At 65.8% G+C, this 52,271-nt stretch carries 46 protein-coding genes and 2 tRNA genes; 27 read left to right on the forward strand and 21 right to left on the reverse strand.

Translation table 11 applies throughout. From position 1 onward, the window contains the following. Positions 1 to 49 precede the first annotated feature (49 nt). The 4 genes from A5636_RS20550 to pknB are packed head-to-tail and all read left to right on the forward strand — an operon-like array spanning position 50 to position 6,058. On the forward strand, positions 50 to 1,462 hold the full coding sequence (locus A5636_RS20550; RefSeq protein ID WP_065160481.1) for an FtsW/RodA/SpoVE family cell cycle protein: 1,413 nt from the start codon (positions 50 to 52) through the stop codon (positions 1,460 to 1,462). Further along, complete coding sequence (gene pbpA, locus A5636_RS20555; protein WP_065160482.1) at positions 1,459 to 2,937, forward strand: D,D-transpeptidase PbpA; 1,479 nt, start codon at positions 1,459 to 1,461, stop codon at positions 2,935 to 2,937. The genes A5636_RS20550 and pbpA overlap by 4 nt, the downstream gene beginning before the upstream one ends. After that, positions 2,934 to 4,187 carry a serine/threonine-protein kinase gene (locus A5636_RS20560; RefSeq protein WP_065160483.1) on the forward strand — a complete coding sequence of 418 codons (1,254 nt, stop codon included), beginning with the start codon at positions 2,934 to 2,936 and terminating at the stop codon, positions 4,185 to 4,187. The genes pbpA and A5636_RS20560 overlap by 4 nt, the downstream gene beginning before the upstream one ends. Continuing rightward, on the forward strand, positions 4,184 to 6,058 hold the full coding sequence (pknB, locus tag A5636_RS20565; RefSeq protein ID WP_065160484.1) for a Stk1 family PASTA domain-containing Ser/Thr kinase: 1,875 nt from the start codon (positions 4,184 to 4,186) through the stop codon (positions 6,056 to 6,058). The genes A5636_RS20560 and pknB overlap by 4 nt, the downstream gene beginning before the upstream one ends. On the opposite strand, the gene A5636_RS20570 is transcribed toward pknB, so the two are convergent. Together A5636_RS20570 and A5636_RS20575 are read right to left on the reverse strand one after the other, a co-directional pair. Beyond that, the gene (locus A5636_RS20570) at positions 6,036 to 6,728 is read right to left on the reverse strand and encodes an aminodeoxychorismate/anthranilate synthase component II (protein WP_065160485.1); all 693 of its coding nucleotides are present in this window, start codon (positions 6,726 to 6,728) and stop codon (positions 6,036 to 6,038) included. The genes pknB and A5636_RS20570 overlap by 23 nt on opposite strands. A 62-nt stretch (positions 6,729 to 6,790) precedes the next feature. Beyond that, on the reverse strand, positions 6,791 to 7,534 hold the full coding sequence (locus A5636_RS20575) for a DUF881 domain-containing protein (RefSeq protein WP_065160486.1): 744 nt from the start codon (positions 7,532 to 7,534) through the stop codon (positions 6,791 to 6,793). A 103-nt stretch (positions 7,535 to 7,637) separates the two neighbouring features. Here A5636_RS20575 and crgA point away from each other — a divergent pair, with 103 nt between their 5' ends. Both crgA and A5636_RS20585 read left to right on the forward strand, forming a co-directional pair. Continuing rightward, positions 7,638 to 7,919, forward strand: coding sequence for a cell division protein CrgA (gene crgA, locus A5636_RS20580; RefSeq protein ID WP_036362273.1), 282 nt, complete (start codon positions 7,638 to 7,640; stop codon positions 7,917 to 7,919). A gap of 167 nt (positions 7,920 to 8,086) precedes the next feature. Next, the gene (locus A5636_RS20585) at positions 8,087 to 8,521 is read left to right on the forward strand and encodes a PH domain-containing protein (protein WP_065160487.1); all 435 of its coding nucleotides are present in this window, start codon (positions 8,087 to 8,089) and stop codon (positions 8,519 to 8,521) included. Between the two features lie 125 nt (positions 8,522 to 8,646). Here A5636_RS20585 and A5636_RS20590 read toward each other — a convergent pair whose 3' ends face one another. Beyond that, complete coding sequence (locus A5636_RS20590) at positions 8,647 to 9,195, reverse strand: peptidylprolyl isomerase (protein ID WP_065160488.1); 549 nt, start codon at positions 9,193 to 9,195, stop codon at positions 8,647 to 8,649. Positions 9,196 to 9,325: 130 nt separating this feature from the next. Here A5636_RS20590 and cwsA point away from each other — a divergent pair, with 130 nt between their 5' ends. Then, positions 9,326 to 9,754: a cell wall synthesis protein CwsA gene (gene cwsA, locus A5636_RS20595; RefSeq protein ID WP_065160489.1), complete on the forward strand. Its 429-nt coding sequence runs from the start codon at positions 9,326 to 9,328 to the stop codon at positions 9,752 to 9,754. A 48-nt stretch (positions 9,755 to 9,802) separates the two neighbouring features. Here the strand turns inward: cwsA and A5636_RS20600 are convergent. The 9 genes from A5636_RS20600 to dnaA all read right to left on the reverse strand — a co-directional run bounded on the left by A5636_RS20600 (position 9,803) and on the right by dnaA (position 20,963). Then, a tRNA-Ala gene (locus A5636_RS20600) sits at positions 9,803 to 9,875 on the reverse strand. A gap of 163 nt (positions 9,876 to 10,038) precedes the next feature. Further along, positions 10,039 to 10,112: transfer RNA gene (locus A5636_RS20605), tRNA-Ile, on the reverse strand. A 66-nt stretch (positions 10,113 to 10,178) separates the two neighbouring features. Further along, positions 10,179 to 11,069: a DUF3566 domain-containing protein gene (locus A5636_RS20610; protein ID WP_065160490.1), complete on the reverse strand. Its 891-nt coding sequence runs from the start codon at positions 11,067 to 11,069 to the stop codon at positions 10,179 to 10,181. A 72-nt stretch (positions 11,070 to 11,141) separates the two neighbouring features. Next, positions 11,142 to 13,652 carry a DNA gyrase subunit A gene (gene gyrA / locus A5636_RS20615; RefSeq protein ID WP_065160491.1) on the reverse strand — a complete coding sequence of 837 codons (2,511 nt, stop codon included), beginning with the start codon at positions 13,650 to 13,652 and terminating at the stop codon, positions 11,142 to 11,144. Between the two features lie 33 nt (positions 13,653 to 13,685). Beyond that, positions 13,686 to 15,719, reverse strand: a complete 2,034-nt coding sequence (gene gyrB / locus A5636_RS20620; protein WP_065160492.1) for a DNA topoisomerase (ATP-hydrolyzing) subunit B — start codon at positions 15,717 to 15,719, stop codon at positions 13,686 to 13,688. A gap of 245 nt (positions 15,720 to 15,964) precedes the next feature. Next, positions 15,965 to 16,582, reverse strand: coding sequence for a DUF721 family protein (locus A5636_RS20625; RefSeq protein ID WP_081287905.1), 618 nt, complete (start codon positions 16,580 to 16,582; stop codon positions 15,965 to 15,967). After that, positions 16,579 to 17,745, reverse strand: a complete 1,167-nt coding sequence (gene recF, locus A5636_RS20630; RefSeq protein ID WP_065160493.1) for a DNA replication/repair protein RecF — start codon at positions 17,743 to 17,745, stop codon at positions 16,579 to 16,581. The genes A5636_RS20625 and recF overlap by 4 nt, the downstream gene beginning before the upstream one ends. A 20-nt stretch (positions 17,746 to 17,765) precedes the next feature. Then, positions 17,766 to 18,962, reverse strand: coding sequence for a DNA polymerase III subunit beta (gene dnaN / locus A5636_RS20635; RefSeq protein WP_065160494.1), 1,197 nt, complete (start codon positions 18,960 to 18,962; stop codon positions 17,766 to 17,768). A 522-nt stretch (positions 18,963 to 19,484) separates the two neighbouring features. Then, on the reverse strand, positions 19,485 to 20,963 hold the full coding sequence (gene dnaA / locus A5636_RS20640) for a chromosomal replication initiator protein DnaA (RefSeq protein ID WP_065160517.1): 1,479 nt from the start codon (positions 20,961 to 20,963) through the stop codon (positions 19,485 to 19,487). A 568-nt stretch (positions 20,964 to 21,531) separates the two neighbouring features. Here dnaA and rpmH point away from each other — a divergent pair. The 9 genes from rpmH to A5636_RS20675 all read left to right on the forward strand — a co-directional run bounded on the left by rpmH (position 21,532) and on the right by A5636_RS20675 (position 28,070). After that, positions 21,532 to 21,675, forward strand: a complete 144-nt coding sequence (gene rpmH / locus A5636_RS25760) for a 50S ribosomal protein L34 (RefSeq protein WP_019735309.1) — start codon at positions 21,532 to 21,534, stop codon at positions 21,673 to 21,675. 21 nt (positions 21,676 to 21,696) lie between these two features. Beyond that, positions 21,697 to 22,059: a ribonuclease P protein component gene (gene rnpA, locus A5636_RS20645; RefSeq protein WP_065160495.1), complete on the forward strand. Its 363-nt coding sequence runs from the start codon at positions 21,697 to 21,699 to the stop codon at positions 22,057 to 22,059. Further along, positions 22,056 to 22,409, forward strand: a complete 354-nt coding sequence (yidD, locus tag A5636_RS25765) for a membrane protein insertion efficiency factor YidD (RefSeq protein WP_155763922.1) — start codon at positions 22,056 to 22,058, stop codon at positions 22,407 to 22,409. The genes rnpA and yidD overlap by 4 nt, the downstream gene beginning before the upstream one ends. Continuing rightward, positions 22,393 to 23,514 carry a membrane protein insertase YidC gene (gene yidC / locus A5636_RS20650; protein ID WP_155763923.1) on the forward strand — a complete coding sequence of 374 codons (1,122 nt, stop codon included), beginning with the start codon at positions 22,393 to 22,395 and terminating at the stop codon, positions 23,512 to 23,514. Before yidD ends, yidC begins: the two co-directional genes overlap by 17 nt. Before the next feature lie 117 nt (positions 23,515 to 23,631). After that, the gene (locus tag A5636_RS20655) at positions 23,632 to 24,192 is read left to right on the forward strand and encodes a protein jag (RefSeq protein WP_065160496.1); all 561 of its coding nucleotides are present in this window, start codon (positions 23,632 to 23,634) and stop codon (positions 24,190 to 24,192) included. Between the two features lie 88 nt (positions 24,193 to 24,280). Then, positions 24,281 to 24,982, forward strand: a complete 702-nt coding sequence (rsmG, locus tag A5636_RS20660) for a 16S rRNA (guanine(527)-N(7))-methyltransferase RsmG (protein WP_065160497.1) — start codon at positions 24,281 to 24,283, stop codon at positions 24,980 to 24,982. Positions 24,983 to 25,062: 80 nt separating this feature from the next. Continuing rightward, positions 25,063 to 25,995 carry a ParA family protein gene (locus A5636_RS20665; RefSeq protein WP_081287911.1) on the forward strand — a complete coding sequence of 311 codons (933 nt, stop codon included), beginning with the start codon at positions 25,063 to 25,065 and terminating at the stop codon, positions 25,993 to 25,995. Positions 25,996 to 25,998: 3 nt separating this feature from the next. Continuing rightward, positions 25,999 to 26,982: a ParB/RepB/Spo0J family partition protein gene (locus tag A5636_RS20670; protein WP_065160499.1), complete on the forward strand. Its 984-nt coding sequence runs from the start codon at positions 25,999 to 26,001 to the stop codon at positions 26,980 to 26,982. 296 nt (positions 26,983 to 27,278) lie between these two features. After that, the gene (locus A5636_RS20675) at positions 27,279 to 28,070 is read left to right on the forward strand and encodes an acetyltransferase (protein ID WP_065160500.1); all 792 of its coding nucleotides are present in this window, start codon (positions 27,279 to 27,281) and stop codon (positions 28,068 to 28,070) included. Here the strand turns inward: A5636_RS20675 and A5636_RS20680 are convergent. From A5636_RS20680 to A5636_RS20715, 8 genes are all read right to left on the reverse strand, one after another. Beyond that, positions 28,067 to 29,287: an N-acetylmuramoyl-L-alanine amidase gene (locus A5636_RS20680; RefSeq protein ID WP_065160501.1), complete on the reverse strand. Its 1,221-nt coding sequence runs from the start codon at positions 29,285 to 29,287 to the stop codon at positions 28,067 to 28,069. The two genes, A5636_RS20675 and A5636_RS20680, sit on opposite strands and share 4 nt — an antisense overlap. 154 nt (positions 29,288 to 29,441) lie before the next feature. After that, positions 29,442 to 29,786 (reverse strand): thioredoxin, encoded by a 345-nt coding sequence (gene trxA, locus A5636_RS20685; RefSeq protein ID WP_065160502.1) that lies wholly within the window; start codon positions 29,784 to 29,786, stop codon positions 29,442 to 29,444. Further along, a complete protein-coding gene (gene trxB / locus A5636_RS20690; protein WP_065160503.1) occupies positions 29,783 to 30,778 on the reverse strand; it encodes a thioredoxin-disulfide reductase in 996 nt (331 codons plus the stop codon). Before trxB ends, trxA begins: the two co-directional genes overlap by 4 nt. A gap of 96 nt (positions 30,779 to 30,874) precedes the next feature. Next, positions 30,875 to 31,549, reverse strand: a complete 675-nt coding sequence (locus A5636_RS20695) for a hypothetical protein (protein ID WP_065160504.1) — start codon at positions 31,547 to 31,549, stop codon at positions 30,875 to 30,877. Further along, on the reverse strand, positions 31,473 to 32,135 hold the full coding sequence (gene sigM / locus A5636_RS20700) for an RNA polymerase sigma factor SigM (RefSeq protein ID WP_081287908.1): 663 nt from the start codon (positions 32,133 to 32,135) through the stop codon (positions 31,473 to 31,475). Before sigM ends, A5636_RS20695 begins: the two co-directional genes overlap by 77 nt. Before the next feature lie 52 nt (positions 32,136 to 32,187). Further along, the gene (gene murJ / locus A5636_RS20705) at positions 32,188 to 35,814 is read right to left on the reverse strand and encodes a murein biosynthesis integral membrane protein MurJ (RefSeq protein WP_065160505.1); all 3,627 of its coding nucleotides are present in this window, start codon (positions 35,812 to 35,814) and stop codon (positions 32,188 to 32,190) included. Beyond that, the gene (locus A5636_RS20710) at positions 35,811 to 38,207 is read right to left on the reverse strand and encodes a hypothetical protein (RefSeq protein ID WP_155763925.1); all 2,397 of its coding nucleotides are present in this window, start codon (positions 38,205 to 38,207) and stop codon (positions 35,811 to 35,813) included. Before A5636_RS20710 ends, murJ begins: the two co-directional genes overlap by 4 nt. After that, entirely contained in the window at positions 38,204 to 38,950 is a 747-nt protein-coding gene (locus A5636_RS20715; protein ID WP_065160506.1) for an NUDIX hydrolase, read from the reverse strand. The genes A5636_RS20710 and A5636_RS20715 overlap by 4 nt, the downstream gene beginning before the upstream one ends. Before the next feature lie 233 nt (positions 38,951 to 39,183). On the opposite strand from A5636_RS20715, the gene A5636_RS20720 reads away from it, so the two are divergent. The 10 genes from A5636_RS20720 to eccA all read left to right on the forward strand — a co-directional run bounded on the left by A5636_RS20720 (position 39,184) and on the right by eccA (position 50,531). After that, the gene (locus A5636_RS20720; RefSeq protein WP_065160507.1) at positions 39,184 to 40,644 is read left to right on the forward strand and encodes a CCA tRNA nucleotidyltransferase; all 1,461 of its coding nucleotides are present in this window, start codon (positions 39,184 to 39,186) and stop codon (positions 40,642 to 40,644) included. 101 nt (positions 40,645 to 40,745) lie between these two features. After that, entirely contained in the window at positions 40,746 to 41,255 is a 510-nt protein-coding gene (locus A5636_RS20725) for a pullulanase (protein WP_065160508.1), read from the forward strand. Positions 41,256 to 41,498: 243 nt separating this feature from the next. Continuing rightward, entirely contained in the window at positions 41,499 to 41,825 is a 327-nt protein-coding gene (locus A5636_RS20730) for a WXG100 family type VII secretion target (protein WP_065160509.1), read from the forward strand. Positions 41,826 to 41,880: 55 nt separating this feature from the next. Beyond that, entirely contained in the window at positions 41,881 to 42,171 is a 291-nt protein-coding gene (locus A5636_RS20735) for a WXG100 family type VII secretion target (RefSeq protein ID WP_065160510.1), read from the forward strand. Between the two features lie 94 nt (positions 42,172 to 42,265). After that, a complete protein-coding gene (locus A5636_RS20740) occupies positions 42,266 to 43,096 on the forward strand; it encodes an ESX secretion-associated protein EspG (RefSeq protein ID WP_065160520.1) in 831 nt (276 codons plus the stop codon). Beyond that, positions 43,069 to 44,076 (forward strand): AAA family ATPase, encoded by a 1,008-nt coding sequence (locus A5636_RS20745; RefSeq protein ID WP_065160511.1) that lies wholly within the window; start codon positions 43,069 to 43,071, stop codon positions 44,074 to 44,076. The genes A5636_RS20740 and A5636_RS20745 overlap by 28 nt, the downstream gene beginning before the upstream one ends. Further along, positions 44,076 to 45,566 (forward strand): type VII secretion integral membrane protein EccD, encoded by a 1,491-nt coding sequence (gene eccD / locus A5636_RS20750; RefSeq protein WP_081287909.1) that lies wholly within the window; start codon positions 44,076 to 44,078, stop codon positions 45,564 to 45,566. Before A5636_RS20745 ends, eccD begins: the two co-directional genes overlap by 1 nt. Then, positions 45,563 to 47,212, forward strand: coding sequence for a type VII secretion-associated serine protease mycosin (gene mycP / locus A5636_RS20755; RefSeq protein WP_065160512.1), 1,650 nt, complete (start codon positions 45,563 to 45,565; stop codon positions 47,210 to 47,212). The genes eccD and mycP overlap by 4 nt, the downstream gene beginning before the upstream one ends. After that, positions 47,209 to 48,747: a type VII secretion protein EccE gene (gene eccE / locus A5636_RS20760; protein ID WP_065160513.1), complete on the forward strand. Its 1,539-nt coding sequence runs from the start codon at positions 47,209 to 47,211 to the stop codon at positions 48,745 to 48,747. Before mycP ends, eccE begins: the two co-directional genes overlap by 4 nt. A 47-nt stretch (positions 48,748 to 48,794) precedes the next feature. Then, the gene (gene eccA / locus A5636_RS20765; RefSeq protein WP_081287912.1) at positions 48,795 to 50,531 is read left to right on the forward strand and encodes a type VII secretion AAA-ATPase EccA; all 1,737 of its coding nucleotides are present in this window, start codon (positions 48,795 to 48,797) and stop codon (positions 50,529 to 50,531) included. Positions 50,532 to 50,627: 96 nt separating this feature from the next. Here eccA and A5636_RS20770 read toward each other — a convergent pair whose 3' ends face one another. Further along, a complete protein-coding gene (locus tag A5636_RS20770) occupies positions 50,628 to 51,803 on the reverse strand; it encodes a thiolase family protein (RefSeq protein ID WP_065160515.1) in 1,176 nt (391 codons plus the stop codon). A 370-nt stretch (positions 51,804 to 52,173) separates the two neighbouring features. Between A5636_RS20770 and A5636_RS27935 the strand changes: the two genes are divergently transcribed. Beyond that, on the forward strand, positions 52,174 to 52,271 hold a 98-nt coding region (locus A5636_RS27935), incomplete at its 3' end, for a hypothetical protein (RefSeq protein WP_253900657.1).

Below are 52,271 nucleotides of genomic sequence, written 5' to 3' on the forward strand. Positions count from 1 at the left end.
GCGAAAATCCGCAACCCGCACAGCCAGGCGTCACCTGCCGGGCACCGGCATGACGACGACGGAACTGCCCGCCCCGGTAGCGGTGACCCCTCCGCTGCCCACTCGGCGCAATGCCGAATTGTTGCTGTTGTGCTTCGCCGCGTTGATCACCATCGCCGCGCTGTTCATGGTGGAGGCCAACCAGGAACGTGGCCTGCACTGGGACCTGACCACCTACGGTCTGGGCTTCCTGACGCTGTTCGGGATCGCCCACTTGACCCTGCGGCGGTTCGCGCCGTACACCGACCCGCTGTTGCTGCCGGTGGTGGCGCTGCTCAATGGGCTCGGACTGGTGATGATCCACCGACTTGACTTGGTGGACAAGGAAGTTGGCCGCCACGGCCACCCCAGCGCGAACCAGCAGATGCTGTGGACTCTGGTCGGTGTGACCGCGTTCGCGCTGGTGGTGGGCCTGCTCAAGGATCACCGTCAGCTCGCGCGCTACGGCTATATCTGCGGGTTGACGGGGTTGATCTTCCTGGTGATCCCCGCGCTGTTGCCGGCCGCGCTGTCCGAGCAGAACGGCGCGAAAATCTGGATCCGCTTGCCGGGCTTCTCGATTCAGCCCGCGGAGTTCTCCAAGATTCTGCTGCTGATCTTCTTCTCGTCGGTTCTGGTGGCCAAGCGCAACCTGTTCACCAGCGCCGGCAAGCATTTGATGGGCATGACCCTGCCGCGCCCGCGCGACCTGGCCCCGTTGCTGGCCGCCTGGGTGATGTCGGTGGGCGTGATGGTGTTCGAGAAGGACCTCGGCACGTCACTGCTGTTATACGCGTCGTTTCTGGTGGTGGTGTACCTGGCCACGCAGCGATTCAGTTGGGTCGTGCTCGGCCTGGTGCTGTTCGCCGCCGGAAGCGTGGTGGCCTACTATCTCTTCGCTCACGTCCGGGTCCGGGTGCAGACATGGCTGGACCCGTTCGCGGACCCCGACGGCAGCGGATACCAGATGGTGCAGGCGCTGTTCAGCTTCGCCACCGGCGGCATCTTCGGCACCGGGCTCGGCAACGGCCAGCCCGACACGGTGCCGGCCGCCTCGACCGACTTCATCATCGCCGCGTTCGGCGAAGAGCTCGGACTGGTCGGGCTGGCCAGCATCCTGATGCTGTACACCATCGTCATCATCCGGGGCATGCGCACCGCGATCGCGACCCGCGACAGCTTCGGCAAGCTGCTGGCTGCGGGCCTTGCGTCCACGCTGGCGATTCAGCTGTTCATCGTCGTCGGCGGTGTCACCAAACTCATCCCGCTGACCGGCTTGACCACGCCCTGGATGTCCTACGGCGGATCTTCACTGCTGGCCAACTATGTGCTGCTGGGCATCCTGGCCCGCATCTCCGACGGTGCCCGGCGCCCGCTGCGCACCCGCCCGCGACAGAAGTCGCCGATCGCGGCAGCCAGCACCGAGGTGATCGAGCGCGTATGAACACCTCGCTGCGCCGGATCTCGGTGACCGTGATGGCGTTGATCGTTTTGCTTCTGCTCAACGCCACGATGACGCAGGTCTTCACCGCCGACGGGTTGCGTGCCGACCCACGCAATCAGCGGGTCCTGCTCGACGAGTACTCACGGCAGCGCGGCCAGATCATCGCCGGGGGGCAACTCCTGGCTTATTCGGTGGCCACCGACAGCCGGTTCCGTTTTCTGCGGGTATATCCCAACCCCGCTGTGTTCGCGCCGGTCACCGGCTTCTACTCGCTGCGGTATTCCAGTGCGGGTCTGGAACGCGCCGAAGACCTGCTCCTCAATGGATCCGACGAGCGGCTGTTCGGCCGTCGGCTGGCCGATTTCTTCACCGGGCGCGACCCTCGCGGCGGCAACGTCGAGACCACCATCAACCCGCGCATTCAGCAGGCCGCCTGGGATGGCCTGCAGCAAGGGTGCGGCGGGCGGCCCTGCAAGGGTGCCGTGGTGGCCATCGAGCCCTCGACCGGGAAGATCCTGGCCCTGGTGTCGTCGCCGTCCTATGACCCCAACCTGCTGGCGTCGCACAACGCCGAGGTGCAGGCCCGGGCCTGGCAGCAACTGCGGGACGACCCGGACGCCCCGCTGGTCAACCGGGCGATCTCGGAAACCTATCCGCCCGGGTCGACCTTCAAAGTGATCACCACAGCCGCTGCGTTGCAGGCCGGAGCCACCGAAAGCCAGCAGCTGACCGCGGCGCCAACCATCCCGCTACCGGACAGCACCGCCAATCTGGAGAATTACGGCGGCACTGCGTGCGGCTCCTCGCCGACGGTGCCGTTGAGTGAGGCGTTCGCGAAATCGTGCAACACCGCATTCGTTCAACTGGGCCTTTTGACCGGCGCGGACGCCCTGCGCAGCATGGCGAAGGCCTTCGGTCTGGACAGCTCACCTGAGCCGATTCCGCTGCAGGTCGCCGAATCGACGGTGGGCCCCATCTCCGACGGTGCCGCACTGGGCATGACCAGCATCGGCCAGAAGGACGTGGCGCTCACCCCGCTGCAGAATGCGCAGGTCGCCGCGGCCATCGCCAATGGCGGCATCATGATGCAGCCGTACCTGGTAGAGAGTCTCAAGGGTCCGGACCTGTCCAATATCAGCACCACCGCCCCGTATCAGCAGCGCCGCGCGGTGTCGCCGCAGGTCGCCGCTAAGCTAGCAGAGCTGATGGTCGGCGCCGAGAAACTCGCGCAGCAGAAAGGGGCGATCCCCGGCGTGCAGATCGCATCCAAGACGGGCACCGCAGAGCATGGCACCGATCCGCGACATACGCCACCTCATGCGTGGTACATCGCCTTCGCACCCGCGCAGGCGCCGAAGATTGCCGTGGCCGTGTTGGTAGAGAATGGCGCCGATCGTCTGTCCGCGACCGGGGGTGCATTGGCTGCGCCGATCGGGCGGGCAGTGATCGAGGCTGCTTTGCAAGGGGGACCATGAGTCCAAGAGTTGGGGTGACGCTGTCAGGCCGATACCGCCTGCAGCGGCTCATCGCCACTGGTGGCATGGGCCAGGTGTGGGAGGCGGTGGACAGCCGGCTGGGCCGGCGCGTCGCGGTCAAAGTGCTCAAGCAGGAGTTCTCCCAAGACCCTGAGTTCATCGAACGGTTCCGTGCCGAGGCGCGCACCACCGCAATGCTCAACCATCCCGGAATCGCTCAGGTGCATGACTACGGCGAAAGCGCGATGGACGGGGAGGGCCGCACGGCCTACCTGGTGATGGAGTTGGTCAACGGCGAACCGCTGAATTCGGTGATCAAACGCACCGGCCGGCTGTCGCTGCGGCACGCCCTGGACATGCTCGAGCAGACCGGTCGCGCGTTGCAGGTCGCACATGCCGCCGGCCTGGTGCACCGCGACGTGAAGCCGGGCAACATCCTGATCACGCCGACCGGGCAGGTGAAGATCACCGACTTCGGCATCGCCAAGGCCGTCGACGCCGCTCCGGTGACCCAGACCGGCATGGTGATGGGTACCGCCCAGTACATCGCACCCGAGCAGGCCCTCGGCCACGATGCGACACCGGCCAGTGACGTGTACGCGCTGGGCGTCGTTGGCTACGAGGTGGTTTCGGGTAAGCGGCCGTTCGCCGGGGACGGCGCGCTGACGGTGGCGATGAAACACATCAAGGAGCCGCCGCCGCCGTTGCCGGCCGACTTGCCGCCCAACGTCCGCGAACTCATCGAGATCACCCTGGTCAAGAACCCCAGCCAGCGCTACCGCAGCGGGGGACCGTTCGCCGACGCGGTGGCCGCGGTGCGGGCCGGTCGCCGGCCGCCCCGGCCCAGCCAGTCGCCACCGCCCGGGCGGGCGGCACCGGCAGCCATTCCGTCGGCCACACCGGCCCGGATTGCGCCCGCGCCGGCCACCCGCAGCACGGCGCCGCGCCGGGCAGCCAGCGGGCACCGGCCGCCACCGGCCCGCCGCACGTTCTCTTCGGGTCAGCGCGCGTTGCTGTGGGCCGCCGGGGTGCTCGGAGCGCTGGCGATCATCATCGCCGTGCTCATCGTGATCAACTCGAAGGCGGACACTCAGCAGCAGCCGGCGCCGCCGACCGTGACGAATACCGGTAGTGCCCCCGCCGCGGGCATCGGGCCTGGTCCGGGCATCGTTGTGAATTGGACGGATCGTACGGAAACGGGTAATCCTCGACTACGCCCGGCGCCGGCCCTACTCGAGATTGTGCGATGACCACCCCTCAGCATCTGTCCGACCGTTACGAACTAGGTGACATCCTCGGTTTCGGGGGCATGTCCGAAGTTCACCTGGCCCGCGATGTGCGCTTGCATCGCGACGTCGCGGTCAAGGTGCTGCGCGCGGACTTGGCCCGGGATCCCAGCTTTTACCTGCGGTTCCGCCGGGAGGCGCAGAACGCCGCAGCGTTGAATCACCCCGCGATCGTCGCGGTCTACGACACCGGCGAAGCCGAGACCCCGGCCGGCCCGCTGCCCTACATCGTGATGGAGTACGTCGACGGCGTCACCCTGCGCGACATCGTGCACAACGACGGCCCCATGCCCCCCAAGCGGGCCATCGAGGTGATCGCCGACGCCTGCCAAGCGCTGAACTTCAGCCACCAGAACGGCATCATCCATCGCGACGTGAAGCCGGCCAACATCATGATCAGCTCCGCCAACGCGGTGAAGGTGATGGACTTCGGCATCGCCCGGGCAATCGCCGACAGCGGTAACAGCGTCACCCAGACCGCGGCGGTGATCGGCACCGCGCAGTACCTGTCACCCGAGCAGGCCCGCGGGGATTCCGTGGACGCCCGCTCCGACGTCTACTCGCTGGGTTGCGTCCTGTACGAAATGCTCACCGGCGAGCCGCCTTTCACCGGTGATTCGCCGGTGGCGGTCGCCTACCAGCACGTGCGGGAAGACCCCACGCCACCGTCCGAGCGGCACGAGGGCATTTCACCCGACCTGGACGCTGTGGTGCTCAAGGCGCTGGCCAAGAACCCGGAAAACCGCTACCAGACCGCCGCCGAGATGCGGGCGGATCTGGTCCGGGTGCACAACGGCGAGGCACCCGAGGCACCCAAAATCCTCACCGGCGCCGAGCGCAAAGCTTTCATGACGTCTTCGGGCCATGGCGGCCCGCGCACCGACCCGTTGCCCCGCCAGAACTTCGACGCCACCGAAGGGGAGCGCAGCGTCGGCTCGGTGGGCCGCTGGGTGGCCGTGGTGGCCGTACTGGCGGTGCTGACCATTGTGGTCACCATCGCGATCAACACCTTCGGTGGCAGCACCCGCAGCGTCCAGGTGCCCGACGTGCGGGGGCAGGTGTCCGCCGACGCCATCGCCTCATTACAGAACAAGGGATTCCGGACGCGAACCCAGCAGAGACCCGACTCGGGGATTCCGCCCGACCACGTCATCAGCACCGACCCGGGTGCCAACACCTCGGTGGGCGCCGGTGATGAAATCACCATCAATGTCTCGACCGGCCCCGAGCAGCGGGAGGTGCCGGACGTGTCGTCGCTGACTTATTCCGAGGCGGTCAAGAAGCTCACCGCGGCGGGTTTCAGCAAGTTCAAGCAAGCCAATTCGCCGTCCACCCCGGACCTGGCGGGCAAGGTGATCGGGACCAACCCCCCGGCCAACCAGACATCGGCGATCACCAACCAGATCACGATCATCATCGGTTCCGGACCCGAGACGAAAGAGATTCCAGACGTCACCGGTCAGAGCGTTGACCTTGCCCAGCGCAACCTCACCGTTTACGGCTTCACCAAGTTCAGTCAGTCACAGGTGGACAGCACCAGGCCGGCGGGGGAGGTGATCGGCACCAATCCGGCTCGCGGACAGACGGTTCCGGTCGATTCGGTGATCGAGCTACAGGTGTCGAAGGGCAATCAATTCGTGATGCCCGACCTGTCCGGCATGTTCTGGACGGATGCCGAACCGCGGTTGCGCGCGCTGGGTTGGACCGGGGTACTGGACAAGGGGGCCGACGTCGATGCCGGCGGCGCCCAGCACAACAAGATCGTTTATCAGAATCCGGCGGCCGGCACCGGGGCGAACCGCGACGGCGTGATCACGCTGAAGTTCGGTCAGTAGCCGTCGGAGCGGGTTGGCCGGGGATGTGCGGCCGCACCGCCGTGAGGACCTCGTTCTCGAGCCGGCGCACCAGTGTGTCGTCACGCGCCCAGCCGCAGTAGGTGAGCCAGTTGGCCAGCATCCGGTGTCCGCCTTCGGTGAGGATCGACTCCGGGTGGAATTGGACGCCGTGGATCGGCAGTTCGGTATGCCGCACTGCCATGATGACCCCACTCTGGGTGTGGGCGATGGCCTGCAACTCGGCCGGCAGCGACTCGGGCAGGATGGTCAGGGAGTGGTACCGAGTCGCTGTGAAGGGATCCGGGAGCCCTTGCAGCACACCGTCATTGGTGTGCTGCACGCTGCTGGTCTTGCCGTGCAGCAACTCGGGTGCGCGGTCCACGGTGGCACCGAACGCAACGCCGATGGCTTGGTGACCGAGGCACACTCCCAGTAGCGGGGTGTGCGCGGTGGCACACGCGCGCACCAGGCTGATCGAGGCGCCCGCACGTTCGGGGGTGCCGGGGCCGGGGCTGAGCAGAACGCCGTCGAACTCCGCCGCGATCGTTTCGGGCTCACCCAGCCTGGCGTCGTCGTTGCGCCACACCGTCGCCTCGACGCCCAGTTGGCCCAGGTACTGGACCAGGTTGAACACGAAGCTGTCGTAATTGTCGACGACCAGGATCCGCACCGTGACAGGGTACCGTCCGTCTTGCCGTCCGCCCCAGCCCTGCCGTCGAGCCCGGGCCGTTGTCAGTAGCCGATCGGGCCCATCGGCTGGGCGTAGTGCAACCGGACCGGTTCGGCATAGCCGGCGACGGCGACGTCGGACTTGACGTCCTCGTGGTAGCCCAGCCCGAATCGGACCACGTACTGCTTGTAAAGCGTCACCAAGGGTGCGGCGGCGAGGGCGGTCTGCATGGCCGCGGCGTTGCCGATCGCGGTGATGGAATAGGGCGGACTGTAGGTGCGCCCGTTGAGTAGCAACGTATTGCCCACACAGCGCACTACCGAGGTGGCGATGATGCGCTGATCCTGCATCTGGATCGCCTCCGCGCCGGCACTCCACATGGCGTTGAGAACGCCGTCGATGTCCTGCTGGTGCACGACGAGATCATCTGGGGTGGCATCGCGGGGGAAGCGCCCGTTGGCGTCGCGCTGGGCGTCATCGAGGACCACCACCAAGCCCGGTCCATGGACGGCGCTCATGCTGGCCTCACCGGCCAGTTCGGCGGCCCGCCTGAGCATCGCCTGCAGCGCGGTGTCCGAGGAGCGGCCGTGGAATGCGTCGATTTTCCTGGTCAGTGCCTGCCGGTCGGAGTCCAGCCGACCCACCGAGTCGCGGGTCTCGCGGACCAGGTCGACCAGTCGCGGAGCATCGCTGCGGCGAATCTCCGCGCCGCCGGACACCCCGTGCGTGGCCGCCAGCAACAGGCCGGCCAACAGACAGACCAGCGGGACACCGAAACGCCACGGCGACTGTCGCCGATCGATCATCGTGTCTCCGGTTTCCTGGCATTCGAGCCGGGTGGGCTAGTCTCGTATCCGAGTTGTGCCTGCATGCAACCGTAATCGTTGCACCCGATACCAGAGGTAACAAATGCCCAAGTCCAAGGTCCGGAAGAAGAACGACTTCACCGTCAGCGCGGTCAGCCGTACGCCGGTGAAGGTGAAGGTCGGGCCCTCGAGCGTGTGGTTCGTTGCCTTGTTCATCGGGCTGATGTTGATCGGGCTCGTCTGGTTGATGGTGTTCCAGCTGGCTGCTTACGGCCCGCAGGCCCCGACCTGGTTGCACTGGATGGCCGAACTGGGTCCGTGGAACTACGCGATCGCCTTTGCTTTCATGATCACCGGCCTTTTGCTCACGATGCGCTGGCACTGAGCGGCTCAATCGGGATCGGCACGGGCAAAATGCATTCATCCTGTGACGGCTTTGTTTGCGCTCCAGCAACCTTCCGATCACCCAATCACACGCGTGTGATTCATCCCCACTGTTGATAGCGTCTGTGGATAACCGTATCCACCGTGGTAGGAGGGTACTGGTAGGCCATGCAGCAAACTGAATGGGCGCCGCATCCGGCAGGAATCGCTGGTTGCGGGCTTGCCGGTGTTTTGTTGGCTATCGCTGCTGTGACCCTGGTCACAGACCCGCCCGGCCGGGTCATCGCGGGCACCGCGGCAGCCGGTTTGATCTTGTTTGCCGGCGCGTCGTGGCGCGCGCGACCAAAGCTGGCAATCACACCGGACGGTCTGGTCTTACGGGGATGGTTCCGAACGGAGACATTGAGCCGGGACGTTATCGAAATCATCCGCATTTCCGAGTTCCGCCGCCACGCCCGCAGGGTTCGCCTGCTGGAGGTCGAAACGGTAGGAGGAGGATTGCGGATCCTGTCCCGATGGGACCTGGGCACCGACCCGTTGGAGGTGCTCGACGCCCTCACCGACGCCGGTTATGCCGGCCCGCGAAAGAAGGGCGCCCGCTAGCCTGCCTAGCCTGTCGCCCCGGGTTACCGGGGTACCCGGGTTACCCGGCCAGGCCGCGAGCGCGCGTGTCCGTCCAGCGACACGCCGCTGCGGCTGGCATTTGACGGCCGCTCGCGGGCCGAGCGTCAGGAGATGGTGATCGACTCGATAACGACGGGCTCAGTCGGGCGGTCGTTGCCGTCAGTGGCCGTCGAGGAGATCGTGTCGACGACCCCCTGCGAGTCCGCATCGATGACCTCGCCGAAAATCGTGTGGCGGCGGTTGAGGTGCGGGGTCGGTCCGACAGTGATGAAGAACTGCGAGCCGTTGGTGCCCGGGCCGGCGTTGGCCATCGCGAGCAGGTAGGGCCGGTCGAACTGCAACTCGGGGTGGAACTCGTCAGCGAACTTGTAGCCCGGACCACCGCGACCGGTCCCGGTCGGGTCGCCGCCCTGGATCATGAAGCCCCGGATCACCCGGTGGAACACCGCGCCATCGTAGAACGGTCCCGACGGCCCACCCGAGGCGTTCTCCGTCGAGTACTCCTTGGTGCCCTGCGCCAGGCCGACGAAGTTGGCGACGGTCTTCGGCGCGTGGTTGCCGAACAAGGCGACCTTGATGTCTCCGCGGTTGGTGTGCAGCGTGGCGGTAGCGGTCTGAATGGGGCTGTTAGTCACGGGATCACAGTCTGCCACTACCCGCGGCTCGGCCCGCAGCCGGTGTCGAGGGACTGCAAAGGTGCGGCGTGCACACAATCGGCCCGCAGGTGTCTTTAGGGTGGCAGTCTGTCCAAATAGGGACCGTCGATACAGGAGGAAGCGGCAGATGAGCGAGAAGGCGGAAGCCTCGTTGACCCCGCGCGAGCGACTCACTCGCGGCTTGACCTACTCGGCGGTGGGCCCGGTGGACGTGACCCGCGGCGTTGTGGGCCTCGGAGTCCAGTCGGCGAACTCGACCGCGACCGAGCTTCGCCGTCGCTACCGGGAGGGACGGCTGGCCCGGGAACTCGCGGCCGCGCAGGAATCCATCGGCCAGGAGCTGGCGGCGGCCCAGGAAGTGGTTGCCAACCTGCCGCAGCTGCTGCAGGAGGCCCGACGCAACCAGCGGCGCAGCAAGAAGCCGTGGCTGATCGCCGGCGCCGCGGGCGTGGTGGTGCTGGCCGGCGGGGCCGTCGCGTTCAGTGTGGTGCGGCGCTCGTCGCGCCCGGAGCCTTCGCCGCTCCCGCCAAGCGTGGACGTACAGCCGCGGCCGTAATCCCGACTAGCGGGTGCGGCCGTTGAATGGTGTGGCGCGCTGAATCTGTGGAGCCTAGGGGAATCGAACCCCTGACACCCGCCTTGCAAAGGCGGTGCTCTACCAACTGAGCTAAGGCCCCTCGTGGTGGTCAGGTGCTTGACCGGAGGTTGGATCGGGCGCCACGTGCCACACTTCGACGTCCCGCCGCGACCGCACCGCGGCCGCAGTCGCCGCACCTACGGCAGCGGCCGCTGCCAGCGGCAAGGTGAACTTCACACGACGTCTTGACGGGCACATGGTCGTGGGCCTAGGAGGACTCGAACCTCCGACCTCTTCGTTATCAGCGAAGCGCTCTAACCGCCTGAGCTATAGGCCCGTACTGCGCGTACGGCCGAGCGACGAGATTACCGCACTGGCCGCCCGACTCCCAAAACGCATCCACCTAGTCTCGGTCCGCCAGCGTCACTTCGATACCGCCGATCAGATCCGTCGTCAGGTTGTAGACGAACGCGGCGATGGTGGCCATGGCGGTCATCAGAACGATGTTGACCAATCCGATCAGCACGGCGCCGCCGAAGATGGTTCCGCTGGAGACAAGTTCACCGCTGCTGCCGCTGGTGTTGTTCAACAGGTCGCCCACGTTGCTGTTGAGCTTGGCCCACACGCCCATTCCGCCGAGCACCAGGTAGAGGAACGCGACCGCGATCATCCAGACGAAGAACAGCGCCACCGACAGCAGCAGCGACACCTTCAGGGTGCTCCACGGGTCGATGCGCCGGATCTGCATGTTCGCCCGAACCGGCCCGCGGGCACGTCGAGAGCCCACCTGCACCCGTGATTCGCGGGCTTCGCTGGCCGCCGCTCGACTGCCGGTCCCCGAGGAACTCGGGGTTTCCGCCGCCCGCTCAGTGGCGGGCTTGCGTTGCTCGCTGCGTTGCGACGCCCGCGGGATGGGACCGGACAGGTCCGGCAACTCGCTGGCGTAGGCCTCAGCAGGTGAGTTTTCGCTGCGCACGGGTGGGACCTCCGCCTGTGAAGTGGACGGTGCGGACGTACCGGTGATGAAGCGGTTCAGCCGAGCCTCCGATGAGGCAGGCGGCCGGACATCGGGGGGCAGATCGGTCGTTGGCCGGTGCCCTGATTGCGCCCCGGATTGCGGCCCGGGTTGTGATGAGGCCCGGGCCGCTCCGCGCTGCCAAGGCGGTGAATCCGCGGCATCCGGCACGCGGCCGGGACCGGTCGAGGCCCGGTGCGCTCCGGCACGTTCGGCCGCCCCGTCGCCGTTCGGGTTGTCACCCTGACTGGGGGCGCCCGGCTCGTTCGGTGAACTCACCCCGACTCCTAACGTGTGTACTCAAGTAGCTGAGTCTATGCCGGGATGACAGCGTGCCGATCCACCGCCCGGCTAGCTGGGCGGCGCCTCGTCACCGTCGACCTCCGCCTCGGCGCTCTCTTCGGCGTTCCGGGCGATGGCCAACAGGGTGTCACCTTCGCCGAGGTTCATCAGCCGCACACCCTTGGTCTGCCGTCCCGCCTTGCGTACCTGGCGGGCCGTGGTGCGAATGACACCGCCGACGGAGGTGATCGCGTACAACTCGCTCTCGTCGTCGACGATCAACGCGCCGACCAACCGTCCGCGTCGGCGGTCGTACATGATGGTCAGCACACCCTTGCCGCCGCGGCCCTGAACCGGGTATTCCTCGATTCCGGTGCGTTTGGCGTAGCCACCGGCGGTGGCGACCAGCAGGTAAGTGCCCTCTCGGACCACGTTGAGCGAGAGCAGCCGGTCGTCGGTGTTGAAGCGCATGCCTTGCACGCCGGAAGTGGCGCGGCCCATCGGGCGCAGCGCCTCGTCGGTGGCCGAGAAGCGGATGGATTGTCCGTTGGCCGACACCAACAGCAGGTCGTCGTCCGCCGAGCACAACACCGCACCGACGAGTTCGTCGCCGTCACGCAGGTTCACGGCCACGATCCCGCCCGAGCGGTTGGAGTCGAAGTCGGTCAGTCGCGACTTCTTGACCAGCCCGTTGCGGGTGGCCAGCACCAGGTAGGGCGCATCCTCGTAGCTCTTGATCTGGATGACCTGGGCGATGCGTTCCTCTGGTTGGAACGCGAGCAGATTCGCGACGTGCTGACCGCGCGCGGTGCGCAAGGCTTCCGGCAGCTCATAGGCCTTGGCCCGGTAAACCCGGCCCTGCGTGGTGAAGAACAGGATCCAGTCGTGGGTCGAGCACACAAAGAAGTGCCGCACGATGTCGTCCTGCTTGAGCCCGGCGCCCTGCACGCCTTTGCCGCCGCGCTTTTGGCTGCGATACAGATCGGTCTTGGTGCGCTTGGCGTATCCGGTTTCGGTGATGGTGACGACCACGTCCTCGCGGGCGATCAGATCTTCGTCGCTGACGTCGCCGTCGGCAGCGATGATCCGGGTACGACGGTCGTCGCCGTGCTTGTCGACGATCTCGCGAAGTTCGTCGCGCACGATGCCGCGCTGACGTTCCGGTTTGGCGAGAATGTCTTCCAGGTCAGCGATTTCGGCTTCGATCTTGGCCAGGTCGTCGATGATGCGCTGCCGTTCCAGCGCTGCCAGGCGGCGCAGCTGCATGTCCAGAATCGCTTGCGCCTGGATCTCGTCGATGTCGAGCAGTTCGATCAGACCCGCGCGGGCGATGTCGACGGTTTCCGACGCCCGGATCAACGCGATGACTTCGTCCAGCGCGTCGAGCGCTTTGACCAGACCGCGCAGAATGTGGGCCCGCTCGTTGGCTTTTCGCAACCGGTAGGTAGTGCGCCGGACGATGACGTCGAGTTGGTGTTCGACGTAGTAACGGATCATCTGGTCCAGTCGCAGGGTGCGCGGTACGCCGTCGACGATGGACAGCATGTTCGCGCCGAAGCTGGTTTGCAGTTGCGTGTGCTTGTAGAGGTTGTTCAGCACCACTTTGGCGACGGCGTCGCGTTTGATCTCGACGACGATGCGCAGTCCGACCCGGTCGCTGGACTGGTCCTCGATGTTGGAGATGCCGGCCAGCCGCCCGTCGCGGACCTGCTCGGCGATCGAGGTGATGAAGTTGTCGTGGTTGACCTGGTAGGGCAGTTCGGTGATGACCAGCGAGGTGCGGCCACGTGAATCTTCTTCGACCTCAACGACTCCGCGCATCCGGATGGAGCCGCGGCCGGTCTTGTAGGCATCGGAGATGCCGGCGGATCCGACGATCAATCCGGAAGTGGGGAAGTCGGGGCCTTTTACCCGCTCCATGACGGCGGACAGTGTCGCGCCCTCGTCGGCGTCGTAGTTCTCCAGGCACCAGAACACCGCCTCGGCCAGCTCGCGCAGGTTGTGCGGCGGGATGTTGGTGGCCATGCCGACCGCGATTCCACCCGAACCGTTGGCCAGCAGGTTCGGGAACCGGCTGGGCAGCACGGTCGGTTCCTGCACCCGGCCGTCATAGTTGGGAATGAAATCGACTGTCTCTTCGTCGATTTCACGCAACATCTCCATGGCGAGCGGCGTCAGGCGCGCTTCGGTGTATCGCATGGCGGCCGGCGGGTCGTTGCCCGGTGATCCGAAGTTGCCCTGCCCGTCGACCAGGGGGTACCGCAGCGACCAAGGCTGGGCCATTCGAACCAGGGTGTCGTAGATCGAGGCGTCACCGTGCGGATGGTAGTTACCCATCGTCTCGGCAACTGACCGGGCGGACTTGGCGTGACTGCGATCTGGCCGAAAGCCCGAGTCGTACATCGCGTACAGCACGCGCCGGTGCACTGGCTTGAGGCCGTCACGGACCTCTGGCAGGGCGCGGCCGACGATGACGCTCATCGCGTAATCGATGTAACTGCGCTGCATCTCGTGCTGGATGTCAACCGGTTCGATCCGGTCTACCGAGTCGTCTCCGGGCGGCAGCGTCGTGTCAGTCATCTAATCCTCGTCTGATAATCGAAGCGGACTGGTTCAGACATCCAGGAAGCGAACGTCTTTGGCATTGCGGGTGATGAAGCTGCGGCGTGCTTCGACGTCTTCGCCCATCAGGATGGAGAACAGCTCGTCGGCAGCAGCGGCGTCGTCGAGGGTGATCTGGCGTAAGACGCGGACCGACGGATCCATGGTGGTTTCCCACAACTCCTTGGCGTCCATTTCGCCGAGACCCTTGTAGCGCTGGATGCCGTCTTCTTTGTTGATTTTGCGCCCCGACTTGAGCCCCGCCTCCAGCAGGCCGTCACGTTCCCGGTCGGAGTAGGCGAACTCCGGTTCGCTGCGCTGCCACTTCAACTTGTACAACGGCGGTTGCGCCAGGAACACGTGGCCATGCTCGAGGAGAGGACGCATGAACCGGAACAGCAGGGTCAGCAACAACGTCGAAATGTGTTGTCCGTCAACGTCAGCGTCGGCCATCAACACGATCTTGTGGTAACGCAGCTTGCTGATGTCGAACTCGTCGTGAATGCCGGTACCCAGCGCGGTGATGATGGCCTGTACTTCGGTGTTCTTCAGCACCCGGTCGATGCGGGCCTTCTCGACGTTGATGATCTTGCCGCGCAGCGGAAGGATGGCCTGGAACATCGAGTCGCGGCCGCTCTTGGCCGAGCCGCCGGCCGAGTCACCCTCCACGACATACAATTCCGACTTGCGCGGGTCGGTGGAGCGGCAGTCGGCCAACTTTCCGGGCAGACCACCGAGGTCGGTGGCGCTTTTGCGCCGCACCAGCTCTCGGGCTTTGCGAGCTGCAAGCCGGGCTTGGGCCGACGATACCGCTTTGTTGACAACAGTTTTCGCCTCGGAAGGGTTCGCCTCGAACCAGTGGGTGAGTTGTTCGTTGCACACCTTCTGCACGAACGACTTCACCTCGGTGTTGCCCAGCTTCGTTTTGGTCTGACCCTCGAACTGGGGCTCGGCGACCTTGACCGAGATGACCGCGGCCAGTCCCTCGCGGATGTCGTCACCGGTGAGGTTGGGGTCTTTGTCTTTCAGGAGCTTCTTGTCTTTGGCGTACTTGTTCACCACCGACGTCAAGGCGCTGCGGAAACCCTCTTCGTGGGTGCCACCCTCGTGGGTGTTGATGGTGTTGGCGAAGGTGTGCACCGACTCCGAATATCCGCCGTTCCACTGCATCGCAATCTCGACTTCATGTCCGGTGCCCTTGCCGTCGAAGTCGATGACGCTCTGCTGAATGGGGCTCTTGGTTCGATTGATGTGCTTGACGAAATCCACCAGCCCGCCGGGGTAGTGGAAGCTGCGGTGCTTCACCTTGTGGGGCGCCTTCGACTCGGCCGCCTTCTCTTCGGCGGACTTGGGCGCCTCAGCGGTGTCGCTGACCACTTCGTCGACGACCTCGTCCTGCGCCACCCGCTCGTCGGTGAGGTTGATGGTGAGGCCCTTGTTCAGGAATGCCATTTCTTGGAGCCGCCGTGCGACGGTCTCGAAGTCGTACTCGGTGGTCTCGAAAATCTCGGGATCGGCCCAGAACCGGATGGTGGTGCCGGTCTTCTTGGTCGCTTCGCCCTGTTTCAGCGTGCCCGGCACGGCGTGATCGTAGAACTGTGACCACTCGTGACCGTCACGCTTGATGTCGACCTCGAGGCGAGTGGAGAGGGCATTCACCACCGACACACCGACACCGTGCAACCCGCCGCTGACCGTGTATCCGCTGTTCTCTCCGCCGAATTTGCCACCCGCATGCAGCTGGGTCATCACCACGTCGACGGTCGGTGCCCCGGTCGCGTGCATGGCCACCGGAATCCCGCGTCCGTCATCAGCGACTTCCACGCTTCCGTCATCAAGTAGGCGCACGTCGACCTTGCTGGCATAACCCGCCATCGCTTCGTCCACCGAGTTGTCCACCACCTCCCAGATGAGGTGGTGCAAACCGCGCTCACCGGTGGAGCCGATGTACATGCCCGGACGTTTGCGGACGGCCTCCAGGCCTTCCAGAACTGTGATGGCGGAAGCGCCGTATTCGTTTTGTGCCTTCTTCTTCTGGGCAGCCACGGTCGGAATGCTCTCCTTGGGGTTGCATGCGCGCGGTTCATCTCACCGCAGCGGTCGCATCCATGTCACTCTACCGTGGACCACCGTCAGGACCGATTTTGCGGGCGCGTTTCTACCCATCTGATTGCGCCGTGCGCTCAATATCTTCGTTGTGGCCGCGTCCCGACCTGCCGGACGCGGGTGAGTTAATTTCTGGCGGCTCTCAGAGCGCGGCCGAAACCCGGTCTCCGAGCCGTCGACCGTCCTCAACCATAGGTGTCGCGCGGGCCTCGGCCGGCGATGTGCCGGGGGCCTTTACGCCACGACGGCGTCGCCGGGCCGGTGATCCTCAGCGACGTCACGACGCCGTTGCCGACCGCGGCGGCGATCTTAGCCAACAGCTGTCCCTGCATGAGCCGAAGCTGGGTCGCCCACGCTGTCGATTCGGCCGTCACGCTCAACACCCCGTCTTTGAGGCCAGCCGGTGTCGCGTGCTCGGCGATCTGCTCGCCGACGACTGTGGGCCAGTGCCCGAAGACCGTGCCCTCGGCAACGTGCGTCGTCCAGCCCTGCTGCTTGGCCAGATTGCGGGTGAGCCGACCCAACGGTTGGGGGTCACGTCCGTCCGGTCCGGGCCCGGACCAACTGCGCCGCCCGCCGGCGACGCGTCGGCCGGGGACCGGGGCGTTGCGGCCTCGTCCGGCGTCCTGTCCTCGGGACCGGGCAGCGGCGCGGGCATCTTCCAACGTCCGTCGGACCAAGTCGATGCCGCGCAGCTCGTCCTGACCCGCTGCATCGCTCCGGCCCACCGCATCGCTCCGGCCCGCTGCATCGTCCCGGCCCACCGCGTCGCCCCCGCCCACCGCGTCGTCGGGCCCGGTCATGCCTGCACCGCCGACACCGTCGAGACCGGCCCTGCGTCACTGTCCCGCAGCTCGACATGTATGCGCGCCGCGTCCCAACCCTCGGGTATGTCTTCTTCCACCGCCGCGGTCACCAACACCTGCTCGGCGGACTCGGCGACTTTGGCCAGTGCGTGCCGGCGTTTGGTATCCAGCTCGGCGAAGACGTCGTCCAACAACAGCACCGGTTCACCGCCGTCGGCGCGCAACAACTCGTAGGCCGCCAGCCGCAACGCCACGGCGAACGACCAGGATTCACCATGGCTGGCAAAACCTTTCGCAGGCTGCTCACCGAGTCGCAGCTCCAGGTCGTCTCGGTGCGGCCCCACCAGGCAGACCCCCCGCTCCAATTCGGCGTCGCGGCGGGCCGCGAGCGCGGTCAACAGGGTGGCTTCCAACGTTTCGCGATCGGCAACTCCGTCGGCACCGGGTACCACCGCGTCCGTGCTGGCGCGGTAATGGATTGCCGCCGAACGAGATTCGGGAGCCAGCACTTGGTAGGCCTTCTCCACTTCGGGTGCCAGCTCAGTCACCAGTTCAATCCGTGCCGCCATCAACTGGGCGCCGTGTTCGGCCAACCTCGCGTCCCACACGTCCAGGGTGTCCAGCGCGCTGAGGTCGCCGCGAAACCGGGCACCGGACAAGGACTTCAGCAATGCGGTGCGTTGACGCAGCGACTTGTCGTAATCGGCGCGCACCCCGGCGATGGTGGGCCGGCGCAGTGTTGCCAAGTCATCGAGATAACGCCGCCGGTCAGCGGGATCACCGCGAACCAGGGAGAGGTCCTCCGGGGCGAACAGCACTGCGCGCAACACCCCGACGATCTCGCGGGTACTGCGTACCGGTGACCGGTTCAGCCGGGCCTTGTTCGCACGGCCGGCGGCGATCTCGAGGTCCACGGCACACTCTCTGCCGTCGTTGACCACGATCGTCGACACCACCGCACGATCGGCGCCGGTGCGGATCAGTGGCGCGTCGGTACCCACCCGATGTGAGCCGAGGGTAGCCGAATACCACAGTGCTTCAACAACATTGGTTTTCCCGAAGCCGTTCGGGCCGACGAATACCGTGCGGCCCGGCGCCAGGTCCAGTTCCACGCGTGCCCAGGACCGGAAGTCCCGTAACGCCAAATGCCGGACGTACACCTACCTCGACGCCTCAGCGATCAACCCGGCAACCGCACCGGCATCAGCAGATACACGTAATCCGTTGGCACTGCCGGGAACGGACCATTGCCCGAGGGCACCGCGTCTTCGGCTGACGCCGGCCGCAGCAAGGCCGGCTTGCCCGGCGTGGTGAATCCGAACGACACCCGTTGGGAGTGCAGCGAACCCAGTCCGTCGGTCAGGTACGTCGGGTTGAACGCGATCGTCAGCGGCTCCCCGGCATAGTCGACGACGAGGTCTTCCTCGGCACGACCGACGTCGTCCGCGCCCGCTGACAGCCGCAACATTCCGTCGGCGAATTCCATCCGGACCTGTGCACCCCGGTCGGCGACCAATGCCACCAACTTGATCGCTTCGGTCAATTCGGCCACGTCAATGGTGGCCACCGCGGTGTGCTCAGCCGGCAGCAACTGCCGGAACTTGGGGAATTCGGCGTCCAGCAGCCGGGTGGTGCTGCGTTTGCCGTTACCGCTGATGCCGAGCAGTCCGTCTTTCCCGACCCCCGACCCGGCGCCCAGCGACAACCGGACTTCCGAGCCGTCGGTTCCGGCTTTGGCCGCCTCGGCCAGCGTCTTGGCCGGCACCAGCACCGATGCCTCGATATCCGGCGACAACGCCGACCAGGTCAGCTCACGTACCGCCAACCGGAACCGGTCGGTCGCCGCCAACACCACCGATTCACCCGAAATCTCCATCCGGATGCCGGTCAGCATCGGCAGGGTGTCGTCCCGGCCGGCCGCGATCGCGACCTGGCCGATGGCTTCGGCGAACAACTCCGCGGGCAGAGTACCGGTCTCTTCGGGCAGTGCGGGCAGCGTCGGGTAATCCTCGACGGCCATCGTCGGTAGCGAAAACCGGGCACTTCCGCAGGTCAGCGCGACCCGGTTGCCGTCGACGTAGAAATCCACGGGTTTGTTGGGCAACGCCCTGGTGATATCGGACAACAACCGCCCCGACACCAAAACGCTTCCCGGGGAGGCTATTTCGGCCGCAACCTGGACCTCCGCGGAAACCTCGTAGTCGAACCCGGAGATCGTCAGACCGTCATCGGAACCGGTGAGCAGCACACCGGACAGCACCGGCACGGTGGGCCGGGACGGCAGGTTTTTGGCCACCCACGAGACAGCTTCGGCGAAGGACTCCCGCACCAACCGAAATTTCAAGTCGGTGACAGCCCGTGTAGTAGCCGCGTCCATTGCGTCCCTTCACCCAAGTGAGTTTCCAGCGTGCCCAGCTCCCCCGCCGGCGTTGGGGACTCTCGCGACGGAACGCCGATGGCAGAGGATTCGCCACGACGACCGCAACGTCGGTCGAACAACAACCGTAGAGCTTCTCGGGCCAACTTGAAAGCTAATCGTGAACGGCGACAACCCTGGTTTGGGGGCGGTCCGTGGACGCCTCCCAGCGAGTGTCCCCAGGGGTGTACTTCAAAGAAGAAACAACGAAGAGATCTCAATATCAGTATTAAGGGGTGTGCAATCTGGGGACAGCATGGCCTTGTCGCAGTTCGGGGGCACGCCGGGTTGTGGAGCACGACGTGGACGGTTGTGGGAGTGCTGTTGGCCGATTGGGGATTCAGTAGCGCGCTACACCGGACGGCCAGTGCTGCACTGGAGTTTGAACGGTTTCTGCACAGGACTACCAACATCGCGGCGCTGATGCGGGTGTGACTCGAGGGAGAGAAGTTTTTTGAAAAAAATGCTGCGCGCAGCGATGATTCAGCGCTTGGAGCGCTGCCTGATCCGGGTTGTGAGCTCTTTGACGTTGTCGAAGATCTCGCGCCGTTCGGCCATTTCGTTGCGGATCTTGCGTTCGGCGTACATGACCGTGGTGTGATCGCGGCCGAATGCCTGACCGATTTTGGGCAACGAAAGATCGGTCAGCTCGCGGCACAGGTACATCGCGATCTGTCGAGACTGAGCCAGCGGTCGGGCTTTGCCGGGGCCGCGTAATTCCTCGACAGTGGTGTCGAAGTATTCGGCGGTGGCGGCCATGATGGTGGCCGCGCTGATCTGCATCCCGCTGGCGTCGGCTATCAGGTCGCGCAACACGATCTCGGCCAGGGCCTTGTCGATCGGTGTCTTGTTCAGTGAGGCGAACGCGGTCACCCGGATCAGCGCGCCCTCGAGTTCGCGAATGTTGCGCTCGATGCTGCTGGCGATCAGTTCGAGCACATCGTCGGGCACCGCCAGCCGTTCCACTTGTGCTTTCTTGCGCAAGATGGCGATGCGGGTCTCCAAGTCAGGGGGCTGCACATCGGTGATCAGTCCCCACTCGAACCGGGTACGCAACCGGTCCTCGAGCGTGGCTAGTTGTTTCGGCGGCCGGTCAGAGGAGATGACGATCTGCTTGTTGGCGTTGTGCAATGTGTTGAAGGTGTGGAAGAACTCTTCCTGGATGCCGTCCTTGCCTTCGATGAACTGGATGTCGTCGACGAGCAGCACGTCGACATCGCGGTAGCTGCGCTTGAAGGAGACCTTGCGGTCGTCGCGCAGCGAGTTGATGAAGTCGTTGGTGAATTCCTCGGTAGAGACGTACTTGACCCGCATCCCGGGGAACAACCGCTGGGCGTAATTGCCGGCCGCGTGCAGCAGGTGCGTCTTTCCCAGACCGGACTCGCCCCAGATGAACAGCGGGTTGTAGGCCCGGGCCGGCGCCTCGGCGATGGCCAGGGTGGCCGCGTGCGCGAACCGATTGGAGGACCCGATGACGAAGGTGTCGAAGGTGTAGCGACGGTTGAGGCTGGTACCGCCGGCGGCCGAGGAGTCCGCAGCGCTGGGGCGCTCAGTGAAGTAATTCGGCCAGTTCTGGCCGGGACCGACGACGGTCTCGCCGTTGTCGTCGTCCGCGTCGGCTTCGGCGATCGGCGCGGAACTTTCGGCCGGGCCGTTGTCGTCGTCGGCGGGTGGCGGCGCGATGCGCACACCGAGTTGGATTTGTTGGCCCAGGCGCCGACTCAACGCATCGGTGATCGGGGTGCGCAGGTGGCGTTCGATCTCGTTCTGCACGAACACACTCGGCACCGAAAGCAGGGCGAACCCCTCGACGATGGTGAGCGGCTGCACCAGGTTCAGCCACGCCCGTTGCTGCGGTGTGAGCGGTGTGGCCAGCGCGTGGCCGTTGGCGGATTCACCGTTGAGTTCGGACACGACCGCGTTCCACACCGTGGCGAATCCGGAACCGGGGTCATCGGTCAACGACGCATCTCCTGGTCCGACGCTCGAGGTGCAATTGCTGATGGCAACAAAGCACCTGTCCACATGGTTATCCACAGATGTGGAAAGGAAGTCAATGGCGTGCCGCAGCCTCTTGGCAACGGCTCATGATCTTCATGCTGTAGACAACCATGCGGTTGTCCGCTCAGCTAGTCGATCCGCCATCCTCGCTTCATTGTTGTCAGAGTTCCCAACTCCACAGCGGCTTGAATGCTACCCCGCAAGAAGCTAACAGTTTTAGGTGCGGCTGCCAACAGTTCTGTCGTATTCCGCTGGCATTCCTGAAGATTTGGGTAAATCCGGCTGTGGAACGGCTTGATCCAGGCCGGCGCACCTGGGCGATACCGTGTAACTGTTGAGACGGGCGGGGTTTGACCAGGACACGCCTCGTCAGTACCCTCGAACAGTCGCCCGAAAGTCGGCGATACGGCTGCGACCCGGATCAAGTTTCCGGGGACCGCGCCGGCCAGGAAGCGGGAACGCGTCCGCCCGACGAACTACGAAGCAGCAGCGGGCTGACGGTTATGCCAACACACCGAGGAGAAACGCCGTGGCCAAGGGCAAGCGGACCTTCCAGCCGAACAACCGGCGCCGAGCCCGCGTTCACGGTTTCCGGCTGCGGATGCGTACCCGTGCCGGACGGGCCATTGTGTCCGGTCGGCGCCGTAAGGGACGTCGTTCTTTAACTGCCTGATCGCAGGTCGGGTTTTTAGCGGTGCTTTCCGCACGTAACCGCATGCGGCGGTCGTCAGAGTTCGACGCGACCGTGCGGTACGGGATGCGCATGGTGCAGCCCGACGTCGTCGTGCACGTCCGTCGAAGCCGTCAACACGATGACGCCCCGGGACCGCGGGTCGGGCTGATTGTTGCCAAGCGGGTGGGTTGTGCGGTGGAGCGCCATCGGGTGGCGCGGCGTTTGCGCCACGTCGCCCGGCCGATGCTCGACAGTCTGCATCCGTTGGACCAGGTGGTGATTCGCGCGTTGCCAAGTAGCAAGCATGTCTCGTCGGCGTGGCTGGAACAGCAGCTGCGCACCGGGCTGCGGCGAGCATTCGAACTGGCGGGTACCGAGCGGTGAGCGTTGCCCAGTGGAGCCCTGCGCGCGCGGTGCGGTCCGCCGGCAGGGTTGGCACTCCCGTGGCGCGCGCATTGATTTATCTCATTCAGCTTTACCGGCACATGGTGTCACCGTTGCGACCGGCGTCGTGTCGGTTCGTTCCCACCTGTAGTCAATACGCGGTCGATGCCTTGGCCGAGTACGGAGTCATTCGGGGGGGTTGGCTGGCGGTGGCCAGGCTCGCAAAGTGCGGCCCGTGGCATCGGGGAGGATGGGATCCGATCCCGGGGCGCCACGAATGCCGGACCAACTTCGATACTGCTGCCGGAGACGCTCCGGCAACGCAAGGGGAGAGTGGATCTTTTGTTTGATTTCTTCAGCCTGGACTTCATCTACTACCCGGTGTCGTGGATCATGTGGGTCTGGTACAAAGCGTTCGCGTTTGTGCTTGGACCGGACAACTTCTTCGCCTGGGCGCTGGCGGTGATGTTCCTGGTTTTCAGCCTGCGCGCGCTGCTGTACAAGCCGTTCGTGCGGCAGATCCGCACCACTCGCCAGATGCAGGAGCTGCAACCACAGATCAAGGCGTTGCAGAAGAAGTACGGCAAAGACCGTCAGCGCATGGCGCTTGAGATGCAGAAGTTGCAGCGCGAACACGGGTTCAACCCGATCCTGGGCTGCCTGCCGATGCTGGCCCAGATCCCGGTGTTCCTGGGTCTTTACCACGTGCTGCGCTCCTTCAACCGGACCACCGGTGGCATCGGGTTGCAGCAGATGTCGGTCGCGCAGAACAAGCTCATCGGGAACTACGTCTTCACCCCGGCAGACGTCCAGAACTTCTTGAAAGCCAACTTATTCGGCGCGCCGATCGGAGCGTCGATGACGCAGGGTGGCGGGCTGGACGCGTTCGAACATTTCAGCCGCCCGGCGGTGATCGCGGTCGGTGTGCCGGTGATGATCCTGGCCGGTGTGGCGACCTACTTCAACAGCCGCGCGTCGGTGGCCCGCCAGAGTGCCGAAGCCGCCGCCAATCCGCAGACCGCCATGATGAACAAGTTGGCGCTGTACGTCTTTCCGCTCGGCGTGGTGGTCGGTGGCCCGTTCCTGCCGCTGGCGATCATCCTGTACTGGTTCGCCAACAACATCTGGACATTCGGTCAGCAGCACTACGTGTTCGGAATGATCGAGAAAGAGGACGAGGCCAAGAAGCAGGAAGTGCTGCAACGCCGAGCGGCCAACGCGCCCGCCCCTGGCGTCAAGCCGAAGCGGGCATCCAAGCCGGGACCGGCAGCCGTTGACGGAGCCGGACCGGATGACTCCGCTACCGCGCCGGGTGAGACCGAGGATGTCGCAGTGGACGGCAAGCCGGCCAAGGGCACCCAGTTGCCCGCCAACAAGCCCACTCCGGGTAACCGGAGCAGCGGCCCGGGACGTACCCCGCGGCCGGGAGCACGACCGAAAAAGCGCAAACGCTAGGTAGCGCGCCGACACTGTGCGGCTCGGCGTGTGGCCCGTCCGCCCCGAGTCAACGAGACAGGCAAGAGACCGCGGCGCCAAGCCGCCATACCACCCGTGGAAGAGGGGAGCAGGATCATGACCGACGCGGACACCACCGAGTTGAACTCCGATATCAATTCAGACGAGGTCACCGCCGACGAACAGGCGGATGCGGTTGACGAGGGCGACGACCTCGAGGAGCGCTTGGTCGCCGAGGGCGAGATCGCCGGCGACTACCTGGAAGAGTTGTTGGACTTGTTGGACTTCGATGGCGACATCGATTTGGACGTCGAAGGCAACCGCGCCGTGGTGAGCATCGACGGCAGCGACGACCTGAACAAGTTGGTCGGTCGCGGCGGCGAGGTGCTTGATGCGTTGCAGGAACTCACCCGGTTGGCGGTGCACCAGAAGACGGGTGTGCGAAGCCGGCTGATGCTCGACATTGCGAGCTGGCGTCGCCGCCGCCGCGAGGAGTTGGCGGCGCTGGGCGACAAGGTGGCCCGGCGGGTAGCCGAGACGGGCGAGCGTGAGGCTTTGTCTCCGATGACTCCGTTCGAGCGAAAGATCGTCCACGACGCGGTGGCGGCGGTCTCCGGAGTGCACAGCGAGAGCGAGGGCGCGGAGCCGAGCCGGCGGGTCGTCGTCCTGCGTGACTGACCCGTTTGCCCGATGTGATGATCCCGTGATCATCGGAGTTACAGGGTTGTAGTTCGCAGGGGCCGGAGCTGGGCGGAGAGCGAAGGGAATGTTTCACGTGAAACATGGCGATTCGCGTCCCGCCAGTTCCGCCCCGCCGGCCGCGGCCACGATCGCCTTCGGTCCACGTATCGAGTTCGCTCACCGCTATGTAGAAGTGCTGGCGACCGACGGTGTGGAGCGTGGTCTGCTAGGTCCTCGGGAGATCGACCGCCTCTGGGACCGACACGTATTGAACTCCGCGGCCATCGCCGACCTCGTCGAGCAAGACGCCCGAGTGGTAGATATCGGCAGCGGCGCGGGGCTGCCCGGGATCCCGATAGCCATCGCCCGTCCGGACCTCCGAGTAGTGCTACTGGAGCCGCTACTTCGGCGCAGTGAGTTTCTCCGTGAAGTTGTCGAGGACCTCGGACTCCCGGTCGAGGTGGTTCGCGGACGTGCTGAGGAGCCCGCCGTCCGAGACCACCTGGCCGGCAGTGACGCCGCCGTTTCTCGAGCCGTGGCCGCATTGGACAAACTAACGAAGTGGAGTATGCCGTTGCTCAGGCACGACGGTCAGATGATCGCCATCAAAGGGGAGCGCGCTCCCGACGAAGTCCGGGAACACCGGCGTGTAATGGAAGCGCTGGGCGCCGTCGATGTGAGGGTGGTGACGTGTGGCGCGAACTATCTGGAACAGCCAGCCACCGCGGTGATCGCCCGTCGGGGAACTGCCAAGCGGCGCAAGCAGCGGGGGAGGGGAGCGGTATGAAGTTCGGTCGCGGCGCCGGGTCGCGCAACCCCACACCGAACCAGACTCCTGGCGCACCCGTCCCTGCATCGGGGGTGGCGATGTCGGCGTCGGGAGCGCACAATCCCTCCGTGAATGTTTCACGTGAAACATCGGTTGAGTTCGACACCCCGATCGGTGCGGCCGCCGAGCGCGCGATGCGCGTCCTGCACACGACCCACGAGCCGCTCCAGCGACCCCGCCAGCGCCGGTTGTTCACCATCGCCAACCAGAAGGGCGGCGTGGGCAAGACCACGACTGCCGTGAATCTCGCAGCCGCCCTCGCGGTGCAAGGGCTCAAGACGCTCGTCATCGATCTGGACCCACAGGGCAATGCGAGCACAGCGCTCGGGATCGCCGACCGTCAGTCTGGGACACCATCCTCATACGAAGTGCTCATCGGCGAGGTGACCCTGCAGGAAGCGATGCGTCGTAGCCCGCACAGTGAACGGCTATTCTGCGTGCCGGCCACCATTGACTTGGCCGGCGCGGAGATCGAATTGGTCAGCATGGTGGCGCGGGAGAACCGGCTACGTAACGCGTTGGGCGAGTTGGACAATTTCGACTTCGACTACGTCTTCATCGACTGTCCGCCGTCGCTTGGGTTGCTCACCATCAATGCTCTGGTGGCCGCACCGGAAGTGCTGATTCCGATCCAGTGCGAGTACTACGCGCTGGAAGGCGTCTCGCAACTGATGCGGAATATCGAGATGGTGAAGTCGCACCTCAACCCTCAACTCGACGTCACCACGGTCATCCTCACCATGTACGACGGGCGGACCAAGCTGGCTGACCAGGTAGCCGAAGAGGTGCGGCGGTACTTCGGAGACAAGGTGTTGCGCACCGTGATCCCGCGCAGCGTCAAAGTGTCCGAGGCACCGGGCTACAGCATGACGATCATTGATTATGATCCCGGATCGCGTGGAGCCATGAGCTATCTCGACGCCAGCCGCGAACTTGCACAGCGCGATCGACCACCAGCCGGGAGAGGATGACGAATGACCAATCCGTCACGCAGAAAGGGCGGCCTCGGCCGCGGCCTGGCTTCGCTGATTCCGACGGGGCCGGCTGAAGGGGAGTCAGGCTCTTCGGCGTTCGGACCCCGGATGGGATCCGCGGCGGCCGATGTCGTCATCGGCGGGCCGCTGCCGGATGCCGCTGCCATGGGGGCCGTGTACCGGGAAATCACACCGTCGGACATCGAGCCGAACCCGCGTCAGCCCCGCCAGGTTTTCGACGACGAAGCACTCTCGGAGTTGGTGCATTCCATCCGTGAGTTCGGCCTCCTGCAGCCGATCGTGGTGCGCGCCGTGCCCGGCTCGCAGACCGGCCCGCGGTACCAGATCGTGATGGGGGAGCGCCGGTGGCGGGCCGCGCAAGAGGCCGGATTGGCCACCATCCCAGCCATCGTGCGCGAGACCGGTGACGACAACCTGTTGCGCGACGCGCTCCTGGAAAACATCCACCGGGTGCAGTTGAACCCCTTGGAAGAAGCTGCGGCATATCAGCAACTCCTCGACGAGTTCGGCGTCACCCACGACGAACTGGCCGCGCGGATCGGCCGGTCGCGTCCGTTGATCACGAACATGATCCGGTTGCTGAAGCTGCCGATCCCCGTGCAACGACGAGTGGCTGCCGGCGTACTGTCCGCGGGTCACGCCCGCGCTCTGCTCTCACTGGAAGCCGGCCCGGACGCTCAGGAGGAGCTGGCCAGTCGGATCGTCGCCGAGGGGTTGTCGGTGCGCGCCACCGAGGAAGCGGTTACGTTGGCTAACCGCGCCGACGGAGTCACTCCGACTCCGCCCCGGCGCAAGCCGATCCAGATGCCCGGCCTGCAGGACGTCGCGGAGCGACTGTCGAACGCCTTCGACACTCGGGTGACGGTCGCCCTCGGCAAGCGTAAAGGCAAGATTGTGGTGGAGTTCGGCTCAGTGGACGACCTGCAGCGGATCATCGAACTGATGACCGCAAACAAGGGCTGAAACACCATGACCGGTCATACGCTGTAATTACGTCACTGTGACACCGACCCGTTTTCCAGCCGGGCAGCGAACCGCCCGGAAGACCCTTGCCTACGGAGACGTGCTGTGCGGCAACCTATTTCGAGATCAAGACACCGAGACGATCGGGTGCGGGCGGTCCGGCTGGAGTGGCCGGGCGAACACTGGCCCAAAACCGACCGACTCTCCTATCCTTGAGGGGTTGCCGGTGCATACCAACCTCGGAAGAGCCGGACGGATCCCATCCGCGTGATTACTGTCCGGAGGCCAGGAGACTAGTGTCAGCTCGGATCACAGCGCTGCGGCTCGAAGCTTTCGAGCAGCTCCCCAAGCATGCGCGCCGATGCGTCTTCTGGGAGGTCGATCCCGCGACCCTGGGCAAGGACGACCACCTCGCCGACCCGGAGTTCGAAAAAGAGGCGTGGCTGTCGATGGTCATGCTGGAGTGGGGCTCGTGCGGCCAGGTCGCGACGATGATCCCGGATGAACGGAGTCAGGCCGAACCGCCCTGTCTGGGCTATGTCCTCTACGCGCCGCCCCGCGCGGTGCCCCGGGCACATCGGTTTCCCACCGCGCCTGTCTCCGCGGACGCGGTGCTGCTGACGTCGATGGGTATCGAGCGCGGCCAGGCGGATGACGACCTGCCGCACAACCTGATCGCTCGGGTGATCGACGAGTTGGTGCGCCGTGGCGTGCGGGCGCTCGAAGCGTTCGGCCGCACCCAGGCGGCGACCGAGTTGCAACAACCGGTGGACGCCGACATTCAGCCTGTGGTGGAAGCACTCGGAGACTGTTCTGTCGAGCACTGCATCATCGACGCGGACTTCTTACTTGATGTCGGCTTTCTGGTGGTGGCACCGCACGTGTACTTCCCACGGCTGCGCCTCGAGTTGGACAAGGGCTTGGGCTGGAAGGCCGAAGTCGAGGCCGCTTTGGAGCGCCTGCTGGAGAATGCTCAGCTGCAACAGCCGGTAGGTGCGGCATCCGCCGGGGGAGTGCCGGCGGGCAATGCGCGCAGCGCCGACGAACTCGCCAAAGAACTCGCCACAAAACTCAGTAAAGAAATCTAGGTGCCGCTGATCCGGCTGGCTCGCTCCACCGACAGCTCGTGTGCCAGCAGTTCGGCGAAAGTGAAAGTGCCCGTGGGCCGGTCGTTCTTGCCCAGCAAGTAGAGTCGCTTCACCGCGGCCAGGATGCCCTCGGCGATCGCGTCGCGCGCCTGAGCCGACACCAGCATCTCGCGGTCCCGGGGGTTGCTGATGTAACCGACGTCGACCTGGACGGTGGGCATCCTGGTGAGCCGCAACAGATCCCACGTGCGGCCATGAACCCGGCAATCGCGTAATCCGGTACGTGCCACCACTTCTCGCTGGATGAAGTCGGCCAGGTTGCGGCCGATGGTGGACACCGAGCCGTGTGAGTTGCCGAAGTGGAACGAGGCCACACCGTTGGCCGACGGGCTGGTCTGGGTTTCGCAGCGCAAGCTGATCATCAGGTCCGCACCAACGGAATTGGCCGTGGCGGCACGTTCGGCGTCGGAGGGACCGCGGTTGGTCGGCCGGGACAGGAATGTCTCCATCCCGATGGCAGTCATCCGCCCCTCAAGCCGACTCGCCAAGTCCCACAACATGTCTGACTCGCTGATCGGGCCGGCGGGGCCTTGGGTGATCAGACCGTGGTCGCTGCCGCCGCGGCCCGGATCGATGATGATCCGCTTGCCGGAAAGTTTCGGCCCGGAGCTGCGCACCAGCTCTTCCTCGCGAATGGCGTGCGGTGAACCGCCGCTGACGCGCGAACTGAGAAAATACAAGGACCGCAACGTTTCTGGGCCGCAGATGCCGTCCGCGGACAGGCCGTACTCGCGCTGGTAGGACATCAACGCGTTGTGGGTCTGCAGTCCGAAATGGCCGTCGACCAACCCGGTGTAGAAGCCGAGATCCTGTAGGCGCGCCTGCAATGTCGCGACGTCGTCACCATAGAGCGGGGCGCCGAACTGGTGATACAACGTGCGGGCACCAAGCCGGTAGGAGGCTTCTTTCAACGCACGGTAGGTGGCCTCGCCGACGATGCCATCCACCAACAGGCCGCGATGCTGCTGAAAAGCACGCACCGCGTAGTCGAGTTGCTCGTCGAATACCTCGAGCGCGACGTGCCGACCGGTCGTCAGGTCTTCGTCGGGGTTGTCAAGCATTCCCAGCGCGGCCAGCGCCGCGCGGATATCGGTGACAGCGGCACCGCGGTCCCCACAGCGCAGCGCGTCGCCGTCTTCGCGGCGCGGACTCGGCATACCAAGGGCCCTCCGGGACTATTGACATCGCATGCAAACGCAGCGCAGTTAACCGGTATTGTCTCAGATCCTCGCCAATATCGGGAAAACCGCAGGCCAATCGGGGACTCGTTTCGGCAACGAGATGGCGCCGTGAAGGTCGCCGCCGTCCGGCTCAGCCGAGGGTGGGCACCGCGTCGGAAAGCTCGCGCAGCAGGGCCGCCTTGCCTTTGGCGCCGACGATCCGCTTCACCGGCTGACCGTCCTTGAACAGGATCAGCGTGGGGATGGAAACCACCTGGAAGTCCCGTGCCGTCTCCGGGTTGGCGTCCACGTCCAGCTTGGCGACGGTGAGGTCTGCGGAGCGTTCGGCGGCAATCTCTTCCAGCACCGGCGCCACCATCTTGCACGGCCCGCACCAGGTGGCCCAAAAGTCAACCAGCACAGGCTTGTTGCTGGACAACACGTCGGTGCGGAAGGAGGCGTCGGATACCTCGATGGTGGCGGTCTGGTCGGTCATCGCTGTGCTCCAATCAGGGTGTCGGTGGTGTCGGTGTGTCCGGTCGTTTCCTGTTCGGCGAGCCAGCGTTCGGCGTCGATGGCGGCGGCGCATCCGCTGCCCGCGGCCGTGACGGCCTGCCGGTAGGTGCGGTCCACCAGGTCGCCGGCGGCGAACACCCCGTCCAGCGTGGTGCTGGTGGTGCGTCCCTTCACCAGTACGTAGCCGTCCGGATCGAGATCGACAGCGCCACGGACCAGGCCCGAGCGCGGTTCGTGGCCGATCGCGACGAACACCCCGGTCACCGGCAGGATCGTTTCGTCACCGGTGATGTTGTCGCGCAACCGCAGGCCGGTGACCGTACCGTCTCCGTCCACCCCGAGCACGGACTTGTTGGTGAGGATCCGGATCTTCTCGTTGTCCTGCGCCCGCCGGAGCATGATCTTGGAAGCCCGGAACTCTTCGCGCCGGTGTACCAGAGTGACGCTGCGCGCGAATCGAGTCAGGAAGGTGGCCTCCTCCATCGCGGAGTCCCCGCCGCCGATGACGGCGATGTCCTGGTCGCGGAAGAAGAACCCGTCACAGGTGGCACACGAGCTGACGCCGCGGCCCAGCAACTCCTGTTCCCCCGGCACCTGCAGGTAGCGTGCGGCGGCGCCCATCGCCAGGATGACGGCGCGGGCCCGGAAGGTCTCGCCTTCGGCGGTCACGACGGTCTTGACCGGCCCTTCCAGCGACACCGACTCGACGTCTTCCATGCGCAGGTCGGCACCGAACCGCAAGGCCTGTTCCCGCATCTGGTCCATCAACTCCGGTCCGGTGATCCCGTCCCGGAAACCTGGGTAGTTCTCCACCTCGGTCGTGGTCATCAGCGCGCCGCCGAAGGCGGTTCCCTCGAAAACCAGCGGTTTGAGCTGAGCGCGGGCGGTGTAGAGCGCCGCGGTGTACCCGGCGGGACCGGATCCGACGATGATCACGTCGTGGATGGTGTCTTGGGCGGCGGAAGCAGTCATGCGAGCCTTTCGGAAACTGAGCCTGATCTCAAAGCATACGAACGCCAGCGTAGGCACTGCTGTTCCCGAGAGCGACGCACCACACTGTGCGGCGGCTCAGCGCGGGATCGCGGTGCTGGCCAGCAGCCCGGTGTCGGCGGCGCTGCAGTTCAGCGCGACCGCGTAGGCGATTACGGTGTCGGGGGTATCGCCGGGCATCACCAAAACCACCCCGGGGCGGGCGTTGACGTCGACGGGTTGCGCGCCGAGCACCTGAACCGATGCCGGATAGCCGAGGCCGGCGAGGCAGGAGGCCCGCTGCGCCACGCTTAGTGGGCCGAAGTCGGGTGGACGCTGCAGCAACGCGAGGATCTCTGGATCCGACAGCGGGATAACCGGGACCGGGGTGGATACCGTGATGTGGTCGACGGTGGTCGGCGCACCGGGTGTCGAGGCCGGCTGGCTGATCAGGGCCGCGGTTCCGACGCCGATCGCCGCGAGCACCGCGCACACGCCGACGACACCGGCAACGACTCGGGCCGGCCGCAGCGGGGGGCGAGACGCGTGCGCCGCGCGGGAAGGTTCGGCCGACACTTCCCCAGATGCCGCACCGGCGGCCGCGAGGTCGCCGCGCACCTGGTGCAACGCCTGCAGCGTCGCGGCCGCCTGCGGGTCGGCACGGATTTGGTTGCGAACACGGGCGGCCGTGTCGTCGTCAAGCAGCCCCGCCTGTAGGTCGGCCAGGACCTCGACCGTCAGCGGCGGATCGGTCTCGTGCTCGGCTGAACTCATCGGGCCTAGTGTCCGTCATGTTGGTTGTCACGGTGCCGGCGGCATCCAGGTAACCCAGCAGCCGCGCCAACCGCACCCGGGCCCGGGCGCAGCGGCTCTTGACCGTTCCCTCGGGCACGTCCAGCAGCGCCGCGGTCTCGGCGATCGAATAGCCATGCATGTCGACGGCCACGACCGCAGCCCGTTGCTCGACGGAAAGGCACATCAACGCCCGATGCACCACGATCGTCGTCTCGACGTCGGTGCTGTGATCGGCGACCGGATGAATGTCCTCGAGCGGCACCGTCGGCCGGCATTTGTTGTGCCGCAACCGGTCCAGGCAGGCATTGAGCACGATGCGGTGCAGCCAGGTGCTCACGGCGGCGTCGTGCCGGAATGAGCCGGCGTTGCGATGCGCGGAGAGCATCCCGTCCTGCAGCGCGTCATCGGCGTCTTCGCTGGACGTGCTGGTGAGGCGGGTGAGCCGGTACAGCTGGCGGTGATGGCGACGGAACAGCTCGGCGAATGCGTCCCGGTCGCCGGCCACGTGGGCGGCGAGCAGATCAGCGTCGCTTCGTTGGCACGGGTTGGCTCCCCAGAACCTCACCGCCGGACCGTAACCAATCGGTGCGGGGCCGGCACTTCACCCGCCCCCAGCGTCAGGAGGCGGCTTGAACCGTGAGTTCGGAGATGTCGGCCTCACTCTTGCCATCGGTGGTGCCCAACGTGGAGATCCACACCAGCAGGTTCGATGTCGGCGACGACGCGTTGACTTGAATGGTGTTGGGCCCGGGCTTGAGGGTGGCTGAGGTCAGCAAGTTGGTGTCTTCCAGCTTCGACGGATTCGCCGTGCTCGACGAGCGGATCTCGACCTTGGTACCAGTGCTGGAGACGTTGAGCGTGACCACCCCGACCGATGTCGGCCGCGGCAGTTGCAACAGCAAGCCAACGCCGCTCTTGAAGCCGGGGAACGGCACCGAGTCGGAGTAGGTGTCGGTATGCCAGGAGGTGCCCGGATTGCCGTCGATGGCTTGGTCGGCCTCGCCGGGATTGTCGGCGTCACCGCCCGGGGAGAAGACCGCCACCTTGGTGGGCTTGACGACGGTGCCCGACGGGACCGGACTGCCCGGGGATTCCGACGCCGCCGCCGACGACGACGGGTTGTTCAGCCCGAGCTGGTCTCCCTTGATGCCGCTGCCGACATCCCCGAATATCCTGCTGACCACCGAGGCGAGCACCAGCAGCGCGATCAGGAGGACCGCAGCACCCGCACCGACGCCGATCAAGATGTTGCGGCGCCGGCGCGAATAGGCCTCGCCGTCGCGGGCGGCGGCTCGGCGCGGCGCCGCAGGGGCGGGCGGCTCGGCGATCGGGCCCAGCACCTCGGTACGGTCGGCCACCGCGGTGGCCTGCTGCAGGAGGTTCAAAAGCGTTGAGGCGCTGCGGATTCCGCCATCCTCCTGCACCGAGCGAACGGCCACCGCGGAAATCTGGAACGGGATGTCGCGGTCGACCACGGTCGGCTCGATCGGTTGACCGTTCGCGTCGCGATCAGCGGGCGCCAGCCCACTGCGCACGCCGGACTCCGGCAGCGGCCACCGGTTGACCAACAGCGCATACAGCGAAGCGCCGATTCCCCGAATGTCGTCCTCGGGGTTTGCGTCGGGCATGGTCGCCGGGTAGGCCAGCACTACGTCGCCGTCGATGCTGACTCGAACCCGGCTGGGATGGTCGATCGACAGGGCCACGCCCGCACGGTGAGCGGCGTCTGCGGCCGCGGCCAGCGATTGCATCGCCCGGATGGCGCCCACCGGCGACGGCGAGGTGTCAGCCACTTCCTGCAGTGAGCCGCCGCGGATCCATTCGGCGACCACCAAACCCCCGGACCCGGTGTGCACCACGTCCAGTACCCGGGCGATACCGGGTTTGTCGATCCGGCTCAAGCGCAGGGTGCGCGACAGGATTTCCTGCAGTACCTCCTCGGGGAGCACTCCCTCGGGGTCGACGAACACGAGCGCCACCTGCCGGTCCAGCGCGGTGTCCATGGCTTGCCAGAAGTGCAGCGGCGGGGTGCCCCCGTGCGAGATGAGCAGGCGGTAGCGACCGTTGGCGATGCGCGCACCGGGCACCAGGCTATGGTCGTCGGCCGGCGGTTCGGGGCTGCGTTCGCGCGGAGCGTCGAACGGCAGCGGACCCCGGGGTTCGGGGGAGAGATCGCCGTTGCGCTGGTTCCGCGCGCGGGTGGGCACCCGCTCGACCGGAATGTCGGGCTGGAAGTCGTCGGCGCGCGGTGGTTCGTCGCCCGTCTTCGATTCGGGGAAGGCACGGGGCACGGCGCTATCGGAGGAGCGGTCGGTCACCCCCAGTCCTTTCGCTAACCCGGCCCTGGTTACCGGAGGTTTACGCCGGAACGGTTCCTGTCCCGCTTCCTGGGCCACTTCCTGGGCCATACTGCCCCCCGGCAGGGACGGTTTTCTTTGCTCAGGGTACGTGACCGAATGTCTCCCAGACGAGACAGTGGCTTTGGCCGGCGCTGGTTGCGTGCGTGTCGCACCGCCATATCCCATGCGCCGCCGGACGGCGGCGAGCGCCGCCTCTGCGTCCGGGACCCCCGCGGCGAGCAGCACCGCGACCAGGATCGGCACCATGATGATCGAAAGCGCGATCAGCCGCAATAGCGAACCCATGCCGCCGTGCGCGGTCCACCCGTCCAGCCCCAGTAGCCGGTCGGCGACATGGGCGACCAGGCCGGCCAACAGGGACGCCGAGATCGTCACCAAGATGGTGCGGATTTCGCCCAGGCCGATCAACCCGCCGCCCCTGGGCCGCAAGCTGCGGCGCAGCAGGATGTGCCCGACGGCCGCCCCGGCCAAAAATCCGAGCCCGTTGGCTGTACCCAGGTACCCGGCTACCAATTGCTTGTTGCTGGTGAGATGCGGGGCGGCCAGGGACGCCGCGATCTTGACCGCGGTGATCACGATGATGATGATGATCGGCGTCCAAGGCTGCTCGCGCGCGTAGAACACCCGCAACTGCAGCAGCACCAAGGCGTACGGGATCAGGGTGAACGCCGAGAGGGCGATTGCGGCGCCCAAATATCCGGCGTCGACTCGGCCGAAATGGCCGTAAGCGAACAGAGCGCTGCCGATAGCGGGACCACCGACGGTCATGAATGCCACCGCTGGGATCAGCGTGATCATGGTCAGGCGGGTGGCCAGCGACAGGTCGGCCAGTACCGCTGGAATGTCGTCGGCGGCGGCGTTGCGGCTCAGCCGCGGCATCACCACAGTCAGGACCGTCACGCCGATCATGCCGAACGGCAGCATCAGCACCAGCCAGGTGTAGTTGTAGATCGCCGGGCCGGATGCGGCGGCCGTGCTGGCGATCTGGTTGCCGACCACCAGACCGAGCTGACTGATCAGCACGTAAAGGACCATCGCGGCGGCCATCGTGCCGAACCTCTTAAGCCGGTCGTCGAGTCCCCACAGCGGTCGCAGGCTGATCCGTTGGCGCCCGATCGCGACCAGCAACACCAAGGTCTGGGCAACTACCCCCAGGGTGGTGCCGATGCCCAGCACCAGCAGCTTGGGATTGCCCATCTGGACGGGGTCCAGCGACAGTTCACCGGGGACCGCGAGGTATACCCCCAGAGTCGCGATCGCGACGATGTTGTTGACGACGGGCGCCCAGGCGGGCGGCCCGAACACGTTGCGGGTATTCAGGATCGCCATGAACACCGAGGACAGCCCATACGCCAGCACCTGGGGCAACAACAGATACGCGAAGGCTGTGGTCAGTGGTTCGTTGACCTCCGGGTCCCGGCCGAGCATCAACCGCACCAGCAGGGGGGCGGCCAGCACCGACAGCGCGGTGGCCAGGATCAGCAGGGTGGTGGCCAGCGTGACCAGTCGGCGCACGAAGGCCGCACCGCCGTCGGGGTCGTCCTGCTCGGCGCGGGCCAGCACAGGCACGAAGATCGCGGTGAAGGTCGCTTCCAGTACCAGCGCCGCAACCAGATTCGGCAACTGGTTGGCCACCGAGAATGAACTGGACAGTGCCGCACCCAGGATCGCGGCCAGCAGCACAATGCGGGCGAAGCCGGTGAGCCGGCTGATCAAGGTGGCGAACGCCATGCCCCAAGACCGCGACACCAGGGCCGCGTCCGAAAGTTCCTCCTGGCGGGGCCGCTGTTGCGCAGGCCGCTGCTGGGACGCGGGTTGCCTCCGAGGGGGACTCTGCGGCCGGCCCTGCGGCGGTGCTTGCACCCGCCGTGGGGCGGATGTCATACGCGATGCTCTTCGTGGACGCGATGGTCGATCGGCTGGTGCTGCTCGACCAGGTGGGACCGGTGACCGGGCGGGGGGTCGGGACGATCGAGGTCGGCGCGGTCGGGCTGGCCGCGGAATCGGTGCCAGAGCCGGCGACCGGCCAGCGCGACAAGGACCGCCGCCGCCGTGAGGGTGATCGCGAACAGCACCTTGCCGTAGGCGTTGGAGTGCACCGAGAGTCGCACCGGGTCACCCAGGGACGTCCCGTCCGGGGTGCGCAGCCCGACGTCGATGGCGACCCGCTGGGTGAAGTTCACTTCGATCGGCACCCGCAGCGGCAGGTAGCCCGGCGGCAATTCGATCTCGCCGACATCGGTGACGGTCATTCCGGGCGGCGCGTTGACCTGCAGCCGCACCCGGATCGGAACGGCCAGGCCGTTGTGTAAGGCCAGCGGGAGTGGGCTGTGCTCGGTGGCCAAGGTGTAGGAGCCGCCGGGATTGACGATGGTCACGGAGCCGAAGAAATCGTCGATCGTGGTGCCGACCACCATGAGCCGTTGCTGGGCCAGTCCGCTGCGGGTGTCGGGCGGCACTGATTGGCTCAAGGCCCGCAGCATGTCCTCGCGCAGTGGTGCGGTGTACTGCGGCCCGGTCAGGCCGGTGCGCTCGTCGGTCATCAACGCCGACGTCAGCTTCCACAATCGCGCCACCTGCCCGGAGACCTGGCTGGTGACGTCATCGCCGAACCGGCCCCGCACCCCCGGATAGACGCCGGGCGGTTGCGGCGGTTCGGTGCGGGCCGCCGCGTCGGCGACCAACGCCGGAAGCGGACGGGGGACGGCCAACCCGGAACGGATGGCGGTGGCCAGCGTGGTCAGGATGGATTGCGCGTCGTCACCCTGCAGATTCCACGACGCCGGCGGAACCAGAATCTGGGTGCGCGGTGCCGCGTCAGGGGTCAGGCTGCGCCACAGCATGGCGCCCAGGGCGTCCTGGCGGCGTGCGGTAATCGAATCGTGGGTGAGCCGGATGGACAATGCCGGGTCAAGGTAGGTCGGCACGGTGGGGTTGGTCCCGGCGCCGGCCAGGGCGGCCCCGACGGCGGGATCGAAGGGCGCGGCTACCACCCGCGGTGCCATGCGCCGCGGCGCAATCTCAGCGCTGCTCGGGGTGCCGTCTTGGGCGGAGAAGTCGGCCGCGGCCACGGCGACCGTGCTGTCGTTGGCGTTGAGCAGGCTGACGGCGCGTCCGGTCAGTGGCCCGTCAGGCAGCAGGGCGGTGCCGCGTACGGAGGTGACGTCCAGAATGCGGTCGACGATGTCGCCGGTGCTGACCGTCGCGGTCGAGCTGAGGCCAGGGTCGTTGACGCGCTGTAAGGCATCCAGGTCCACCTGGGCGTACGGCAGCGGCACCACGCAGGTGCGATGGGCCAGCGCCCGCAGCCGGTTGAGCCACAGCGTCGCGGCGGACTGACCGGTGCCCGGATGGGTAGGAGTGCCCGGCAACTGGGCGGCGCCATCGCGCGAATTGGACACCGCATAACCCGCGGTCATCGCGTTGACCGTGACGAGGAGGTCGGGGTCGACGGCCAGGCACAATGCGCGGCCGACGGCGCCGTCGGGATCGACGTCGCGGCTGGTGGCGAGCTCGGCCGCGGACAGCAGCGTGTCCAGCCGGCCGCCGTTGGCCAGGGAGTTGGCCAGATCGTCGTCGACGAGGCGGACCGGAATGGTGCCGCCGGGAACCCCGGGAGCCAGCCTGGGCCGGTCGGCCAGCGGCCACAGCATGGTGATCCAGACGGGCTTGCTGGTTTCGGGCGCGACCGCCTGCTCGATCTCAGCGGCTTTGTCCGGCGGCACCCCTACTACCGGCAGCAGGAACCGCGCGTTGTCGAGCCGGGCGGGTGCGCCGTAGTCGGGGGTGCCGTTGACGTTGACCAGCAACGGATAGATGCCGGGCTGACTGATCGTCAGTGACGGCTTGGTCAGTGAGCGCAGCGGCGCGGACAAGATGAACCCGACCTGCTGTCCGCGCTGCAGTTCGGGGGCCACCGTCAGGAAATCGGCTGCGGCCTCGTACTGGTCGGTGCTGCCGTCGAGCGAGGTGCGCAGCCCGGTTGAGGTGGTGACCGCGGATGCGTGCTCCAGTCGGACCATGACGTCGCGGACCGGGCGGTCACCGATGTTGGTGACCATGCCGCTGACGGTGACGACGGGCTCGCTGGTGGTGGTGACCACGTCCGGGGTGACCTGGTCGATCCGCACCTGGACGAAGGGCGTCGCGGTGGGTTCACCCGCGCCCGCCAGGGGTGTGGTGGCCGGCGCGGTGAGCAGTACGCCGAACCCGGCGACGATGCCGATCACTGCGGCGAGACGCACCAACCTGGTCCATCGGTGTCTGCGCGCGATCACGGCCCCTGCCCGTGACCGTTCTTCTTGCCCGGTTCGGACTCGTCGGCGTGGCGGGTGCGGGAATGGGTCTGCGGTCGGCGCCGGGGTGCACTCGGCGGCAGCGGCGGCAGCGCCTGTTCGCCGTCGTTCTGCAGCTTGTCAATCAGTTCGTCGGCGACTTCGGCCAAGCGGCGTTCGTCGGCGTAGGCGAGGCGGGACGGCAGTTCCCGGATCGGCACCCAGGCCACCTCGGCGACCTCGAGGTCCTCGTCGCACAGCTCTCCGCCCAGAAACCGCATTAGATAGTGGTGCACGGTCTTGTGCACCCGTCGGCCATCGGTGACGAACCAGTAGTCGATGCGTCCCAGCGCGGCCAGCACGCTGCCCCGGATCCCCGTCTCTTCAGCGACTTCGCGAATGGCCGTTTGCTCGGCGGTTTCACCCATCTCGATGTGGCCCTTGGGCAGCGACCACAGCATCCTGCCACGCCGGTCGATGCGTCCGATGAGGGCGGCCACCTGCGATTCGCGAGGGCCGTCGATACCGTCTATCACCAGGCCGCCGGCGGAGGTCTCGTGGACGGTGCGCATCCGGTCGGTGCCGCGGCGAGGCCGGGTGCGGCGTTGGGCCGCTGTGGCCGGGGTGGGTGCTGTGTCCTCCGCGGGCTGGCCGTTCGTGTTTTTGTCGGCTGACCGCGTACCGCCACCACGGCCGCGACGCCGTCCGCGGCGTCGACGTGGTTTGGCCTGTTCGCCCTCCGACACCCAAGCGATATTAGCTGGCACGGGCCGGTCTTCCGGATGCACTCGCCGTTGGCGTGCACCTTTGATCACTTCCGTCGCCACTGTCGCATATGCCACAGCAGCCTCTGGATCTGGCGGCGCTATTTTTGCCCGGCTTGCCGCGACAGCGCTCGGGACGGTGGGGCGTTGCTGGACGCCGCGTGGGCTTAGTCACCATCGGAGTCACCATCGAAGTCCGACTAGGGTAAGTCCACGTGGCCGAACCCCTCCTGGACGCCGAGCTGCTGACCGCCGCGGCGGTGGCGTTGCAGCCGTACTCGCCTGTGCTGAGTCAGCTGGGCGCGGCGTTCGCGGCTGCCGGTCACGAGTTGTACCTGGTCGGGGGGTCGGTGCGGGATGCGGTGCTGGGCCGGTTGAGCCCGGACCTGGATTTCACCACCTCCGCGCACCCGGAGCAGGTGCAGAAGATTGTGCGGCCGTTCGCCACTGCGCTGTGGGACACCGGCATCGAGTTCGGAACCATTGGTCTCGCCATTGCCGACGGCGCGCGGGAGCACCGGCTGGAGATCACCACCTTCCGCGCCGACACCTACGACCAAGTGTCGCGCAATCCCGACGTGCGGTTCGGCGAGCGCCTCGAGGACGATCTGGTGCGCCGTGACTTCACCGTCAACGCGATGGCCGTGCGCATCACCGCCAGCGGGCTCGGCGAATTCCTCGACCCGCTCGACGGGCTGGTGGCGCTGCGCGCCCGGGTGCTCGACACCCCGTCGTCCCCGCAGGCGTCCTTCGGCGACGACCCGTTACGGATGCTGCGCGCCGCGCGGTTTGTCTCTCAACTCGGCTTCACCGTGGCGCCGCGGGTGCGCACTGCGATCGAGGAGATGGCCCCGCAGCTGGAGCGGATCAGTGTCGAGCGGGTGGCCGCCGAGCTGGACAAGTTGTTGCTGGGCAAGGACCCGGTGGCCGGCATCGACCTGCTGGTGCAGACCGGGATGGGCGAAGTGGTGCTGCCCGAGGTCGGCGGCATGCAGATGGCCATCGACGAGCATCACCAGCACAAGGACGTATACCAGCATTCACTGACCGTGCTGCGTCAGGCCATCGACCTGGAGGACGATGGCCCCGATCTCGTATTGCGTTGGGCCGCACTGCTACACGACATCGGCAAACCCAATACTCGCCGGCACGAACCGAACGGCGGGGTGAGTTTTCACCACCACGAGGTGGTGGGCGCCAAGATGGTCCGCAAGCGGATGCGGGCGTTGAAGTATTCCAAGCAGATGGTCGATGACGTCTCGCACCTGGTGTATCTGCATCTGCGTTTCCACGGCTACGGCGAGGGCAAGTGGACCGATTCGGCGGTGCGTCGCTACGTCACGGACGCCGGGCCGTTGTTGCCGCAGCTGCACAAGCTGGTCCGCGCGGATTGCACCACCCGCAACAAGCGTCGGGCAGCACGATTGCAGGCCAGTTACGACCGGTTGGAGGCGCGGATCGCCGAACTTGCCGCGCAGGAGGATCTGGCCCGTGTCCGCCCCGATCTGGACGGCAACGAGATCATGCGGCTGCTCGGCATCCCGGCCGGCCCACAGGTGGGGGAGGCGTGGCGATTCCTCAAGGAGCTTCGGCTGGAGCGCGGGCCGCTGCCGGCCGACGAGGCCACCGCTGAACTGTTGGCTTGGTGGAATTCGCGGGGAGACGGTTCGGACTAGTGCGACTGGTCCGAACCGTGCCATCCCACGCTGGGCGCTGACGCCTGTCGGCAGGGCGTGATCGCGGGAACCCGGGGCCTGACCGACGCGTCCAAGCAGGCATGGAGTACTGCTTGGCCGGAGATGACGGCAACGCGTCGATCTGGACCCGCCCGCCCGATCTCGACCTCGACGGCGACGGGAGCCTCGACGCGATCGGCCTCGACCTGGACGGTGACGGGATGCGTGACGACGCCCTTGCCGATCTCGACGGTGACGGGTTCGCCGATCATGCGGTGTTGGACCTCGACAACGACGGGTCTCCCGAGAGCTATTTCGTTGACGAGGGAGCAGGGACGTGGGCGGTGGCCGTCGATCGGGCTGGACAGGTGAGATGGTTCGGGCTGGACGGAGTCGAACACAGCGGCGGGCCGCTGGTGGACTTCGACGGTGGAGGTCGCCCGGATGACCGACTCTTCGACGCCAACGGTGACGGTTTGGCGGACCGGGTGCTGTGCAGCGGTCCCGGAGGAATGACGGGATACGTCGACACCGATGGCGACGGCCGCTGGAATATCCGGCTGACCGACAGCGATGGGGATGGCGCCGCAGACGGCGCAAGCACCCTATGAATTCAATTGCTCTACTAAGCACAGCTAACTGACAACGACCATTCCGCGGATCGCTGAAAATCGTAAACGGGACTGTTCGTACAACTTCTGAGTTTGACAGGCAGTCAGTTCTGGTGTGCACTAAACAGCCTGCTTGACCCCCTGTGCAGCCTCGGCACCGACTGAAGTGACAGCTCGTCGGCCCTGGTCTAGCTTTACCCAGACCCTGGCTCGCACAGCGTGCTTAATTGAGGAGAAGTAAATATGGCAAACGCGACAGTTGTTACACCGGAGCTGCTGCGCAGTACCCAGCAGCGGATAGAGACCCGTCTACAGGAGGCGGCGACGATCGCCAATCAGTACTTGAGCGGCCACGAGAACATCATCAGCGCGACCGGATGGGCAGGCGATGCCGGCTCCACGTCACTGAATACCGCGGGCCAGATTCATCACGATTTGCAGCAGATCATGACGGGCGGTCACCGGCTGGCCAGCGGCCTCGGTCGCGCGGCGGTCCTCATGGAAAACCACGAAGCTGACGCAGCGCACAACCTCAATGGCGTCTTCGGCGGGGGAGCGCAAGCGGTCTGATCGCATCGCCAACCCCTCCGTAATCGATGACCTCACCACCTAAGGAAACAACTCCATGACAGATCACATCGTCTACAACCACGGCGCCGTCGTCGGCTTCGCCGGCGAGGTCGGAGCACAGGCCGCGCAATTGATGGAAATCCACGCCGACGTCCTGCACCTCACCCAGGGGCTCGGGGACTTCTTTCAGGGCCATGGCGCCACTGCGTTCTTCGACGCGCAACAGCAGATGCTGCACGGCCTCGAAGACATGATTCAAACCGTGAGCCGGCATGCTCACACCGTGCACAGCGTGGACGAGATGGCCCAGGCGACCGACGCACAGATGGGTGCCTTGTTCACCTAGTCATTCACCTGGCCATGTCATTCACCTAACCATTTCGATCGGACCGTAGGGCGCATGCATAGCGTGCGCCCTCGGCCCGCTTATGAAGGACATCGTGTTAACTACCACCGTCGACGGCCTGTGGGCACTGCAAGTGCTCACAGGCATCGAAACCGTCGCACCTGAACTTGGTTTGCGGCCCCACCTGCCCAGTGTGGAGCCCAAACAACTGGTGTGGGCGCACCCCGTCGCTGCCGAACTACGCGACGTCGGGGTCCTCGACGAATCCGGCGAAGTGGACCGGACCGTGGTGGAGTGGTTGACCGTGCTGTCGCGTCGCGACGTCGCGCTATTCGTCCAGATCCGTACCCCCGAGGATGACGAACCTGCCCGCGTGTTGATTGCCCGATTCGCTCAGTGGTGGGTCGCCATCGAGCGATCCGCCGATCTGGTCCGCCTCAGCGGGGTGGGCACCGCAACCACCGAGGCATCCGCCAGCTCAATGATTTACGCGGAGATCGAGCGGTTGTGCGGTCAGAACGCAGCGGCACCGTTGCGGCCGGTCACTCTGGACTCGGACGCGCTGCGCGCGACAGCCGATCACCAAGCGTTGCAGGAATTCCTGGCTGGACAGCATCTCGAAGCCGATCAGTTGCGGACACTGGCGCTGGCCGCGGACCGCCACCGGTCCGCCCAAGCGTCCATTGTTGCCATCCAGTGCGGGGTGGCCTCCGGCCGAGCGCATCGGATGCACATCGAGGCAAGCGCAGTCACGATCATCGATAGCCCGGCGGGACGGTTGGTCGCTGAGGACATCCATTCCGCCGGAAAGAAATGGATGATCATCGCGCCGGGCACGCAGGGCAACATAGCCGCGGCGATCAGTCACCTGGTGCGGCGCCTGCCGGCCGATCAGGAATGGTATTCGTACCGAAAAGTCGTGTAGTCGAGAGGAATCCTTCAAGTGTTAGCAATCACGCCGTGACGCAATCGGTTTCGGACACCTTACGTATCTCCGACATGGTGGCACCCCGCAAGGTCCCACCTGGGTCGGGTTGGCGAAAGTTCCTCTACAACATCTCTTTTGGCGCGGCGAACCTAGGCGAGTCACCGGCCGAGCGACACTACCGGGAATTGCAGGAACGGATCCGCCGACACATCCGCAAGCAGTATGTCATCGGGGTGATCTCGGGAAAGGGCGGCGTCGGCAAGACGACCATGACAGCCTGCATCGGTGGTGTCTTCCGTGAATGCCGGCCCGAGAATGTCGTTGCCATCGACGCGGCACCTGGATTCGGTACTTTGGCCGGACGAATCGACGAGTCCCCGCCCGGGGACTACTCGGCCGTCCTGAACGACACCGACGTCCAGGGCTACGCCGATATTCGGGAACACCTGGGGCAGAACAGCATTGGACTTGACGTGCTGGCCGGCAATCGGGCGTCGGACCAACCGCGGCCGTTGGTTCCATCGATGTTCACCGGCGTGTTGTCCCGGCTGCGCCGCACCCACACGGTCATCGTGGTGGACACCTCCGACGACCTCGAGCACCCAGTGATGAAAGCGGTGCTCGACGCTTGCGACGCTTTGGTTTTCGTCTCCGGTTTGACCGCGGACACCTCGTTACCGGTGACGCGCGCGATCGATCTGTTGCGCTCGATGGGCTTTCACGAGTTGGTCTCGCGCAGCACAGTCATCCTCAACGACAGCCGCAATAAGTACGATCCCGAGGCCCGCGCCTATCTCACTGAGCGGTTCCGTCAATCCGGCGCGACTGTCGAATTCATGCCGTACGACCCGTATCTCGCCAAGGGCGGGATAATCGATACCCGCCACGAACTGAAGAAGAAGACACGACTGCGGTTGTTCGAAGTCACTGCGGCGTTGGCGGACAAATACATTCCGGATGCCGACAGGCCGCGTTAATGGCTCATGTCTCGTTTCCCGCGCGTTGCGCGGTGGCGGTCGTCTGCGGTGAACACCTTCTCTCGCAAGTCTATCCGGCCGCCGTGCCGATCGAGGTCTTCATCGACAACGTCGTCGAACTGCTCAATGACGAGCTCAAGCGGCGCGGCCTGGGTGGGTTGGAACCCGGTGTCGGATACGAACTGCAGAAGGCCAACGGTGTGCGCCTGGACGTCACCCGAACCCTCGACGAACTGGGCGTGGAAGACGGCGCCACGTTGACCTTGGTGCCCGCGGCGGACGGCGAGTCATTCGAACCGCAATACGAATCCTTGTCCACTGGACTGGCGCGGGTCGGCAAGAAACTCTTCGAGCCGGTGACGGTGCAGACTGCCGCACATACCGCCCTGGTCATCGTGGCCATGGTGACGATGACAATCGTCGGATTGACTATCCGGCAACGGGTGTCGTCCGATGCGCTGATGCCCAGCATCATCAGCGGAACTGCCGGGCTGCTGGCCGGGGGTGGTGCATTTGTGGTGTTGCGGTGGTGGCGGCATCGTGCGGATCTGCTGGATGCGCTCGGCTGGCTGGTCGTCCCGCTACTAGCGGTGAGTCTGGCGGGCGGGGCACCCGGGCCGCTGGGATCGGCCCACCTGTTCATTTCCGCACTGGCGATCGCGGTGTTGGCTTGCGCCGTCACAGCGGTGACGCAGCGTCACCTCGATATCGCCGCCACGGTCGTTACCCTCTGCGGCCTGGGTGGCGCGGTTGCTGCGACACGGATGTGGTCGCCGGTTCCTGCCCAGTGGCTCGGTATGGGCACCCTGGTGGCGCTGCTGCTGGTGTTGACCTTCGCGCCGACGGTCGCGCTGTGGGTTGCCGCGATCCGTCCGCCGTACTTCGGCTCCATCACCGGACGAGACCTGTTCCGCCGCAGCGACGGCCTGCCGGTGGATGCGGTCTCGCCGGTCACCGATGCAGCGGGGGGCGCCGAAGACGACGCCAATCCGGACACCACCCCGCGAGGGTCGCAGATCGCCGCCGCGGCGATAAGAGCCAATAGCGTACTGACCGGAATCTGCGTGGGCGCCGCGGTCACCTTGCCGGCGGCGGTGTGGGCAACGCTCATGCCAGGGCGTGAGCGAGGCACGGCCACTGCGGTCCTCGCCAGCTTGTTCGTGTTGATCTTCATCAGCCGCGGCCGAGCCTTCGCCGACAAGCGGCAAGCCGTTGCGCTGGTATGCGGAGCCGCGGCCGCCACCTGCGTCGGCATTGTCAAATATATTGTCCAGCAGCCACACTCAGCCCCAGAGGCATTGGCATCGGCGGCCGTGTTGTTGGTCGCCTTTGCGGCTGGCGGGCTCTTGGCCGCACTAGTCGTGCCGGTCACCAGGTTCACCCCGCTGGTCCGTATGGCGGCCGAATGGCTGGAGATACTGGCCATTATCGTCGCCTTGCCGCTGGCTGCGTGGATCGGCGGATTGTTCACCTGGGTGCGGATGCGATGACGCGAAGGACAGGTGTCACCCGGCGGATCAGCGCGCTTGCGGCCGCGGTCGTTGTGGGCGTTCTCTCCACGAACCCAGTGGCAGCCCAGGCGATTCCACCGCCAGCGATCGATCCGGGTCGCGTGCCGGCGGACGGCAAGCCCGCGCCGGAGCAACCAATGCGGCAAAGCAATATGTGTGCCCGCACGATCACTGTGGCCGATCCCAACGTGTCGGTCACCGCGCCGGGCTTCACAATGCTCAGCATCGGCAAGGCCTGGCAGTACTCCACCGGCAACGGAGTGCCGGTCGCGATCATCGACACCGGCATCAATCCCAACCCGAGGCTGCGGGTAGTCGCCGGCGGTGACTACATCATGGGCGGCGACGGGCTGATGGACTGCGACGCACACGGCACCGTCGTCGCGTCGGTGATCGGTGCCGCGCCGCAGGGTGGCCCAATGCCCGCCCCGATGCCCAGCACGCCAGCGTTTCCGCCGCCCAGCGGACCGCAGGCGGTCGATGCTGCGCCGCCCCCACCTGCCGGGCCACCGCCACCCGTCGCACCGCCACCGCCGCCCACCCCTGTCACCGTGACCGAGACGAAACCGGTGCCGCCTCCGCCCGCCCCGCCGCCCGACGAACCATCCAATGCGCCTGGGGATCCCGGCACCGGAGCGAGCGATGTCCCCGAAGTACCGGCTCCGCCGCCGGGTGCACCCGACGGGGTGGTGGGTGTCGCACCGCATGCGGTGATCATGTCCATCCGGCAGTCGTCGCGGGCCTATGAACCGGTCAACCCCGGGCCCGGCGACATGGAAGTGCGCAAGAAGGCCGGGTCGATCTCGACCCTCGCCAGCGCGATCGTGCATGCGGCCAATATGGGCGCCAAGGTCATCAACATCAGTGTCACTTCGTGCGTGCCAGCCGCCGATCCACTGGACCAAGCTGCCATCGGCGCCGCCGTCTGGTACGCGGCCACAGTCAAGGACGCGGTGATCGTCGCCGCCGCGGGGAATGACAGCGAAGACGGATGTGCGCAGAACCCGTCATTCGACCCACTGGATGCAGCCGATCCGCGGGACTGGCATCAAGTGAAAACCGTCTCCTCACCGTCGTGGTTCTCTGACTACGTCTTGTCGGTCGGGGCGGTGGACAACACCGGAGCCGCGATCAGCAAGAGTCTCGCTGGGCCGTGGGTCGCAGCCGCGGCGCCGGGCGTCGGCATCATAGGACTATCGCCTCAAACCGGGGGACCGGTGAACGCCTACCCGCCGATCCGAGCGGGCGAGAAGAACATGCCGATCTGGGGTACTAGCTTCTCGGCGGCCTACGTCAGCGGGGTTGCCGCACTGGTGCGGGCGAAGTATCCGACGCTGTCAGCGCACCAGATCATCAACCGAATCCTGCAGACCGCTCACAATCCACCGCGCGGAGTCGACAACCAGGTCGGTTACGGGGTGGTGGATCCGGTCGCCGCGTTGACCTTCGACGTGCCGCTAGGTGAGCGCCTCCCACCACCGGCACACAGCAGGATCGTCACCCCGGCCGCACCGCCGTCACCACCGGATCACCGGGCCCGCGATGTTGCACTGATCTTCGCTGGGGTTGTCGCAGCTGCGGTCGCCGCGGCCTGGCTGATCGCTCGGGTACGGCGGCAACGATGACGATCAACACCAAATTGGCAATCATCGGTGGCATCCTCGCCGTGACCACGGCGGGCCTGGCAGTCGGCGGATATGTCGGCGCCGCAGCAGGTTTGCTGCTCGGCCTCGCCGCCGGTGTCGTTCCGTGGGGCCGCCACACGATGTGGTCCTGGTTCCTGCTGTGGTCTCGGCGCAACCGCCCAATCCAGTGGACGCAACCCCGGACGGTTGCCAACGACCGGGCCGGCGGGGGAGTGCGATTCCAGGACGGGGTCGCCGTGGCTGCCGTGCAGCTGCTCGGAAAGACACACGTACCGACCATCTTCACGGGTTCGACGTGCGCCGAAACCGAAAACGTCTTGAATATCGACGATTTGCGGCCATTGTTGAGACAGAGCCTCGAGCTGAAGCTCGATTCGATCAGCGTGGTCTGTGCGGGGGCCCGGCGCCGGAGCACGGGCGACTACGCGCGGGTCTACGACACGTTGATCGGCACACCGCCCTACGCCGGCCAGCGTGAAGCCTGGCTGATCCTGCGTCTCTCGGTGCTGGAAAACGTAGACGCGCTGCGCTGCCGTAGCTCGGTCGGGACCGCAATGCTCGCGGCCGCGCAGCGGGTCAGTGCGGCGCTGCGTCAGCAGGGGATCCGTGCGAAGGTGGCGACCGCGAGCGACATCGTCGAACTCGAACGCAGGCTGGGCCGATCAGCATTAGACGTGCAGAACCGTCGATGGAAATCGGTGCGGGGCGACGGCGGGTGGCTGACCAGTTACTGGTATCAGCCGCACGACGTCACCACCGAGAACCTCGCGCACGCCTGGACCCTGCGTTGTGACGGAATCACCCAGAACGTAACGCTTTTCGCAGACCAGAGCATGGCGGCCACCATGACAGTGTGTAGTGCACAGCCACCGACGGCACCACCGAGCACGATGTTGCAGACGCTGCCCGGTGAACAAGCACATGCCGTGGCCGCGAATCTGTGTGGTCCCCTGCCACCGCTGCGGCGCATCCAGCGTGGCCGGTTGGCCGGCCCGCTAGTCGTTCCGATAGGGCCATCCGGGGTGCTCCTGGGCAAGGTGGGCGCCGGCAATCGACTGTTGCTACCGCTGGATGATCCGGGCGAATCCAGCCGCGTCCACATCGCGGCGGACGAGCCTGTGGTCAAACGCATAGTGGTGCGACTGGCCGGTGCCGGTGCACGAATTACCATCCATACGCGCGACTTCGAGCGGTGGAGCAGCGTCAGGATGCCGGATATCGCGGTGACCGACCAGGCCAAGCCGATTGCGGGGACGACCGTCAGCATCGTGGATGGCAGCATCATTCCGGCGCCTCGACCGAATACGGTTGTCTCGGTGAGCGAATCGCAAACGCAGTATTCCGGCACCGCCAATGTCGTTATCGCCCAACGCGGCCCGGCGACCGTGGATGTGACGGCGGGTGGCAATACCCATCGAGTGGAGGTGGAATTGTTCCGGGCCGAGAACCGCTATGTGTCATCCGAACCGACGAGCCTGCGCAGCGCCGAACTCGCCTCGGTTGATTCGCCGTGACGAGCAGCACCACAACCTCGCTCGCCCGTAAGCGATTCGACCATGCGATGGCGTTGCTGGATAGCGATATCGAAGCCGCCGGCGCGAGGTTTCGGGAAGCGACCGAGATCGATCCGTCCATGGCAGATGCCTGGCTGGGGCGGATTGCGGCGGGTGACGAAGCGCTGACGACAGTGCAACAGCTCCACAGGTACGGGTCCCGCTTGCATCGGGAGACGAACCGACTCGGTGTGCACCTCTCAGCTCCCATCAAAGCCGGTCCGTACCTGTCAATTTCGGTTACCGAAGCATCTCATGCCGGCTTGGCGCTAGCCAGTGCGCTGACCGATGCCGGACAGTACGAGCAGGCCGAAAAGCTGCTGTCGGATCGGGCACTACTGGACACCTGGGAGAATCATCAATGGAAGCAATACATCGATGCCTACTTGATGTTCGTCACCCAACGATGGCCCGACGTGATAGCGGTAGCGGCGGCGATCCTGCCACCGCAGGCCATCATCATGTCGGCGGTGACGGCGGCGACATGCACCCTGGCTGCACACGCCGCGGCACATCTCGGTCAAGCGCGGGTTGCGCTGGACTGGACAGAGCGGGTCGCAACGCATGTGGCAGACGAATTCCCCTTGATTGCAGCCGATCTCGCTTACATCAGAGGGATGGCGTATCGCCAGCTGGGAGACGAGCATCAAGCGCAGGTGTGGTTGTCCAAGGCGACGATCAACGGCGCACTGGTGGAATCGGCGAAGCGGGCATTGGCCGATCCGACCCTGCAGCTGGTGGTGACCGACGAAGAGGTTATCGCGTCCCGAACCAACAAATGGGATGTGGCCACTGAGCGGTCCGCTCTAGAGCGCACTGAGGCCGAACATGAAGAGCGGCGTCGCCAACTTCTGCAGGAGGGACGCGCGCTGCTGGACAACCAAGTTGGGCTAGCCGAGGTAAAGCGGGCGGTGTCCGAACTCGAGGACCAGATCGAGGTGCGGGCGTTGCGTCTTGCTGCCGGGTTGCCGGTGGCCAATCAAACCAACCACATGCTGTTGGTAGGCCCGCCCGGTACCGGCAAGACGACGACGGCCGAAGCGCTGGGCAAGATCTACGCCGGGCTGGGCATCGTGCGCCACCCCGAGATCGTCGAAGTCAAGAGGGCAGATTTCTGCGGCGAACACATCGGCGCCTCGGGACCGAAAACCAATGATCTGATTGACCGTTCGCTGGGACGCATATTGTTCATGGACGAGTTCTACTCATTGGTGGAGCGACATCAAGACGGTCGGCCGGACATGATCGGCATGGAAGCTGTCAACCAACTGCTGGTTGCGCTGGAGGTGCATCGTTTCGACTTCTGTTTCATCGGCGCCGGGTATGAACGGGAAATCGACGAATTCCTCACGGTGAATCCGGGTTTGGCGGGCCGGTTCAATCGCAAGTTGCGCTTCGAGTCCTACAGCCCGGACGAGCTGGTGGAGATCGCTGTCCGCTACGGCAAGCCGCGCGCAACCATCATTGAGCCGGCGGCCGCTGAAGCGATGAAGTCAGCTTGCGAGGCACTGCGCGGTTACCGCGCGCCCGACGGCCAGCACGGCGTTGACGTCATGCACAACGGACGGTTCGCCCGCAATGTCGTGGAACGCGCTGAGCGGCTCCGGGATTCGCGGGTGGCCACGCAGCATCGAAGTGTCAAGGGTTCGGTCACCGTGGACGACCTACAGACACTGCTTGCCGACGATGTGCTGACCGCGGTGCACGATGCGTGCGCGGAAAAGCATGTGCCGGTGGCGCTTTGACCGCGCCAGCTACAGCTCGGTGACGAAAGCGCCATATCAGCTCAATGACGAAGGCGCCTCGCCGGCTACAGCTCGATGGCTAAAGCGCCGCGCAAGCTACACCTCGACGACGACCGCGCCGCCCTGGCCACCGCCGGCGCACATGGCTGCCACGCCAATCCCGCCGCCACGCCGGGCCAGTTCATAGGTCAGCGTGGTGACCATGCGAGCACCGGAGGCGGCGATCGGGTGGCCCAGGCTGCAGCCGCTGCCGGAGAAATTGACCTTCTCCTCGTCGATGCCGTACTCGCGGCATGCAGCGATAGGCACCGAAGCGAACGCCTCGTTGATCTCCCACAAAGCCACGTCCTCGACTGAGATACCGGCCCGCTGCAACACCTTGCCGATCACCTTGACCGCACCCAGCCCGCAGTCCCGCGGTGGGACGCCCGCAGCGGCCCAGGCGCGCACCTTGCCCATCACGTTCAGGTTGTTGGCGGCGGCGTAGTCGGCGTCGACCAGAGCTACCGCGGCGGCGGCGTCGTTGGTGCCGCTGCTGTTGCCGGCGGTGATGGAGAAGCCCTCGATCTCGGGGTGCAATACCTTCAGTCCGGCCAGTTTCTCCACTGTGGTGTCGCGGCGCGGGTGCTCGTCTACGGCGAACTCGGTCACTGAACCGTCGAACTGGGTGATCTTCAGCGGCAGGATTTCGTCGGCGAACTTGCCGGCGTCCTGGGCCGCGACGGCGCGCTGGTGCGAGCGCGCTGCCCAGGCGTCCATCTCTTCGCGGGTGATCCCGACCGACTGGGCGGTGTTCCATCCGACAGTGATCGACATGTCTTTGGCCGGCGCGTCCGGGGTCTCGACGTGGGTCGGCGGCATCCACCGCTCCTCGAACTTCAGTTCGGGCCCGGGGATGCGCCAGTTCGTCAGCGGCGTCATCGACAACGACTGCACGCCGCCGGCGATCAGCACTCGTTCCATGCCCGAGCCGATCTGAGCCGCGGCGTTGCCGATTGCGGTCAGGCTGCCCGCGCAGTGCCGGTTGACCGACTGGCCCGGCACATGCTCCAGGCCGGTGGCGGTCGCCGCATAGCGTGCCAAATCTCCACCGCCATAGTGGGATTCGGCGAAGATGATGTCGTCGATCTCGGCCGGGTCCACCCCGGAGCGGCGCACCACCTCGGGCAGCACCGCAGTAATGAGCATCTCCGGCGGGGTGTTGACGAGCGTCCCCTTGAACGAGCGGCCGATCGCAGTCCGGACAGCGCCGACGATCACGGGTGTGGCCATAGCAGAACCTCGAACTTCCTGTCGCGGGATCGACCGAATCGTACCAAGTACCGTATTTACAATAGTAGCCAGGTATGTAACGCCGGGTGGCCGGGCGAGCGATTCGGCCGACGTGCCTATTTCCCGACACCGGTCGGTACATGAAGAAACCCACCGGACTCGCGCACAAGCATCTGCCCCGCAGCGGTTAGCACCACGGAGCACCTCGCGTCATCCTGCGCACACCAAAATTGCTGTGCTGAAGGGTCTTTAACCTGTCAAGGCACACGACGTGGCCTCTTTCGAGTCAGTGCCGCACACGGAAGACGTCAACTCCGACGACCAGCTGTGCGCCCCCCGACTTGTCATACCCCCCTGTGATTATGGGGTTATGTCTTCGGGTGCGTCGGCGGTGGTGAGTCCTAAAGAGCGCTTGGCGGTGTTGTTTGAGGAGTTGGCGGAGTTGGCCGGTCAGCGCAACGCCATTGA

The organism is Mycobacterium asiaticum (assembly GCF_001673315.1).
GTDB classification, from domain to species: domain Bacteria; phylum Actinomycetota; class Actinomycetes; order Mycobacteriales; family Mycobacteriaceae; genus Mycobacterium; species Mycobacterium asiaticum_B.

Bases quoted from the DNA above. Each gene is read 5' to 3' on its own strand.
- murJ (WP_065160505.1), bottom strand. From the start codon at position 35,814: ATGACATCCGCCCCACGGCGGGTGCAAGCACCGCCGCAGGGCCGGCCG.
- eccD (WP_081287909.1), top strand. From the start codon at position 44,076: ATGGCTCATGTCTCGTTTCCCGCGCGTTGCGCGGTGGCGGTCGTCTGC.
- A5636_RS20560 (WP_065160483.1), top strand. From the start codon at position 2,934: ATGAGTCCAAGAGTTGGGGTGACGCTGTCAGGCCGATACCGCCTGCAG.
- A5636_RS20670 (WP_065160499.1), top strand. From the start codon at position 25,999: ATGACCAATCCGTCACGCAGAAAGGGCGGCCTCGGCCGCGGCCTGGCT.
- eccE (WP_065160513.1), top strand. From the start codon at position 47,209: ATGACGATCAACACCAAATTGGCAATCATCGGTGGCATCCTCGCCGTG.
- A5636_RS20735 (WP_065160510.1), top strand. From the start codon at position 41,881: ATGACAGATCACATCGTCTACAACCACGGCGCCGTCGTCGGCTTCGCC.
- cwsA (WP_065160489.1), top strand. From the start codon at position 9,326: ATGAGCGAGAAGGCGGAAGCCTCGTTGACCCCGCGCGAGCGACTCACT.
- A5636_RS20725 (WP_065160508.1), top strand. From the start codon at position 40,746: ATGGAGTACTGCTTGGCCGGAGATGACGGCAACGCGTCGATCTGGACC.
- trxB (WP_065160503.1), bottom strand. From the start codon at position 30,778: ATGACTGCTTCCGCCGCCCAAGACACCATCCACGACGTGATCATCGTC.
- A5636_RS20680 (WP_065160501.1), bottom strand. From the start codon at position 29,287: ATGCCGAGTCCGCGCCGCGAAGACGGCGACGCGCTGCGCTGTGGGGAC.
- A5636_RS20745 (WP_065160511.1), top strand. From the start codon at position 43,069: ATGGTATTCGTACCGAAAAGTCGTGTAGTCGAGAGGAATCCTTCAAGT.
- eccA (WP_081287912.1), top strand. From the start codon at position 48,795: ATGGCGTTGCTGGATAGCGATATCGAAGCCGCCGGCGCGAGGTTTCGG.
- A5636_RS20585 (WP_065160487.1), top strand. From the start codon at position 8,087: ATGCAGCAAACTGAATGGGCGCCGCATCCGGCAGGAATCGCTGGTTGC.
- pbpA (WP_065160482.1), top strand. From the start codon at position 1,459: ATGAACACCTCGCTGCGCCGGATCTCGGTGACCGTGATGGCGTTGATC.
- A5636_RS20730 (WP_065160509.1), top strand. From the start codon at position 41,499: ATGGCAAACGCGACAGTTGTTACACCGGAGCTGCTGCGCAGTACCCAG.
- A5636_RS20575 (WP_065160486.1), bottom strand. From the start codon at position 7,534: ATGATCGATCGGCGACAGTCGCCGTGGCGTTTCGGTGTCCCGCTGGTC.
- gyrA (WP_065160491.1), bottom strand. From the start codon at position 13,652: ATGACTGACACGACGCTGCCGCCCGGAGACGACTCGGTAGACCGGATC.
- crgA (WP_036362273.1), top strand. From the start codon at position 7,638: ATGCCCAAGTCCAAGGTCCGGAAGAAGAACGACTTCACCGTCAGCGCG.
- mycP (WP_065160512.1), top strand. From the start codon at position 45,563: ATGACGCGAAGGACAGGTGTCACCCGGCGGATCAGCGCGCTTGCGGCC.
- pknB (WP_065160484.1), top strand. From the start codon at position 4,184: ATGACCACCCCTCAGCATCTGTCCGACCGTTACGAACTAGGTGACATC.
- A5636_RS20655 (WP_065160496.1), top strand. From the start codon at position 23,632: ATGACCGACGCGGACACCACCGAGTTGAACTCCGATATCAATTCAGAC.
- A5636_RS20665 (WP_081287911.1), top strand. From the start codon at position 25,063: ATGTCGGCGTCGGGAGCGCACAATCCCTCCGTGAATGTTTCACGTGAA.
- rsmG (WP_065160497.1), top strand. From the start codon at position 24,281: ATGTTTCACGTGAAACATGGCGATTCGCGTCCCGCCAGTTCCGCCCCG.
- A5636_RS20770 (WP_065160515.1), bottom strand. From the start codon at position 51,803: ATGGCCACACCCGTGATCGTCGGCGCTGTCCGGACTGCGATCGGCCGC.
- trxA (WP_065160502.1), bottom strand. From the start codon at position 29,786: ATGACCGACCAGACCGCCACCATCGAGGTATCCGACGCCTCCTTCCGC.
- A5636_RS20695 (WP_065160504.1), bottom strand. From the start codon at position 31,549: ATGAGTTCAGCCGAGCACGAGACCGATCCGCCGCTGACGGTCGAGGTC.
- A5636_RS20550 (WP_065160481.1), top strand. From the start codon at position 50: ATGACGACGACGGAACTGCCCGCCCCGGTAGCGGTGACCCCTCCGCTG.
- A5636_RS20625 (WP_081287905.1), bottom strand. From the start codon at position 16,582: ATGACCGGGCCCGACGACGCGGTGGGCGGGGGCGACGCGGTGGGCCGG.
- dnaN (WP_065160494.1), bottom strand. From the start codon at position 18,962: ATGGACGCGGCTACTACACGGGCTGTCACCGACTTGAAATTTCGGTTG.